We start from the raw sequence: 57100 nt of genomic DNA on the forward strand, positions 1-57100 counted from the left end.
GATGTCGGTGCGCAGCGGGCGGTCCGTACCCGCGGCGAGCGAGGCCACCAGGGCCTTCGCGGTCTCGGTGTCGCGCGCCACCAGCGGGCCCACGACATGGGTCTCCATGTTCGGCCAGGCCGCCGCGTAGCCGATGAGGCCCCCCGAGTCCTCAGCGACGCGCAGCTGGTCCGCGAAGGCCGGCAGCCGGGTGATCACATGCGTGCGGTCACGGCCGAAGACCTCGGCGTCCAATCGCAGCAGGGCGGGCAGGTCCTCGGCGGTCGCCGGGCGGGTCGCCACGGTGGGCGCGGGGCCCGAAGGGCGGAAGTGGCCACGGATCATCTCCGCGCGGCCGGTGGTCTCGAAGCCCAGCTGCTCGTAGAGCGGCTGCCCGTAGGGCGTGGCGTGCAGCGTGACGGGCCGCTCGCCCAGCTCCGCCAGGACGTGCCGCATCAGCCGCCGGCCCACGCCCTGCCGCGCGTACTTCTCGGCCACCAGCACCATGCCGATCGCGGCCAGATCCTCGTACGAGGTGACTACGCAGGCCGTGACCAGCCCTTTCCCGTCCGGGTCATCGACTCCATAGCCCTTTCCCGCTGTGAGGAGCAGGCCCCACTTGTGCTCCTCGCGCGGCCAGCCGCGGTTTTCGGAGAGGTCGGCGCAGGAAACGAGGTCGTCAATGGTCAGACGGCGGATCGGGAGCTCGTCGAGCGGTGAGGGCATGGAGATCAGGCTGTCCGATGAACCCGTACCGCGTCCACCGTTTTCCGGATACAGCACGTTGCTTTCGGCCACGCTCTGTCAGTCTTCGCCCGGATGTTTCACGTGAAACAGGGAACGGCACGGCCAAAGCGCTGTTTCACGTGAAACATGGAAGCCCTGGACGCCCACGGAACCGGCGGGTGCCCGACGCTCCGGCATGGCCACGGGTACTAGCCTCGGCGTACATGGCGAGACTTCATCTCTTCGACCTCGACGGGACCCTCATCAGGGGCTCCGCAGCGCCGGTCGAGATATCCCGGCAGCTCGGGCTGCTGGAGGAGGTCGGCGAGCTGGAGCGGGAGCTCTCCGCCGGTCTGATCGGACCGCCCGAGTACGCGGTCCGGGTCCACCGGCTCTGGTCGGGGCTGACGCGGGAGCATGTGACGGCCGCCTTCGTCTCGGCCCCCTGGCTCGCCGGGATCCAGGAGGTGTGGCGGGAGATCCGGGAGGGCGGTGACTACTGCGCGGTGATCTCGCTCTCGCCGTCGTTCTTCGTCGAGCGGCTGCTGGAGTGGGGAGCCCACGCCGCGCACGGCTCCGTCTTCCCCGAAGTGCCCTTCACCCGGCCCGTCGACCCGGCGGGGATCCTCAGCTCCGCCGCCAAGGTCACGGTCGCCGAGCGGCTGCGCGCCGAGTTCGGGGTGAGCCGGGCGGACTGTGTCGCCTACGGAGATTCCCTGTCTGACGTGGACCTTTTCGCCGCGGTGCCCGTCTCGGTCGCCGTCAACGCCGACCGTCATCTCGCCGGAAAGGCCACCCACACCTACTCCGGGGGCGACCTCCGTGAGGCCTACGCGCTGGCACAGATCAGACGAGCCTAGGGGAATGCGGGTTCGGATACCCGGGATTCCTGCGATTTGTCCTCGCGGGGCCGCGGAACCTGACATGCTCCGATACGGGAGGGACGGGACTCCCGGACGTCGGTAACTGCGGCCAGAAGTTCGAGGCGAGACAAAGGGATGAACGCTCCGACCAACACGTCGACCGACGCTGTGCTGATACGCCGCACACTCGCGGAGATCGCACCGTTAGCGGACAAGGTCACGTCGTACTTCTACGCACTGCTTTTCCTGGGCGATCCGGAGCTGCGCACGCTCTTTCCGGCAGCCATGGACACCCAGCGGGACCGGTTGCTCAAGGCGCTGCTCACAGCGGCCGAGCAGTTGGAGAACACCGCCGCACTCACTGAATATCTTCGCCAACTGGGCCGGGGCCACCGTAAGTACGGGACCCGGCCCGAGCACTACCCGGGCGTCGGCGAGGCCCTCATCGGGGCGCTGAGCCGGTACGCCGTGAAGACGTGGGACGAGCCCACACAGGCCGCCTGGGTCCGGGCGTACACGACGATGTCGCAGATCATGATCGACGCGGCCGACGAGGACGAGCGGCGCCAACCGGCCTGGTGGTACGCCGAGGTCGTCTCGCACGATCTGCGGACCCCGGACATCGCGGTGGTCACGCTCCGCCCCGACCAGCCGTACCCCTTTCTGGCCGGGCAGTACACGACGCTGGAGACGCCCTGGTGGCCCAGGGTCTGGCGGCACTACTCGCTGGCCTCCGCGCCCCGGTCCGACGGACTGCTGTCGCTGCACGTCAAGGCGGTGCCGGCCGGCTGGGTCTCGGGCGCGCTGGTCCACCGCGCCCGCCCCGGGGACACCCTGCGCCTGGGGGCGCCCGCCGGGTCGATGGTGGTCGACCACTCCACGGACAACGGGCTGCTGTGTCTGGGCGGCGGCACCGGCATAGCGCCCATCAAGGCGCTGGTCGAGGACGTCGCCCGGTACGGCGAGCGGCGGCCCGTCGAGGTGTTCTACGGCGCCCGCAGCAACCACGACCTCTATGACATCGACACCCTGATGCGGCTCCAGCAGGCGCACTCCTGGCTGTCGGTGCGGCCGGTGGTCTCGGGCGGCCCCGGCCGGGGGCTGGGCGGGCGCCTGCCGGACGCGGTGCGTGAGTACGGGCCGTGGAACTCCTACGACGCCTATGTCTCCGGGCCGCCCGGGATGATCCGCAGCGGGGTGACCACCCTGCGGGACATCGGGATCCCCTCCGACCGCATCCGGCATGACTCCGTGGAGGAGCTCGTCGCGGCGAACGGCTGAGGCCGCACGCCGACGGTCACGCGCCCGGCGGGGGATCAGCCCAGGTCGGGCGCGTGCATCGCGCGGACACCCTCGATGTTGCCGTCGAGGTAGTGCCGCAGCGACAGCGGCACGAGGTGGACGGAGGCGATACCCACGCGGGTGAAGGGGATCCTGACGATCTCGTACTCGCCGCAGGGCTCGTCCACCTCGGGGCCGTGCCGCAGGGACGGGTCCATGGAGTCGAGCCGGCAGACGAAGAAGTGCTGCACCTTCACGCCGGTCGCCCCGCCGTCGGCGCCGATGTGCTCGACGGTGTCGACGAAGCAGGGCACCACATCGGTGATCTTGGCGCCGAGCTCCTCGTGCACCTCGCGGTGCAGGGCCTCGACGACGGTGGAGTCCTCCGGCTCGACGCCGCCGCCGGGGGTGAGCCAGTAGGGATCCATGCCGGGCTTGGTGCGCTTGATCAGAATCAGGTCGTCGCCGTCCAGGAGGACGGCTCGTGCGGTGCGCTTGACCACAGGTCGGACGGTCATGGGAGGAATGTGGCCCGTGGCGGAGCCCGCGAAACTCCCTCAGCTCCAGTCGACCGCGGCACGCAGCAGCCACTCCCGCGCCCGCGCGATGTGCGGCAGGGCGAGCGTGCCGGTGCGCACCGCCAGGAAGTACGTGCGCAGCGGTGGCACCGGGGGGTCGAGCAGCGCCACGAGCTCGCCCCGCTCCAGCGCCCCCTCGCACAGATAGCGCGGCAGTACGGCCAGGCCGGCGCCCGCCGTCACCGTCTCCAGGACCGCCCGCAGGTCGGGCGCGACCACCGTGCCCGCGGCGGCCGGCTTGGTGTCGAATACCTCGGCCCAGTAGCGCGAGACGAACGGGAGCGACTCGTGCACCTCCACCACCGGAATGTGCTCCAGTACGCCGGGGCCGCCGCGCCGTAGCGCCCCCGGCGCGACCCGCGAGGCCCAGCGCACCCCCGCCACCAGGACGTGCTCCTCGTCGCAGAGCGGCGTCGCGCAGAGCAGCCGGCCGCGCGGGCGGGCGGTGGCGATGGCCAGGTCGTGGTGGCCCGCGGCCAGGCCCTCCAGGGTCTCCTCGGCGGTGCCGAAGGCGGCCCGCAGGGCGATCCCCTGCGGGACGAGCGAGGTCAGCGCGGGCAGCGCGCGCAGTGAGGTGAACTCCGGCGGCCCGGCGAGGTGCAGGGTGCGCAGGCCCGACTCGTCGTACGAGCCGGACTCGGCTATCTCGACCAGCGCGTCCAGGTGCGGGGCGGCCCGCTGGGCCAGTTCGTCGCCGACGGTCGTCGGGGTCACCCCGCGCGCCTGGCGCAGGAACAACGGGCGCCCCAACTGCCGCTCCAGCGTGCGTATCTGGCTGGTCACGGCGGGCTGTGAGAGGCCGAGCAGGGCCGCGGCCCTGGTGAAGGAGCCCGCGCGGTGGACGGTGACGAACGTCCGCAGCAGGGCGAGGTCCATGGGTGCCCTCCCGTCCCGAAGTGCCTCATGACGTCCCCGGCCGGACACAACTATAAATATGTCGATAGGTCTCTGTCGCTACCGTGATTGGACACTGACACAGAGTCAACTAGCCTTGTGGACACGGTTCTTCGCGCGTGGAACCGGAGGCGGTCCGAGCCATGAGGGGGGAGGCTCGGACCGCCCGTCTCAGGTCCGGGCGGCTTCGTCCAGCGCCCGCAGCACGTCGGCCACGAGGTCCGCGGTGTCCTCGGCCCCGGCCGAGAGGCGGATGAACCCCTCCGCGACCTTGTCGCCGCCCCAGCGGCCGCGCCGCTCGGCCGTGGAGCGCACCCCGCCGAAGCTCGTGGCGTCGTCCACCAGCCGCAGCGCCGCGAGGAACCGCTCCGCGTGCCCGCGGTCGGGCAGGTCGAAGGAGACGACGAAGCCGAAGCGGCGCATCTGGGCGGCGGCCTGCCGGTGCGCGGGATCGGTCGGCAGGCCGGGGTGGCGGAGGCCGCTCACCTCGGGGCGCCGCGCCAGCGTTTCGGCGACGGCCAGCGCGTTCGCCGACTGCCGGTCCGCGCGCAGCTGGAGCGTGGCCAGCGAGCGGTGCGCCAGCCAGGCCTCCATCGGGCCGGGGATCGCCCCGACGACCTTGCGCCACTTGCGTACGCGCGCGGCGAGCTCGGGATCCCGGCAGACCACATAGCCGAGCAGCAGATCGCCGTGGCCGGTGAGGCCCTTGGTGCCGCTGGCCACCGCGAAGTCCGCGCCGAGCTCCAGCGGGCGCTGGCCCAGCGGGGTCGCCAGGGTGTTGTCGACCGCGACCAGCGCGCCCGTGTCGTGGGCGGCCCTCGCCAGCCGCCGGATGTCGCAGACGTCCAGGCCCGGGTTGGAGGGCGACTCGATCCACAGGAGGGCCGCGCCCTCCAGGACGCTCAGCTGGGCGTCGGCCGCGGTCGGCGCGGTGCGCACCTCGACCCCGTACGCGGCGAGTTGCTCGCGCACCAGGGGCAGCGCCTGGTAGCCGTCGTCCGGCAGGACCACGGCGTCGCCCACGCGCGCGTGGGAGAGCAGGACGGCCGAGACCGCCGCCATGCCGGAGGCGAACACGACCGCCTCGGCGGGCGCCTCGGGGGACTCCAGTTCGGCGAGGGCGCGCTCCAGATGGGTCCACGTCGGATTGGTGTCCCGGCCGTAGGTGTACGGACCCGCCGCCTCACCCGGCAGGTGGAAGTGCGCGGCGAACACCGGCCCCGGCAGCGAGGGTTCGTACGCCACCGGGTCCGGGAGGCCGGCCCGCACCGCTCGGGTGCCGTCGCCCGCTTCCGGGGAAGGGTTCGCGACCGAGGTCATCCGCGCTCTCCTCAGTCCTCGTCGGGCAGGACGACGTTCAGCGCCCAGGACACGATCGAGATGATCAGGCCGCCCAGGAGAGCGGTCCAGAAGCCCTCGACATGGAAGGTGAGATCGAGCTTTCCGGCCAGCCAGGAGGTGAGCAGCAGCATCAGTGCGTTGATCACAAAGGTGATGAGGCCGAGCGTGAGGATGAACAGCGGGAAGGAGAGGACCTTCACGACCGGCTTGACGATGAAGTTCACCACGCCGAAGAGCAGCGCGACGAGAATGAGTGTCAGGGCCTTCTTGCCGGTGCTGTCACCGGTGAGCGTGATGTCCTTGACCAGCCAGATGGCCACGGCCAGGGCTCCCGCGTTGGCGAGCGTCTTGACTACGAAATTCTTCATGTGTCTGATCGTGGCAGACGTGATCGGTACCAGTGCAGGGGCGGACGGCGATGAAGCAATTCCGGCTTGACGAACTCGAGGCGGAGCGCGCCGCCAACGACGGCGCGTACCTGCAGTTTCTGCGGGAAAGGAACATGTCGGCCGGGCTCTACGCGCTCGACGCGGGCGACCAGGACCCGCAGAAGCCGCACGCCCAGGACGAGATCTACTTCGTGGTGAGCGGCCGGGCGTCCATCACGGTCGGTCTGGAGACCACCGAGGTGGCGCGGGGCAGCGTCGTCTATGTGCCGGCGGGGGTGGCCCACCGCTTCCACCACATCGCCGAGGATCTGCGGGTTCTGGTCGTCTTCTCTCCACCTGAGAGCTGACGGCGACCCCGGGTCTCCCTAGGGGTCCGGTCAGGGGAGATCAAGGGCTGCGAGGGCCCCGTTCGCAGACCCGCGCCCCTAGCATCGAGGGTGTCGAAGGCAGCAGCCCAAGACTTCGGGACACTCACCAGCACGAAAGAGGTAGGGACGATGGCCGCACGGGAGATATTCACGGGGATGCCCTGGTGGGTGAAGTGGGTCGCCGTGCCCGTCATCGCCCTGGTCGTATTCGGCGGTCTCATCGCCAGCGTGGTGGGCTTCCTGTTCGGTCTGCTCTTCAAGGTGCTGATCTTCGTGGCCCTGGTCGGCGGTCTCATCTACGTCGTACGGCGGTTCATGTCGTCGTCCTCCTCGCGCGGCGACTGGTAGTCACGGGAATTCCGTACGGGCGCGCGCTGCCGCAAAGGCACAGCGCTCGTACAGAACACCCCAGGATTAGCCCGGCTGAGGGATGCCTGAGCCAAACCCCTCATGGCGCCACAGGGGGCCGTTATGGTGAAAACCTCTGCTGCCTCCGGCGGGCCCCTTGCCCGTCAGCACGCCTGGGGGTGACCTGTGGCCACGGCTGCGAACGCCGGTGTCCCAACCCTGATCGGTTCGGTCCAGCGGGCGCTGCGCCTGCTGGAGGCCGTGGGAGCACACACGGACGGCGCTCCTGCCAAACAGCTGGCCCGGGAGGCCGGGCTGCCGCTGCCCACCGCGTACCACCTGCTGCGCACCCTCACCCACGAGGGCTATCTGCGCAGGGAGAACGGCGTCTTCGTGTTCGGTGAGGCGGCCGAGCGGCTGGCGGACGGTGGAGCGCTGCAGAATCGTCGCACCAAGATCAGCAAGTCGCTGGCGGAGTGGCGCGACGCCATCGGGGTGCCGGTCTACTTCGCGGTCTACCGCGAGGGTGAGATCGAGATCGCCGGGGTGGCCGACACGCCGTCGGCCCCGGCCGTCGAGGAGTGGGCCGACTTCCGCGAGACCGGGCACGCGCACGCCATCGGACAGTGTCTGCTGAGCCAGCTCGACGAGAAGGCCCGCGAGGACCACCTGGACAGACACCCCGTCCGCGCCATCACTCCCTATTCCGTACGGGACCGACGGGCACTCCTGGACCGCCTCGCGGCTACGGAGCGTATGCAACCGGTGGTCGAAAGACAGGAGTATGCCCTCGGCACGGTCTGCGCCGCCATCCCCATCACGGCGGGGTCCAGCGCCGCCACCATGGCCATCTCTCTCCCTCTTCACCAGCAAGAACGCCTGATTCCGGCCATTGAGCAGCTCCGTGGAGAGGTCGGTCGGCTGCTCAGTTCCCTGGCCTTCTCTATCAGTATCTGAAAACTCACTCCTTGTGATCTGCTAGGGCTTCGACCACGATGGCGTCAAGACGGCCAGGGATCATTCCTGGCCATTTCAGCTACAGCGGGGTAGATGATGCGCGAGGTCCTGGCAGAGGTCATGATGAGCTTCCTCGTCTCCGAGGAGCTCTCCTTCAGGATCCCGGTGGAGCTCACCTACCGCGCCGACGATCCGTACGCGGTCCGCATGACCTTCCACCTCCCCGGCGACGAACCCGTGACCTGGACGTTCGGACGGGAACTGCTGCTCGACGGCATCAACTGCCCCACCGGTGACGGCGATGTGCACATCGCGCCCTCGCGCCCCGAGGAGCTCTCCGACGTCCACATCCGGCTCCAGGTGGGGGGCGAGAGGGCGCTGTTCCGGGCCGGGGCCGGGCCCTTGGTGGCCTTCCTCGACCGCACCGACAGGCTCGTACCGCTGGGGCAGGAGCGGGCGTTCGGTGACTTCGACGGACATCTGGACGAGGCGCTCGGACGGATCCTGGCCGAGGAGCAGAACGCGGGCTGAGCGCCGCCCCCTCGTCGCCGCACCGGGTGTTCGCGGCCGTGCCTCTCCCCCGTACGCCGTGGTGTCTTCCCGCGGCGGCTCCTTCTCGCGGTGGTTACTTCTTGCGGCGCCGGCCCCGCCCACCCCGCCTCGGTCCGCCGGACGCCACGGCCGGGCGGTCGGCCGAGACCACCAGGGCGGCGAGGGCGGTGGTCACGGGAACCGAGGCCACCAGACCGATCGAGCCCACGAGCGTCCGGACGATCTCCTCGGCCACCAGTTCGCTGTTGGCCACCGTTCCCACGCTGCTCTGCGCGATGGAGAACAGCAGCAGCAGCGGCAGCGCCGCGCCCGCGTACGCCAGCACCAGGGTGTTGACCACCGACGCGATGTGGTCGCGGCCGATCCGGATGGCCGCCCGGTACAGCCCGCGCGGGCCCATCGCCGGATTCGCCTCGTGCAGCTCCCAGACCGCCGACGTCTGGGTGACCGTCACATCGTCGAGCACACCCAGCGAGCCGATGATCACCCCGGCCAGCAGCAGACCGGACATGTCGATGTCCGGATAGAGCCCGTGGATGAGACCGGTGTTGTCGTCGGTGTTGCCGGTCAGTGAGGCCCAGCCGATGAAGAGCGACCCGAGCAGCCCGATCAGGACGAGCGAGATCAGCGTGCCCAGTACGGCGACGGAGGTACGCGCCGACAGGCCATGGCACATGTACAGCGCGATCAGCATGATCGCGCTCGATCCGACCACCGCCACCAGCAGGGGGTTGGAGCCCTGGAGGATCGCCGGGAGGATGAACAGCGTCAGCACGGCGAACGAGACGACCAGGGCGATGAGCGCCATCACCCCGCGCAGCCGGCCGACGGCCACCACCACGAGGGCGAAGACACCCGCCAGCAGCGCCATCGGGAACCGCCGGTTCACATCGGTCACCGAGTACTGCAGATCGTGCGGAGCGTCGGGGGCGTACGCGACGATCACGCCCTGCCCCTGGTGCAGTTGGCGCGGCGCGTCCGGCTGGACGATCTCGGTGAAGGTGCGGCCCTTCTCGTTGCCGCTGGTCACCTCGATGGTCGCCTTGGCGCACTGGCCCCGCTGGGATGGCTTGGCCGCCTGGCCCTCGGGGTTCGTGGTGTCGCCGCTCGGCGGGGTCTGCCCGGCGTTGACCGTCTTGCAGTCGACCTTCTGGAGGGAGACGACCTTCGCCTGCTGGGTCTGGCGGTCGAAGCCGACGCCGGTGCGCTGATGGGCAGGGGTACCTCCGGGCCACAGCACCGCGAGTCCGACGAGCACCGCCAGCGAGAAGGGGATCAGCACGGCGGCGATCACCTTGCGCAGATGCTTGGAGACGGGCGCCGCGGGACCGTGGCCGTGGGAGTGCCCATGGCCCTGGCCGGGCGGATGTCCGTGGGCGTCTTCGGGTGGCTGCTCTGCTGACGTCACCACCAGATCATCGCAACAACGGCGGGGCCCCTCTGTTCAGCGCGCTGTGGATGACGCTAGCGTGGTGACACCTTTGCACACGCGGGAGCTCGGAGCACCGGGCTGAGAGGGCGCTGAAAGCCGTACGAGCCGTACGGAAGCAGCTGCGCCGACCGCCGAACCTGTTACCGGGTAATGCCGGCGTAGGGAGTAGGTCTCATGACCATTCAGGACGCACGCACGCCTGCCTCGAACCAGAACGAGGCCGGGAAGTCCATCGGCTGGCACAAGGGATACGTCGAGGGCTCGCGCCCCGACCTCCGGGTGCCGGTCCGCCAGGTGCACCTCACCAACGGCAAGGACGTCACGCTGTACGACACGTCCGGGCCGTACACGGACCCGAACATCGAGACGGACGTCCGCCGTGGTCTGGCCCCGCTCCGGGAGAACTGGATCATCGCGCGCGGGGACACCGAGGAGTACGCGGGCCGCCCCGTCCGCCCCGAGGACGACGGCATCAAGCACACCTCGCCGCGCGGCGGCCTGAAGAACCTCGACGCGGTCTTCCCGGGCCGCCCGCGCCAGCCGCGCCGGGGCCGGGGCGGCCAGGCCGTCACCCAGCTCGCGTACGCCCGCCGGGGCGAGATCACCCCGGAGATGGAGTACGTCGCGATCCGCGAGAACGTCTCCCCCGAGGTCGTGCGCGAGGAGATCGCGGCGGGTCGCGCGGTGCTCCCCGCCAACGTGAACCACCCCGAGATCGAGCCGATGATCATCGGCAAGCGGTTCCTGGTGAAGGTCAACGCCAACATCGGCAACTCCGCCGTCACCTCCTCCATCGAGGAGGAGGTGGACAAGATGACGTGGGCCACCCGCTGGGGTGCCGACACGGTCATGGACCTCTCCACCGGCCGCAACATCCACACCACCCGCGAGTGGGTGCTGCGCAACTCCCCCGTCCCGATCGGCACCGTGCCGCTCTACCAGGCACTGGAGAAGGTCGACGGCCGCGCCGAGGAGCTGACCTGGGACATCTACAAGGACACGGTCATCGAGCAGGCCGAGCAGGGCGTCGACTACATGACGGTCCACGCCGGTGTACTGCTGCGGTACGTGCCGCTCACCGCCCGCCGCAAGACCGGCATCGTCTCGCGCGGCGGCTCGATCATGGCCGCCTGGTGCCTGGCGCACCACAAGGAGTCGTTCCTCTACGAGAACTTCGAGGAGCTCTGCGAGATCCTCGCGGCGTACGACGTGACGTACTCCCTGGGCGACGGACTGCGTCCGGGCTCCATCGCGGACGCCAACGACGAGGCGCAGTTCGCCGAGCTGCGCACGCTCGGCGAGCTCAACACGATCGCCAAGCGCCACAACGTCCAGACGATGATCGAGGGCCCGGGCCATGTCCCGATGCACAAGATCAAGGAGAACATCGACCTCCAGCAGGAGATCTGCGAGGAGGCGCCGTTCTACACGCTCGGCCCGCTGACCACCGATGTCGCCCCGGCGTACGACCACATCACCTCGGGTATCGGCGCGGCGATGATCGCCTGGTGGGGCACCGCGATGCTGTGCTACGTCACGCCCAAGGAGCACCTGGGTCTGCCGAACCGCGACGACGTGAAGACGGGCGTCATCACGTACAAGATCGCGGCACACGCGGCCGATCTCGCCAAGGGCCATCCGGGCGCCCAGGAGTGGGACGACGCGCTCTCGGACGCGCGCTTCGAGTTCCGCTGGGAGGACCAGTTCAATCTGGCCCTCGACCCGGACACCGCCCGGGAGTTCCACGACGAGACGCTGCCCGCCGAGCCGGCCAAGACCGCTCACTTCTGCTCGATGTGCGGGCCGAAGTTCTGCTCGATGAAGATCTCGCAGGACATCCGGCGCGAGCACGGCGGGGATCTGGCGGCGGGGGACATCGAGGCCGGAATGGCGGAGAAGTCCAAGGAGTTCGCGGCGGCGGGCAACCGCGTCTATCTGCCGATCGCGGAGTGACGTACGCCTACCGATGTTTCACGTGAAACAGGCGTCCCTGTTTCACGTGAAACATGCGTGGCCGTGGCCTCATCCACGGCCGCGGGCCCAGACGTACTCCTGGTTTCACGTGAAACGGACGGGGCCGCGGGGCCTCGCTGGTTTCACGTGAAACACGTGCCCCGAAGCCGGTCAGTCCGGCTGGTGTTCGGGGCCCCCGAAGTCGGGGCTGGTGAAGTCCGGACTGGTGAAGCTGGGCCGGGTTCCCGTGGAGGACTCGCCCCGGCTGTCGAAGTCGGGCCGGTCGTAGCCGAGGGACGGTATCCGTCCCGCCGAGCGGCGCGAGGACGTGCCCGACCCGGCCCCCGGGTCGGCCAGGGCCTCGCGCAGGAACGGATAGATCCCTCGTTCCACCAGGGCGTGGCGCCATGCCTCACGGGCCCGGGAGACCTCCTGCGCTCTCTCGTCGCCCGCCTCGCCCTCCTCGGGCTCGGCGACGACCTGGGTGGCGCCGTTACGGATCGCGGTGAGCAGAAGGCTGACCGCGGCGGCGAGTATCGCGGCGGCCGTGAGCGCGCCGAAGAACCAGCCCGCGGTCAGTAAAGTGTCGGCGAAGGCGGGCTCGGGGTTGAGCATCTTCAGGATGTAGCCCACCAGCAGGAAGATCGCGGCGGCGGTCCCGGCGAGGACGGGAGCCAGCACCGCGACGACCGCGCCGACGCCCGCACCCGAGGTGGAATCCGGGCTGTCGACCACCGGAGGCGTCATCACCGAGCCGCGTTCCGAGGTGAGCGCGGGGGTGGTGGGCGCGCGCAACTCCTCGCGCACCCTGACGTAGTGGTCGTACTCGGCCGCTGCGGCCGCCGATACCAGTGCACCGGCGTTGAGCACCATGGTGCGCAACTGCTCGGTGTTGAGCCGTACTCCTACACCGGCCAGCTCGGGCCGGTCGGGCGCGGTGCGCAGTGCGTCGTCGAGGATCCGCTCGAACTCCGGGCGGTCCTCGGTCAGCAGGTGCGGAGCGCTGTTCATGTGCATCCCCCGATGCTCCGTAGGGCCGGAAAGCCCGCCTGATGAACGGGCAATCGGGCGGAAACGGAGGAGAGCCTGCTACGGATAAGCCGATGGTAGAGCGGTGACGGCACGGGGTGACAGGGTGTTTCCGAAATCACCTTCGCCGCCGCCCGAGCCGGTGCTTTCCCGATTACGCGTCAGTCATGCAGAGGCAACTGCACGACCAGCAGTTTTCCGGCCATGGTCACCCCACCGTCCATCGCGATGGCGAGGCCGTCCGCGTATACATGCGGGCCCTCCACGACCGGACGGGAGTCTTCCTCACCGTCTTCGGTGCCCACTTCGCCCAGGAGATAGGGAATGGGGCTGTGTCCGTGGACCACCCGCTGTCCGCCGTATGCCGAGAGCAGCTCGCGCGCGGCCTCGGGCCCGGCCTCGTCGCGGAAGGCGAAGCGCTTGGTGAACTTCCGGAACAGGTCCCAGCACTCGTCGGCGTCGTTGCGGGTGAGCATCGCGTGCACGGTGTCGTTGACGGCCTCGATGGAGTCGCCGTACTCCAGGTAGGCGGTGGTGTCGGAGTGCATCAGCAGATGCCCGTCCTCCTGCTCGATCGCGTCGAGGCGGGACATCCACTGGAGGTGGACGTCCTGGAGGCGGTCCATGTCGGCCTTCTGGCCGCCGTTGAGCAGCCAGGCGGCCTGGAAGGTGGCGGTGCCGGCACCGGAGTTGACCGGGGTGTCGCCGAAGCGCTTGGCCCCGATCAGCAGCAGCTCGTGGTTGCCCATGAGGGCCTTGCAGTAGCCGCCGGCCGCCGCGGCCTCGGCCGACAGCCGCATCACCAGGTCGATGACGCCGATGCCGTCGGGGCCCCGGTCGGTGAAGTCGCCGAGGAACCAGAGACGGGCGTTGCCCGCCGCCCAGTTCCCGTCGACGTCGATCAGCCCCTGCTCGCGGAGCGCGGCCAGGAGTTCGTCGAGGTAGCCGTGGACGTCGCCCACGACGAAGAGCGGCCCGAGGCCGTCCGGCAGGGGCGCCGGGGTGGGCTCGCTGGGCACCCGGACCTGCACGGTATCCCCCCGGTTGATCACCGGGAGGTCGCGTGCCGTCGGGGTGTAGCCCTCCGGCTCCCCGTCGTCCGGAAAGGCGTTCCCCGGGTGGATGTCCGAGGGGTACGCCTCCGCCGGGTGCACGGCCGCGGGAGGGTGCGGCTGCGCGGGTGGCGGAGGCATCTCGACAGGTGGGGGCGGCGGGGGGACCTGCGCGGAATGCGCGGGAGCCTGCGCGTACGGAGGCACCCGGAAGTCACGCAACGTCTCCGTCCGCTCGGGTCCCTGACCGGCCCCCTGAGTCATCGACCCCTCCACCACCGTCGCGCCGCCGTACACCGTGAGGTCCCCCTGGTCGGGCGGGGATCCGTGGTGTCGTGCGCCCATCATAGGAATGAGGCTCGTGCTGTGTGACGCACCAGGGGTGGTGAATCCCGGCGCAACCATGGTTCACCGGTTGTTATGTCCCCATTGTGTTGGTCTAGTCCTGGTCCGTATCGCTGTCGGGGCTCCTGTCGGGCACGTTCGGGTCCTGTCCGAGTCCTCTGCGCGGCTCCGCCACGGGGGAGCGCGGGGGACTGACCGTCGTCCGCGGCGACCTGCGCTGCGACGACGTACGGACGATGAGTTCGGTCGGTATCACCTGCTCGATCGGGTGACCGTGGTCGATTCCCTCGATGGCGTCGATGAGCAGTTGGACCACGGCGGTGCCGATACGCCGGGGTTTGAGCGAGAGCGTGGTGATCGGCGGCTCGGTGGTCGCGTACACGGTGGACTCGCTGCAGCAGACGAGCAGCAGGTCCTCGGGCACCCGCAGGCCGTATCTGCGGGCGGCCGCCAGCAGATCGGTGCCGTTGGGGTCGAACAGTCCGTACACGGCGTCGGGCCGGTCCGGGCGGGCGAGCAGCCGGTCGGCCGCGACGGCGCCCGCGCACGGGTCGTGGGCGGGGTAGGACTCGTAGACCGGGTCCTGCCCGACGCGCTCGCACCAGCGCAGATACGCCTCGGTGGAGAGCCGGGTATAGGTGTCGGTGGTGGTGCCGGTGAGGAGGCCGATCCGGCGGGCGCCGGCGGCGGCGAGATGGTCGAGGAGTTCCAGTACGGCGGCCTCGTGGTCGTTGTCGACCCAGGCGGTCACCGGCAGCGAACCCGCCGGGCGGCCGTCGGAGACCACCGGCAGGCCCTGGCGGACCAGTTCGGTGACGACGGGGTCCTGGTCGGAGGGGTCGATCACGACGGTGCCGTCGAGGGCGACGTTCGACCAGACGTCCGCGGGGCTGCGGCGTGAGGTGGCGGGCAGGATGACGAGGGCGTACCCGCGCGCGAGCGCGGCGGATGTCGCGGCCCTCGCCATCTCGGCGAAGTAGGCGAACTCGGTGAAGGTGAAAGGTTCATCCCCGTACGTCGTCACGGTCAGGCCGATGAGGCCGGACTTTCCGGTACGGAGCGTGCGGGCCGCTGCGGATGGGCGATAGCCCAGCCGGTCTGCGACCTCGCGGACGTGGCGGCGGGTGGCGTCGGGGAGCCGGCCCTTGCCGTTGAGCGCGTCGGAGACGGTCGTGATGGAGACACCGGCGGCGGCGGCCACGTCCCGAATGCCCGCCCGCCCCAGCCGGCGACCGGTCGACCGGCTCACCTGGTGCTTCCCTGCTGCTGTCATGGCGAGCCGATAGTAGGGCGAGGCGAGACAGTTGGCCCGGGTGCATATGCACGCGTTGACAGGCACGTTTCTGCATGATCATTGACGGCTAATGACCTTGATTTGCCTGGTAGTTGGACCGAGTCGCGTTGTGGTGGCGGTTGTCGATCGGTGGGCAGCTGCCGAATGCCCGATGTTTCGAAGAGGTCTCAACTCACCTGTACGAGGGATGCGCGCCACCGCGCGAGCCACCGGCGCACGGCTGTGACGGGGAGCGCTCCCCCTCCGGCATGCCCACGTCTCCCGGGGACCGGCCGGGCGGAGGGCGGCCGGATCCGGAGGTTGCCCGTGGCCCTTCGCAGGGACGCCGAATCCTCATAAGGTGAGCAGTATTCGTACGGACGGAACGGTCGAGGAGGACCTGCGGTGAGCGAGACGAGCCCCAAGCTGCGCGCCGAGCTGGACGGCATCCCCACCTACAAGCCCGGCAAGCCCGCCGCGGCCGGCGGCCCGGTCGCGTACAAGCTGTCCTCCAACGAGAACCCGTACCCGCCGCTGCCGGGCGTGATGGAGAGCGCGATCGCCGCCGCCGGGAGCTTCAACCGCTACCCGGACATGGCCTGCACCGGCCTCATGAACGAGCTGGCCGACCGCTTCGGCGTGCCGCTCTCCCACCTCGCCACGGGCACCGGCTCGGTCGGTGTCGCCCAGTCGCTGATCCAGGCCACCTCCGGCCCCGGCGACGAGGTCATCTACGCCTGGCGCTCCTTCGAGGCGTACCCGATCATCACCCAGATCAGCGGGGCGACCTCGGTGAAGGTGCCGCTGACCCCGGGCGATGTGCACGACCTGGACGCGATGGCCGAAGCGATCACCGACCGCACCCGGCTGATCTTCGTCTGCAACCCGAACAACCCGACCGGCACCGTGGTCCGCCGGGCGGAGCTGGAACGATTCCTCGACCGGGTGCCCTCGGACGTGCTGGTGGTCCTGGACGAGGCGTACAAGGAGTTCGTCCGCGACGCCGAGGTGCCGGACGGGCTGGAGATCTACCGCGAGCGCCCGAACGTGGCGGTGCTGCGCACCTTCTCCAAGGCGTACGGGCTCGCCGGGCTCCGGATCGGCTTCGCGGTCGCCCACGAGCCGGTCGCGGCGGCGCTGCGCAAGACGGCCGTCCCCTTCGGCGTCAGCCAGCTCGCCCAGGACGCGGCGGTCGCCTCGCTGCGCGCCGAGGACGAACTGCTCGGCCGGGTCGGCTCGTTGGTGGGCGAGCGCGCCCGGGTGTACGAGGGGCTGGTGGGCCAGGGCTGGACCGTTCCCGAGACGCAGGCGAACTTCGTCTGGCTGCGCCTGGGCGAGCGCACGGTCGAGTTCGCGCAGGCGTGTGAGGCGGCGGGTGTGGTCATCCGGCCGTTCGCGGGCGAGGGCGTACGGGTCACGATCGGCGAGACCGAGGCGAACGACCTGTTCCTGAAGGTGGCCGAGGGCTTCCGCAAGGCGAACTGAGGCTGCCGGGCGGAGCGCCGCCCGACCGGTCCGGGGCCCGGGAGGTGCCCCGGACTTCCGCCTGTGGCCTCGGACAGGCCCTAGGCCGGGTCCTGGAGCCGGTCCACCCGGATCCGGTCGCCGGTGCGGACCGTGGCGAGCAGCCTCGGGTCGCCGTCGATCCGGCCGACGATGTTGCAGGGGCTGGCCAGACGGCATTCGTCGCCGCGCGAGACCGGTGTCGGGCCGTACGGCAGCGCCAGCGCGTCGCCCTCGGTCCAGAACGCCACCGTGCCCGGCTCCACCACCTCGCGCGCGTCCGTCTCCAGCGCGGGGGAGACCGGTGTCTCGAAGTAGACCTCCTCGCCCCAGGTCCGGGCGGTGGAGATGATCGGGAGTGCCCCCGCGAGCGCCGCGCTCGTGGGGGTTTCGTCGAGGGTGGCGGTGAGCTGCCCGCCCGGCCATGAGATCCGTATGCGCATGGGCCGAAATTCAACAAGATGTTGAAGGCGTCGTGAAGGGGTGTCTCAAAGGGTGTCGTCGGCGACTCCCTCGCACAGGGGTACCCCCCGCTTGAAGGTCACGTAGGCGTGTGCGACATAATGCTTGTGAATGTGAACGCGTTCACAAGCGTGTCCCGCTTCGTCCCGGAATCAGTGGGATCAGAGGGGCAAACCGCCACTGTGATCACGGCGATGTAAGGAGATGACGTTGTGAATCTGGCTCTGGCGCCGGAAACACTGGCGCGCTGGCAGTTCGGCATCACTACCGTCTACCACTTCCTCTTCGTCCCGCTCACGATCTCGCTCGCCGCGCTGACGGCCGGGTTGCAGACCGCGTGGGTGCGAACCGAGAACCAGAAGTACCTCAAGGCGACGAAGTTCTGGGGCAAGCTCTTCCTGATCAACATCGCGATGGGCGTGGTCACCGGCATCGTCCAGGAGTTCCAGTTCGGGATGAACTGGTCCGACTACTCGCGGTTCGTGGGTGACATCTTCGGTGCCCCGCTCGCCTTCGAGGCGCTCATCGCCTTCTTCTTCGAGTCCACCTTCATCGGGCTGTGGATCTTCGGCTGGGACAAGCTGCCAAAGAAGATCCATCTGGCCTGCATCTGGATGGTCTCGATCGGCACCATCCTCTCCGCGTACTTCATCCTGGCGGCCAACTCCTGGATGCAGCACCCGGTCGGCTACAAGTACAACAAGGCCACCGGGCGGGCGGAGCTCACCGACTTCTGGCAGGTGCTGACGCAGGACACCACCCTGGTCGTCGTCTTCCACACGCTCACCGCGGCCTTCCTCACCGGTGGCGCGTTCATGGTCGGCGTCTCCGCCATCCACCTGCGCCGCAAGAAGCACATCCCCGTGATGCGCACCTCGCTCCGGCTCGGTCTGGTCACCCTCGTCGTGGGCGGTCTGCTCACGGCCGTCAGCGGTGACCAGCTCGGCAAGGTGATGTTCAAGCAGCAGCCCATGAAGATGGCGGCGGCCGAAGCGCTGTGGGACGGCGAGAAGTCGGCGCCCTTCTCGATATTCGCCTACGGAGACGTGGCCAAGGGCCACAACAGCGTCGAGATCTCGGTCCCGGGCGTGCTCTCCTTCCTCGCCGACAACAACTTCTCCTCGTACGTCCCCGGCATCAACGACGTGAACAAGCAGGAGCAGCAGAAGTACGGGCCCGGGGACTACCGGCCCAACATCCCGGTCACCTTCTGGGGCTTCCGCTGGATGATCGGCTTCGGTATGGCCTCCTTCGCCATCGGAGCCGTGGGCCTCTGGCTCACCCGCAAGAAGTTCCTGCTGGCCCCGGGGCTCAGGACCGGTGACGACGAGGTGCCGCATCTGGTCCTCTTCCGCAACAAGGCGCTCGGCACCCGGCTGACCGGCTGGTACTGGTTCATCGCCATCTGGACGCTCGGCTTCCCGCTGATCGCCAACTCCTGGGGCTGGATCTTCACCGAGATGGGCCGGCAGCCCTGGGTCGTGTACGGCGTGCTGCGCACCAAGGACGCCGTCTCCCCCGGTGTCTCGCAGGGCGAGGTGCTCACCTCGATGATCGTCTTCACTCTGCTCTACGCCGTGCTCGCGGTGATCGAGGTACGGCTGCTCGCGAAGTACGTCAAGGCCGGGCCGCCCGAGCTCAGCGAGTCCGACCTCAACCCGCCCACCAAGATCGGCGGGGACGACCGCGACCCCGACCGGCCGATGGCCTTCTCGTACTGAGGCTGAGGAGACAGAGGCATGGAACTCCACGACGTCTGGTTCGTACTCATCGCCGTCCTGTGGACCGGCTACTTCTTCCTGGAGGGCTTCGACTTCGGAGTCGGCGTCCTCACCAAGCTGCTGGCCCGGAACCGCACCGAGAAGCGGGTCCTGATCAACACGATCGGACCGGTCTGGGACGGCAACGAGGTGTGGCTGCTCACGGCCGGCGGCGCGACCTTCGCCGCCTTCCCCGAGTGGTACGCCACGCTCTTCTCCGGCTTCTATCTGCCGCTGCTGATCATCCTGGTCTGTCTGATCGTGCGCGGTGTGGCCTTCGAGTACCGGGCGAAGCGGCCCGAGGAGAAGTGGCAGCGCAACTGGGAGGAGGCCATCTTCTGGACCTCGCTGATCCCGGCTTTCCTGTGGGGTGTGGCCTTCGGCAACATCGTGCGCGGGGTGAAGATCGACGCGCACAAGGAGTACGTGGGCACCTTCTGGGACCTGCTCAACGTGTACTCGATCCTCGGCGGGCTGGTGACGCTGTTCCTGTTCACCTTCCACGGCTCGGTCTTCACCTCCCTGAAGACCGTCGGGGAGATCCGCGAGCGGTCGAGGGCGCTGGCACTGAAGCTGGGTCTGGTCACGGCCGTCCTGGCGCTTGTGTTCCTGATCTGGACCCAGGTCTCGCGCGGTGACACCAAGAGCCTGGTCGCGATGGTGATCGCGGTCGTCGCCCTGCTCGGGGCGCTCGCAGCGGTCAAGGCAGGCCGCGAAGGCTGGTCGTTCGCCCTGTCGGGCATCACGATCGCCGCCGCCGTGGCGATGCTCTTCCTGACGCTCTTCCCGAACGTCATGCCGTCCTCACTGCACGACGAGTGGAACCTCACGGTCTCCAACGCCTCGTCGAGCCCGTACACCCTGAAGATCATGACGTGGTGCGCGGGTATCGCGACTCCGGTGGTGCTGCTGTACCAGGGCTGGACGTACTGGGTCTTCCGTAAGCGGATCGGCACCCAGCACATCGCCGACGCGCACTGAGTCCGCACGGGGGAGGTGTTTCACGTGAAACATCCCCGCCGACGCGCACCGAGTCCATACGTAGGGGGTGTGTTTCACGTGAAACACACCCCCGCCCCTGGCCTCCTGACCCTGCGAGGGGGATGTTTCACGTGAAACCGATCGACCCGCGACTGTTCCGATACGCCCGGGCCACCCGACTCTTTCTCGCGTCCGTCGTTGCCCTCGGGCTGGTTGGCGCGGGGCTGGTCGTGGCGCAGGCGATGCTCATCGCCGACGTGGTGGTGGGGGCGTTCCAGGACGGCCATGGGGTCGGCGGTCTGCGGACACCGCTGCTGCTGCTCGGGGCGGTGGCGGTCGGACGGGGGCTGGTCTCCTGGCTGACCGAGCTGGCGGCCAACCGGGCGAGCGCGGCGGTCAAGTCGGAGCTGCGCGGGAGGCTGCTGGAGCGGGCCGCGCGGCTGGGACCGGAGTGGTTGAGCGGACAGCGGACCGGGTCGCTGGTCGCGCTGGCGACCCGGGGCGTGGATGCGCTCGACGACTACTTCTCGCGCTATCTCCCGCAGTTGGGGCTCGCCGTCGTGGTGCCGGCGGCGGTGCTCGCCAGGATCCTCACCGAGGACTGGGTGTCGGCGGCGACCATCGTCGTCACCCTGCCGCTCATCCCGCTCTTCATGGCGCTCATCGGCTGGGCCACCCAGGCGCAGACCGACCGCCAGTGGCGCCTTCTCTCCCGGCTGTCCGGCCACTTCCTGGATGTGGTCGCCGGGCTGCCGACGCTCAAGGTGTTCGGCCGGGCCAAGGCGCAGGCGGAGTCGATCCGGACGATCACCTCCGAGTACCGCCGGGCCACGCTGAAGACCCTGCGGATCGCGTTCCTGTCGTCGTTCGCGCTGGAGCTCCTCGCGACGCTGTCGGTAGCGCTGGTGGCCGTCGGTATCGGTATGCGGCTGGTCCACGGCGATCTGGACCTCTACACCGGACTGGTGATCCTGGTCCTCGCTCCCGAGGCGTATCTGCCGCTGCGGCAGGTGGGTGCGCAGTACCACGCGGCGGCGGAGGGGCTCTCGGCCGCCGAGGAGATCTTCGAGGTCCTGGAGACCCCGCTGCCCGAGGGCGGTACGGGCACGGTGCCGTCGGGGCCGGTCCGCATCGAGGTGGACGGAGTGACGGTACGTCATCCAGGCCGCAGCGAACCTTCGTTGGCCACGGCCTCGCTCACGGTGGAGCCGGGCGAGACGGTGGCGCTGACCGGGCCCAGCGGGGTCGGGAAGTCGACTTTTCTCGGCGCGGTCCTCGGCTTCGTGAAGCCGGACGAGGGGCAGGTGCGGATCTCCGGCGCCGATCTGGGCGCGCTCTCGCTGGAGCAGTGGCGCGAGCGGGTCGCCTGGGTGCCCCAGCGGCCGCATCTGTTCGCGGGGACGATCGCGGAGAACGTACGCCTGGCACGGCCGGACGCGGACGACACGGCGGTATGGGAGGCTCTGCGGGGCGCGGGCGCCCTGGAGTTCGTGACCGCGCTGCCCGACGGTCTGGGGACCGAGCTCGGGGAGGGCGGCGCCGGGCTCTCGGCCGGGCAGCGCCAACGGCTGGCGCTGGCAAGGGCGTTCCTCGCCGACCGCCCGGTCCTGCTGCTCGACGAGCCGACGGCGGCGCTGGACGGCGCGACCGAGGCGGGCATCGTCGACGCGGTACGGCGGCTGTCGGCCGGCCGCACGGTCCTGCTGGTGGTCCACCGCCCGGCGCTTCTCGCGGTTGCGGATCGGGTGGTGGAGCTGAGCGCGGCAAAGGGCCTGAGCGGCGGCCCGGTGGCGCCGGTTGCGGGGCGTGGTGAAACGGCCGCCGCATCCCCTGTGGACGTTCCCGGACCTGCTGCTGCGGCCACTGCTTCAGCCCCCGCTGCCTCCCAGGACGTACTGGCCCGAGTGCGGGGCGCCGCCGAGGGCCTGCGTGGCCGTCTCGTCCTGGCGCTGGTGTTGGGAGCGCTGGCGCTCGGGTCGGCTGTCGGTCTGATGGCGGTGTCCGGGTGGCTGATCTCGCGGGTGTCCGAGCAGCCGCCGGTGCTGTATCTGATGGTGGCCGTGACGGCGACCCGGGCGTTCGGCATCGGGCGGGCCGTGTTCCGGTACGCCGAGCGCCTGGTGTCCCACGACGCGGTGCTGCGGATGCTCGCCGAGGTGCGGGTGGCGGTGTACCGCAGGCTGGAGCGGATCGCCCCGGCGGGGCTGCGCACCACACGGCGCGGTGATCTGCTGTCCCGCCTGGTCGCGGACGTCGACCAGCTCCAGGACTACTGGCTGCGCTGGGCGCTGCCCGCCGCCGTCGCCGTAGTGGTCTCGGTGGCGAGTGCCGGGTTCACCGCGTGGCTGCTGCCCGAGGCCGGGGCGGTGCTCGCAGCCGGGCTACTCGTCGCCGGGGTGGCGGTGCCGATGGTCAGTGGCGCGTGCGCGCGCCGGGCCGAGCGCCAACTGTCCTCGGCACGGGGCCTCCTGGCGATCAGGGTGACCGATCTGCTCACCGGTACGGGTGAGTTGACGGTCGCGGGTGCGCTCAGCCGTCGTACGAAGGACGCGAAGGACGCCGACTCGGTGCTCACACGGATCGCGTCGAGGACCGCGGCCGCCACCGCGCTCGGCAGCGGTCTCTCAGCGCTGACCTGCGGGCTGACCGTGGTGGCCGCCGCCCTCGTCGGGGTGCAGGCAGTTGCCGCCGGACGGCTGGACGGGGTCCGGCTCGCCGTCGTGGTCCTGGTGCCGCTCGCCGCCTTCGAGGCCGTCAACGCACTGCCGCTCGCCGCACAGGCGCGCCAGCGCGTCAGGAGAAGCGCGGAGCGGGTGTACGAGGTGCTCGACGCACCTGTCCCCGTACGGGAGCCGGAGCACCCGGCCACCGCCCCCGCGTCGCCCTTCCCCGTGGAGATGCGGGGAATCGCCGCCCGCTACGACGGGCAGACCCGGGACGCGCTGAGCGACTTCACCCTGACGCTCACCCCCGGCAGGCGCGTCGCCGTCGTCGGGCCCTCCGGGTCCGGCAAGACCACGCTCGCCCAGGTGCTGCTGCGCTTCCTGGACGCGCGCGAGGGCACATATCGGATCGGCGGGAAGGACACGGCAGAGCTCGACGGCGACGACGTCCGCCGGCTGGTCGGTCTCTGCGCCCAGGACGCCCACATCTTCGACAGCTCCGTACGGGAGAACCTGCGGCTGGCCCGTACCGGCGCGGACAAGGACGCGATGCGCGATGCGCTGGCGGCGGCCCGGCTGCTCGACTGGGTGGACGGGCTGCCGGACGGCCTCGACACGCTGGTCGGGGAGTACGGCGCCCGGCTGTCGGGCGGTCAGCGCCAGCGGCTCGCGCTGGCCCGTGCGCTCCTTGCCGACTTCCCGGTGCTCGTCCTGGACGAGCCCGCCGAGCACCTGGACCTGGCGACGGCCGACGCGCTCACCGCGGACCTGCTCAGGGCGACGGAGGGCCGGACGACCGTGCTGATCACCCACCGGCTGCGCGGCCTGGAGGCGGTGGACGAGGTGGTGGTCCTCTCCGAGGGCCGGGTCGTGCAGCGCGGGGCGTACGACGATCTCGCCCTGGTCGACGGGGAACTGCGGCGGATGCTGGAGCGTGAGCGCGACAGCGACCTTCTCCAGGAGGCCCACCCGGCATGAGGCCGGTGCACGGGTTCCTCTCGCGCGCCCGTCAGGCCCGACTTTCCTCGCCAATTGGGACTTACTAGGCTCAAGGGCATGTCAGTGCCGGATCCGAAGGACCCCCAGGACACCAAGGACCACGACGCGCTCGAAGCGGCGACCCTGGCCACCCGAAGCCTCCACGGCCTGTCCACCGAGCTCACCGCGCGCGTGCCGCAGCTGCTGGAGGCGATGCGGTCCGTCGGTACCGGTCTGGAGCTGCGCTCCACGCTCGACCGCATCTGTGAGACCGCAGCCGAGCTGGCGGACGCCGAGTACGCGGCGATCGGGGTCGTCGACGAGACCGGCACAGGCCTCTCCGACTTCGTGACGTACGGCGTCTCCTTCGAGGACGCCGCAGCCATCGGGCGGCGCCCGGACGGGCATCGGGGGCTGCTCGGCTGGCTGATCCACCACCCCGAGCCCCTGCGGCTCGCCGACCTCTCCGCCGACCCGCGCTCGGCGGGATTCCCCGCGCACCACCCGCCGATGCGGACCTTCCTCGGGGTGCCCATCCGGGTGCAGGGCGAGGTCTTCGGGAATCTGTACCTCACGCAGAAGAGCGGCGGGGCCGAGTTCAACGACTACGACCTGCACATGGTCCGGGTGCTGGCCACCGAGGCGGGCATCGCGATCGGCAACGCTCGGCTGTACGAGGCGGCGCGCCAGCGCGAGCGGTGGATCGACGGGTCGGTCGCCGTCACCACCGCCCTGCTCTCGGGCGGCGACGCGGACGACGCGCTGGAAGTCGTCGCCGAGCAGGCCCGTCACCTCGCGGACTCGGCCGCCGGAATCGTGCTGCTGCCCGCCGAGGAGGGCGGCCTGGAGATCGTCGCCGTCTCCACCGACGACCCCGGCTCGGTGCTGGGCGTGGTGATCCCACCGGAGAGCCCGGTCGTCGCCACGCTGCTGGACGGCGAGGCGGTCTTCATGGAGGACGCGGCGACCGACGCGCGGATGATCACCAAACTGGCGGAGCGGTACGGGCCGAGCATGATGCTGCCGCTGCACAGCGGCGGCCGGGTGCTGGGGGCGCTCGCCACCCCTCGCGCGCGTGGAGCCCGCCCGTTCACCGAGGCGGAGAGGACCCTCGCCACCCAGTTCGCCTCGCAGGCGGCGCTCGCGCTGATGATGGCGGAGGCGCAGCGCGACCGTGAGCGGCTCGCCGTGTACGAGGACCGGGACCGGATCGCCCGGGACCTCCACGACCTGGTCATCCAGCGGCTGTTCGCGACCGGGATGATGCTGGAGGGCGCACAGCGCAAGTCGGTCGTGCCCGAGGTGCAGCGGGGCGTCGGCAAGGCCGTCGACGAGCTGGACGTGACGATCCAGGAGATCCGTACGGCGATCTTCGCGCTCCAGCAGGGGCCGGCCGAGGTGCCGTCCGGACTGCGCACCCGCGTACTGCGGGAGATCAACATGGCGGCGGTGCCGCTCGGCTTCAAGCCCGCCCACCGCTTCGTCGGCCCGGTCGACGCCCTCGTCGGCGAGCTGACCGGCAAGAACCTCATCGCAGCCCTGCGCGAGGCACTGTCCAACGCCTTCCGGCACGCCGAGGCCTCGCACATCGAGGTCGTCGTGGACGCCACCGTCCAGCTCCCGGACGGGAGTCAGGGCGTACGGCTCACCGTCGCGGACAACGGCGTCGGCATCCCTGAAGGTGGCCGCCGTAGCGGACTGCGCAATCTGCGGCGGCGCGCGGAGGCGCTGGGCGGCTCCAGCACGTACGGGCCCGGGACCGGAGAAGACGGCGGCGGGACGACGGTGGTGTGGGAGGCCCCGTTGTAGGCGCGTTGTGTGGGCTCGGCCGGCCCCCACAGGGCTGCGAGGGGCCGCCTCAGTTCCGCGTCTGTACGCCACTCGGGGGGAGCGGCCCCTCGCCGAGAGGTGTGTTTCACGTGAAACATGCTCCGGCCGCGCGACGATCCCGGCATGCGTCTCGGACACCTGTGCAGGGCCCTCACTCTGGTCCTGTGCGTCCTCGCCGGGCCGCTCGCTCCCGCCGCCGGGGCGGCCGACGACCCCGATGTGCCCCGGATGAGTCTGGCGGTGGCGCGGCTGTATCTGGACGCCGCCCATGCGACCACGGCGTATGAGCAGGGCAGACACGCGGCCGAGGCCCAGCGGGCGAAGGCGGAGTGGCTCGACCGGCTGCTCGCCGACCGGCGGCGCGATCTCGTACGGCTCCATGACGACATGGGCCGGGTGGCCCGCGCGCAGTACCGGACCGGCGGCAACATCGCGTACACCGCCCAGCTGTTGCTCGCCGACGACCCGGACGAGCTGATGCGCGGTCAGCGGCTGGCCTGGCAGGCGGACATGGCCGTGACCCGGCTCTACGGAAAGGCGCGCCGCGCGGAAGGGCGGCTCACCACGGCCCAGCGGCGGGCGCAGGACGCCTGGCGCGACCTCGCGGAGCGCCGGGACCAGCTGGAACGCATCAAGAAGTCCATCGCCGCGCGCCTGGAGGAGGCGCGGTGGGAGCTTCAGGGCGAGGCCGACCGCAGTGTCGCGGCGGGTCAGTGCCGTGGTGCCGTGCGCCTTGAGGAGCCACCGGGCTCACGCCCCGCGAGCGCCTGGACAGCGCCGGTGGAGACGTACCGGCTGTCGGCGGGATTCGACAGCGCGGGCGAGCGCTGGGCCCAGCGCCACACCGGCCAGGACTTCGCGGTGGACATCGGCACGCCGGTACGGGCGGTCGGCGCGGGCCGGGTCGTCTCCGTCTCCTGCGGGGGCGGCTTCGGGATCGAGGTCATCGTCGGGCACCCAGGGGGCTACTACTCGCAGTACGCGCATCTGGCGGCGGTCACGGTCGACCAGGGCGACCGGGTGAGCGCCGGCCAGTGGATCGGCCAGGCCGGCACCACCGGCAACTCGACCGGCCCGCACCTCCACTTCGAGATCCGCCTCACTCCGGAGATGGGTTCGGCGGTCGATCCGGTGCGGTGGCTGAGTGAGCACGGGGTGTCCCTGGCCGGCAATGCCGCCGAGCCGGAGGCGGACGGGTCGTGATGCCGACCTGTCACTCAGGGCGTGCGGGGTACTCAGCCGCGACTCGGCGAGCGGGTGCGTCGGCGTCGGCGTCGGCTCAGAGCGCGGCGAGGATCCGCTCGATGACGACCGCCACACCGTCGTCGTTGTTGGCGACCGTGTGACCTGAGGCGGCGGCCACGACGTCCGGGTGGGCGTTGCCCATCGCGTACGAGGTGCCTGCCCAGCTGAGCATCTCGACGTCGTTGGGCATGTCGCCGAAGGCGACGACCTCGGAGGGGAGGATGCCGCGCTCGGCGCAGCACAGTTCGAGCGTGGACGCCTTGGAGACGCCGGGGCCGCTGATCTCCAGGAGCGCCGTCGGGCTGGACCGGGTGATCTCGGCGCGGGCCCCCACGGCCTTGCGGGCGAGCACCAGGAAGTCGTCGGGCGGCAGCTCGGGGTGGTGGGCGAGCACCTTGAGGATGGGCTCACCGGCCGTGTCGGCGTCGTGGGCCAGCAGCTTCTCGGCGGGCGCGATGCTGCTGGCGGCGTCCATCAGCATCGGCGGATAGGCCAGTTCGTGGTGGAGCCCCCCGGTCTGCTCGACGGCGAAGGAGGTGCCCGGGACGGCGGCGCGCAGGATCTCGACGACGGCCAGGGCGGCTGTCCGCTCCAGCGGGCGGACCTTCACGAACCGGTGCTCGGCGAGCCCGTCGTGCAGATCGACGACAGCCGCGCCGTTGCCGCAGATGGCCAGGCCGTGGCCCTGGACATGGTCACTGACGACGTCCATCCAGCGGGCCGGGCGACCGGTGACGAAGAAGACCTCGATCCCCGCCTCCTCGGCGGCCGCGAGCGCCGCGACCGTGCGGTCCGAGACGGACTTGTCGTCGCGCAGCAGCGTGCCGTCCAGATCGGTCGCGATGAGCCGGGGGACGATGGGGGCCGGGTGCTCGGCGGGGAGGGGCTCGGTAGCTGAGGTCACAGATCCATTCTCCCGTACAGAGGCGCACGGGCGTGCGAGGGAGCGCACATGTGAGTACGCACGCTGGGGCGTGCGGGGCGCAGGGGGCGCATGAGGCCCTGGGGGACCAGCTGAGCCCAGGAGCCAGGAGCCACGAGCCACGAGCCAGTGTGACCAAGGGGGCCACTGGGAGGCGCCGACAGTGTCAGAGGCAGCCGTTAGTGTCGTAGGTATGCGTCTGAGCACTGTGATTCTTCCGGTACGCCGCTGGCACGACGGCGGTCGCGACGAGTGGCTGCGCGCCGAGGAGCTCGGCTTCCACACCGCGTACACCTACGACCACCTGTCCTGGCGGACCTTCCGCGATCAGCCGTGGTTCGGCGCGGTGCCGACGCTGACCGCCGCTGCCGCCGCCACCTCGCGCATACGGCTCGGCACGCTGGTCACCTCGCCGAACTTCCGGCACCCGGTGACCCTCGCCAAGGAACTGATCACGCTCGACGACATCTCCGACGGCCGGATAACGCTCGGCATCGGGGCCGGTGGCAACGGCTTCGACGCCACGGCCCTGGGCCAGCAGGCGTGGACGCCGCGCGAGCGGGCCGACCGCTTCGCCGAGTTCGTGCCGCTGCTCGACCGGCTGCTGACCGAGGACGCGGTGACCTCCGAGGGCGCCCTGTACTCGGCGGTCGAGGCGCGCAACATCCCCGGCTGTGTGCAGCGGCCCCGGCTGCCGTTCGCCGTGGCGGCGACCGGCCCGCGCGGGCTGAAGCTGGCGGCGCGCCACGGGCAGGCGTGGGTGACCACCGGTGACCCGAAGCTCTTCGAGTCGGGTACGCCCGATCAGTCGGTGGAGGCCATCCGCGGACAGATCAAGAAGCTCGGCGAGGCCTGCGACGACATCGGCCGCGATGTGGACGAGCTGGACAAGATCCTGCTCACCGGCTTCACGCCGGAGCCGCAGCGGGTGCTGGAGTCGCTCGACTCCTTCGTGGACTTCGCGGGCCGGCACTTCGAGCTCGGCATCACGGAGATCGTCCTGCACACGCCGATTCCGGACTCGGTCTTCGCGGCCGACCGGAAGGTGTTCGAGCAGATCGCCACGGAGGGGCTGGCGCAGCTGCGCTGACGTGCTGGGGGCTGGCTGACACCGGCCCCCGCCCCTGCTCAGGGCCGCCCGCCCCTGCTCGGACCCACCCGCCCCTGTTCCTGCGCGGCCCGCCCCGCCTCCGCTGTTCAGCTCTTGGCGCGTACGCGTCTGCTCAGCCAGGGCGTGAGCGTGCCGCCGAGGACGAGTTCCTTGTACGTCTCGTCGCCGGGCAGGGGGACCACCAGCCACCACCCCGGCGGGAAGAAGCGGCCCTTCACATACGCCAGGTCGCCGTAGACCGAGCGCAGGAACGCCGGGACCGCGTCGCGCGGCACGTCGTTGAACTCCACCTCGTCGACGGTGATCTTCGCGTCGTCCTCCGCGAAGAGCTGCACGGTCACCGCGGGCGAGCCGCCGAGCTCGACGAACGCCTCGTGCGGAAGGGAACCGTCCGGGTCCAGGACGGTGAACGCCCCGGCCGAGGTGCGGCGCGAGGACCGGTCGGCGCCGATGTCGTGGGTGACCTCCACGGCCAGGTTGTGCGCGTGAGCGACCTCGCGGATCGCGGCGACGGCGCTCTCGGTGCTGGGAAGACGCGGATGTGCCATGCCGTCGATCATCTCAGCAGAATGGCGCGAGGGGTGATCACTCGGGAAGGCGCAGGTACTTCGGGGGTACGGAGTCCGTGAGCCACACCCCGTTCGCGCTGATGTGGAAGACGAGGCCGTCCCGCCGCATCGCCGCGGCGTCCACGCTGAGGACGACCGGGCGGCCGCGCCGGGCGCCGACCCGGGTCGCCGTCTCGCGGTCGGCGGAGAGGTGCACATGGTGGCGGGCCATCGGCCGCAGCCCCTCGGCCCGGATCGAGTCCAGACTGCGGGCCACGGTGCCGTGGTAGAGGTACGCGGGCGGTTCGGCGGCCGGCAGGCCCAGGTCGACGGCGACGGTGTGGCCCTGGCTCGCTCGGATCCGGTCGCCCTCGATCGCGAAGCGGCGCTTGTCGTTCACGGCGACGACATGGTCGAGCTCGGCACGAGTGATGGGGAAGCGGTGCGCGGCAGCAGCCCGCAGGAGGGTGTCGATCCCGACCCAGCCGTGCGGGTCGAGGGTGAGCCCGATGCGCTCGGGCTGATGGCGCAGATGCTTCGACAGGTACTTGGACACCTTCACGGCGCGTCTGTCGTCCGGTGTTTCGGCCATGCCACCAGGGTGCCGGGCGGGGACGAGCCCCGGCACCCCAATTTCGCTCGGTGTCACGGTTGTCCGGGCTCCTCGGCGTCACCGTGCCGCGGGGCCTCTCGGGGTCTCCGTTCCCCGGGGCCCCTCGGCATCACGCCTTGAGCTGCTCTGCCGCCCAGCGGGCCCATTCCTCGTGCATCGCGCTGAGGCGCTTTCCGTACTCCAGGGCGAGGCGGCCGTGGACGGAGAGCGGGTCGTCGTCCCACTCGATCGAGGCCTCCGCGTGCTCCAGGCCGGCGCGCTGGCGGGAGGCGCGCTCGGCCTCGGTCAGGAGGTACGTCTGCGCCTCCAGCGGGGTGAGGAGGCCGAGGAAGAAGACGCGCAGCAGGGAGTCGCTGCGGCGGGTGCGGGTGGGCTCGGTCTCGGTGAGCCAGTGGCGCAGCTCGGCCCGGCCCGGGTCGGTGATCGCGTACTCCTTGCGCCCCCGGGGGCCCTCGGCGGCCACCTCGACCAGCCCCGCGTCGGCGAGCTTGCCCAGTTCGCCGTAGACCTGGCTCTGGGTCGCCGACCAGACGTGGGAGAGCGAGGTCTCGAACAGTTTCATCAGGTCGTAGCCGCTGGCCGGACGTTCGGACAGCAGCCCCAGGACCGCGTGACGAAGGCTCATGACCCTCACTTTACATTCCACTCTTGACACGTCAATGCTGGAACCTCTACTTTTGACATGTCGAAGTTGGAATGTGGAGCGGGCGAGAGCCCGGCTTGGGGGACTGCTGTGAACTACCTGCGCGGATTCATCCCTTGGATCGTCTTTGCCGCCGTCGGCAGCGAGCACTGGGAGTGGGGCGCGGTCTCCGCGCTCGCCGCGGGTGCCTGGCTGTTCGCCGCCGACCGCAAGCGGGGTGCCGCGGCCGACTCGATGATTCTGGAGCAGTCGACCATCGCCTTCTTCGCGGTGCTGAGCGTGGTGGCCTTCGCGATACCGGGCAGCGGGCTGCGGGAGTACGGCGGGGCGCTGGCCACCGGCTGGCTGGCCCTCACCGCCTGGGCGACGCTGGCCGTCCGGCGGCCCTTCACCACCGGAATAGCCAAGCGTCAGGCGCCGCGTGAGGTGTGGGACAACCCGGTGTTCCTTCGTATCAACGTGGTGCTGACCGCCGTCTGGGCCGCTGCCTTCACCGTGACCGCCGTCGCGCTCGCCGTCGTCCATGCCCAGTCGCTGGGCAGCGCCGCCGCGATAGCCGTGCAGGTCGCCGGGTTCGCGGTGCCCGCTTTCGTCACCGCCAGGTACCCGGAGCGTGCCCGGCGCGCCGCGCAGGCCGCCAAAGTGAGCGCAATCACGCACTGATGACGGTCAGTTAGGTTTGATCCACAGACAAGTGCGGTTATCCACAGGCCCTGTGGCTATTCTGTGGACAACTTGCGGGCTGCGAGAGCGTCCAACGTACGGGACTGAACCTCCCGTTCGGCGGCGGCGGTGATGAACGCGGCGACGTTCTCCGGGCCGACCAGGTCCCGTACGGCCCGGACCGTGTGTGCGGGCAGGGCGACGGGACCGGGGTCGGGATCGGCCGGGGCGGCCGGGGCCGCGGCGCCGAGGTGGCGCTGGAGGTGCCGGGTGGCGAACAGGCGCATGGCCCGGGCCAGTTCGGCGTCCACGGTCTGCTGGGCGAGCGGGCGCAGTCGGCGCACCAGACCGGCGGCCTCGGCGGCCTCCGCGTCGGTGGGCGGACGGTCGCCCAGATACCGGGCGAAGACGTGCTCGGTGGTGAAGTCCAGGAAGCGGGCCGCGATGTGCTCCACCTGGCCGCGCAGCTCCCGCAGATGCCCGGAGATGGCGTCCAGGGGCACCCCGGCCGCGTGCAGCTCGGCGGCGACCCCCAGCTCCTGCGGGCTGGGGACCAGGAACTCGCGGTCGTTGCCGGGGACGCGCTCCAGGATGCCGAGCTCGACGGCGTCCGCCACGGCCTCGTCGTCCGGCTCGCCGCCGAAGGTGGCGTCGAGATCGTCCCGGGTGATCCGGGCGGCCTCCTCGTCGGTCCAGGGGCCGTTGACCTCGGCGACCAGGCCGAGGACACCGCCGAGGCCGCGGCCCGCGTCCCAGGCCTCGAGGAGTTCCTTGATGGAGGCCAGGGTGTATCCCCGGTCGAGCAGATCGGCGATCTGGCGCAGCCGGGCCAGATGGGTCTCGCCGTACACATTGGACCGGCCGCGCCGCTCGGGCCTGGGCAGCAGGCCGCGGTCCTGGTAGGCGCGGATGGTGCGGACCGTGGCACCGCTCGCGTGGGCCAGGTCCTCGATGCGGTACTCACAGGAGGAGGGGAGGGAGTGTGCCACCGTTTGCTGGACCGGCACGGCGGCCGGTGTCGGCACCGGGGCCTGGGCGGATGCCGCTGACGTCGGCGCCGCCGACGCGCCCGGCGCCCCCGATGGCTGTGCTGCTGGCTGCCCGGACAAAGCGTCTCCCTCTACCCCAGGGCGGCGCGGCCCACCGCACCCGCTGCCACACGGGCCGCCGGCGAGGTCGCGAGATATTCGACGGCCTTGCGCAGGGAGCCCTCCTGCGAGGGATGGTACGACCGCCGGAAGTAGCGGGGTATGGCCGCGCCGAGCTCCTTCCAGCTGGGCAGCAGCCCGCGCCGGACGGCCCGGTTGTGCTCGCGCAGCGAATACCGCACCCGGCCGGCGAGCCGCGGGTCGTGGCGGATCAGATAGGAGGCGCCCCACGCCCACAGCCAGAGCAGCACCGGAGCGACCACGACCATGCCCTCCACCCGGCGGGCGTAGCGGGGCAGGCCCTCACCGCCGCAGTGCTGGTACATGTCGAAGGCGATGGCGCGGTGCTCGACCTCCTCGGCGCCGTGCCAGCGCAGCAGGTCGAGCATGACCGGGTCGGAGCCGGCCCGGTCGAGGGCCTCGGCGTGCAGCACCCAGTCGCCCAGGACGGCGGTGAACTGTTCGATCGCGGCGATCAGCGAGAGCCGGAAGCGCAGCCACTCCTGGGTCGGTATCGGCGCGCCGAACGGGGGCCGCTCACCGAGGAGTTTGTCGAAGAGGAAGTCGACGTGGCGGGTGTAGGCCTCGGTGTCGAGGCGCTGCTCGGCGAGGTGGTCGAGGACATAGGCGTGCTGGACGCTGTGGGTGGCCTCCTGGCCCATGAACCCCTTGACGTCCTTGAGCAGCACCGGGTCGGTGACCAGCGGGAGGGCTTCCTTGAAGACCTTCACGAACCAGCGCTCACCGGCGGGAAGGAGGAGATGCAGGACGTTGATGACGTGGGTGGCGGTGGGCTCGTCGGGTATCCAGTGCAGCGGGGTCTCGTGCCAGTCGAACGAGACCCGCCGCGGGGAGATCCTGTAGTGCTCCGGGCTCGTGCCCTCCAGGCGCTCCGTGCTCACAGCGGTGGCTCCAATCGGGCGATGGCGCGCAAGGTGCGGGGCGTGAAGCGGGACATCAGGTGGGCGCCGCGGGCCTCGGGCGTCACCGGCACCACCGCCTGGTTCTTCACCACCGCGCGCAGGATCGCCGCGGCGACCTTCTCCGGCGGGTAGTTGCGCAGGCCGTAGAGCCGGGCGGACTTCTTCTGGCGGCGCTTCTCCTCCGTCTCGTCGGCCCCGGCGAAGCGGGCGGTGGAGGTGATGTTGGTGTTGACGAAGCCGGGGCAGATGGCGCTGACGCCGATGCCCTGGCCGGCCAGCTCGGCGCGCAGGCACTCGCTGAGCATCAGCACCGCCGCCTTCGTGGTGGAGTAGGCGGGCAGCGCCTTGGAGGGCTGGTAGGCGGCGGCCGAGGCGGTGTTGACGATATGGCCGCCCTGGCCGCGCTCGGTCATCTGCTTGCCGAAGATCCGGCAGCCGTGGATGACACCCCACAGATTGACGTCGAGGACCTTCTTCCAGTCCTCGCTGGTGGTGTCGAAGAACGAGCCGGACAGGCCGATCCCGGCGTTGTTCACCAGGACGTCCACGATGCCGTACTCGGCGGCGACCTTCTCGGCGAGCTTCTCCATCGCCTGCTCGTCGCTGACGTCGACGGTCTCGGCCCAGGCCTCGGGCGCGCCGATCAGCCGGGACATCTCGGCGGTCCGGGCCGCCCCCTCCGCGTCCCGGTCCACCGCGACGATCCGCGCCCCGGCCTCGGCGAACGCGAAGGCGGTGGCCCGGCCGATGCCGCTGGCCGCGCCGGTGACCAGGACGAGCTGACCGCCGAAGCGGTCCGCGTAGGGGCCGGTGGCCACCGCGTCCTTGGCCGAGACGCCGTCCTCGTTGGCGGTGACGAACTCGGTGATCCAGGCGGCCAGCCGGTCGGGACGGGTGCGCGGGACCCAGTGCTTGGCGGGCAGGGTGCGGCGTACCAGCTGTGGTGCCCACAGCTCCAGGTCGTCGTAGAGGCGCTGGGAGAGGAATGCGTCGCCGGTCGGCGTGATCAGCTGCACCGGCACATGCGCGTAGGCGTCGGCGCGGGGGCGGCGCAGCCGGGCCCGGACGTTGTCCCGGTAGAGCCAGGCGCCGTGCGCCGCGTCCGTCGGCAGGGAGGCCGTGGGGTACCCGCCGGAGGGGACCTTCTCCACCCGTTCGAGGATCCGGGGCCACTGCTTGCCGAGCGGGCCGCGCCAGGCGAACTCGGGCAGGACGGGAGTGTGCAGCATGTACACGTACCAGGACTTGGCGCCCTGGCCGAGCAGCTGGCCGACCCGGCGGGGGGTCGGGCGGCTCATCCGGCTCTTGATCCAGTGCCCGAAGTGGTCGAGGGAGGGGCCGGACATCGAGGTGAAGGAGGCGATCCGGCCCTCGGTGCGCTTGACGGTCACGAACTCCCAGGCCTGTACGGACCCCCAGTCGTGGCCGACCAGGTGCACCGGCCGGTCCGGGCTCACCGCGTCGGCGACCGCCAGGAAGTCGTCGGTCAGCTTCTCCAGGGTGAAGCCGCCGCGCAGCGGGGCGGGGGCGGTCGAGCGCCCATGGCCCCGGACGTCGTACAGCACGACGTGGAAGCGCTCGGCGAGGCGGACGGCGACCTCCGACCAGACCTCCTTGCTGTCCGGGTAGCCGTGCACGAGTACCACGGTGGGCTGCTCCGGGTCGCCGAGCTCGGCGACGCACAGCTCGATCCCTCCCGTGCGCACCCAGCGCTCGCGTGCGCCCTCCATGCCGTTGCCCGTCCGCTCTCCCACGCTCACGCCGCCTTCTCCTCGGCCCAGCGCCGCACATGCGGCAGATCGTCGTCCAGCCAGAACGCGCTCTGCTCGGGGTCCTTGGAGTCGGTGACGACCAGGATCTCCTCGAACTTCGCGCCCGTACCCCGGAACCCGAGGTGCGGCTCGACCGCCCACAGCCCCGGCTGGGGCGGGTGGTCGGAGAACTTGTAGGGGCTCCACAGCGGCGACCAGCCGTCGCGGTGGCCGTGCAGCGCGTCGCTCGCCAGGCCCTTGAGGGACTGGGTGCCGAAGCCGAAGACGTTCGGCGACCAGCGGCGCTCCTTGACCTGGTCGACCTTGTGGGCGATCACGCCGAAGGGATACGCGCGGTGGCGGTTGGCATAGCCCTGGCGGACCATGAGCCGGTCCACGTCCTCGTATATCTCGCGCAGCGGCCGGCGCTCGCGGACCTCGCGCAGGAGGAGCTCGCGGTGTGCCTCCAGATCGGCGAGGAGCCGGTCGTGCACGGGGTTGAGGCCCAGACAGCCCGAGTAGCCGATGTCCGCGGTGAAGCCCTTGTGGACCGGGGCCATGTCGAGGATGAACGGCATCCCCGCCTCCAGCCTCCGGTTGGTGGGGAAGAACTGGAGCGGGACGCGGAAGTTCACGAACGCCGTGCGGTCCCCGAACCAGGCGAACGGCAGATGGAACCAGTCCCGCACCCCGCGCCCGCGCAGCCACTCCCGCTGCATCCGGGCCGCCTCGCGCTCCGTCACCCCCGGCTTGAGCTGGGCCGCCACGGCCTCCGCGCACTCATAGGCGAGCCGCTGCACTTCCCTGAACCCGCTGAGCCGCGCGTCGAGTTCCGTCTTGACCGCCGTTGGCATCGCGCCCACACCCCTGTCGTCGTACGCGTGCGTAACTTGACACTGATGAATGTGACAATGCCCGGCGGCTACGTCAAGGGCCGGGGGCCGACCTGTGGACGACGAGGGCGTTGTGGACAACCCGTTCGCCCGCGGCTGGGCGTTTCTCAGGGTCCCGTCACTCTTGCGTAGGGGGCACCTAGGGGCCCGTACCTCTGGAGTCGGACACGGATCCAGCCGCCTGGTCTGACGATTGGTGTGGCCTGCGCCACTACCTTCGAACTGTGAATGTGATCGCGACCGAAAGCCTGAGCAAGCGGTTCCCCCGGGTGACCGCGCTTGACCGGCTCTCCCTGGACATCGGGCCCGGTGTGACCGGCCTGGTGGGTGCCAACGGAGCCGGCAAGTCGACGTTGATCAAGATCCTCCTCGGCCTCTCCCCGGCCACCGAGGGCACGGCCGCGGTGCTCGGCCTCGATGTCGCCACCAGCGGCGGCGCGATCCGTGAGCGCGTCGGCTACATGCCGGAGCACGACTGTCTGCCGCCCGACGTCTCGGCCACCGAGTTCGTCGTGCACATGGCGCGCATGTCGGGCCTCCCGGTGACCGCCGCCCGCGAGCGCACCGCCGACACCCTGCGCCACGTCGGCCTCTACGAGGAGCGGTACCGCCCCATCGGCGGCTACTCGACCGGTATGAAGCAGCGGGTCAAGCTCGCGCAGGCGCTCGTCCACGACCCCCAGCTGGTCCTCCTCGACGAGCCCACCAACGGCCTCGACCCGGTCGGCCGCGACGAGATGCTCGGCCTGATCCGCCGCATCCACACCGACTTCGGCATCTCCGTCCTGGTCACCTCGCACCTCCTCGGCGAGCTGGAGCGCACCTGCGACCACGTGGTGGTCATCGACGGCGGCAAGCTGCTGCGGTCCAGCTCCACCAGCGACTTCACCCAGACCACCACCACGCTCGCGGTCGAGGTCACCGACTCCGACGCGCACCCGGACGGCACCGAGGCCGTGCGCGGCGCCCTCCTCGCGGCCGGCATCACCCTCCACGCGGGCGTGGAGGACGGACTGCCGGGCGCCGGGCACATCCTGCTCGTGGAGGCGGCGGGCGAGAAGACGTACGACGTGGTGCGCGACACCGTCGCCGGGCTCGGCCTCGGGCTCGTACGGATGGAGCAGCGCCGCCACCACATCGCGGAGGTCTTCAAGACCCCGGCGCAGGCGTCGGAGCCGGTCTCCGAGCGCGCCGCCGCCTGGGCAGCGACCGCCGCACGGCAGAACGGAGGCGGCAGCCATGGCGGCTGAGGCCACAGGGACCCCGATGACACAGCACCAGAGCGCGCAGACCCGGATCCACAACATCGGCTACCGGAACTACGACGGCCCGCGCCTTGGCCGGGCGTACGCACGACGCTCGCTCTTCTCGCAGTCGCTGCGCGGGGCGTACGGACTGGGCCGCAGCGCCAAGTCCAAGGTGCTGCCGATGCTGCTCTTCGCGGTGATGTGCCTGCCCCCGGCCATCATGGTCGCGGTCGCCATCACCACCAAGGCCAACGACCTGCCGGTGGACTACACCCGCAACGCGATCCTGATGCAGGCCGTGATCGGCCTCTTCATCGCCGCGCAGGCCCCCCAGACCGTCTCGCGCGACCTGCGCTTCCGTACCGTGCCGCTGTACTTCTCCCGGCCCATCGAGCGTGTGGACTACGTGCTCGCCAAGTTCGCGGCGATGGCCTCGGCGCTGTTCATCCTCACGGCGGCGCCGCTCGTCGTGCTCTACGCGGGCGCGCTGCTCGCCAAACTCGACTTCGCGCACCAGACCAAGGGGTTCGCACAGGGACTGGTCTCGGTGGCTCTGCTCTCGCTCCTGTTCGCCGGCATCGCACTGGTGGTCTCGGCGCTCACCCCGCGCCGCGGCTTCGGCGTGGCGGCCGTCATCGCGGTGCTGACCATCTCCTACGGGGCGGTCTCCGCGATCCAGGGCGTCGCCTTCGACCAGCAGTCCACCGGCGCCATCAAGTGGTTCGGCCTCTTCTCCCCCATCACGCTCGTCGACGGGGTGCAGACCGCCTTCCTCGGCGCCACCTCGGCCTTCCCCGGCCGCGAGGGTCCGGGCGCCGGGCCCGGCGTGGTGTACCTGCTCGTCGTCCTCGCGCTGATCGCCGGCTCGTACGCCGTCCTGATGCGCCGCTACCGGAAGGTCGGGCTGTGACGACCATCGACATCGACCACACCTCCCGCTGGTTCGGCAACGTGGTGGCCGTCAACGACGTCACCATGTCGATCGGCCCCGGGGTGACCGGACTGCTCGGCCCCAACGGCGCCGGGAAGTCCACGCTCATCAACATGATGGGCGGCTTCCTCGCCCCCTCGACGGGCAGCGTGACCCTCGACGGCCGCCCCATCTGGCGCAACGAGGACGTCTACCGGCAGATCGGCATCGTCCCCGAACGGGAGGCGATGTACGACTTCCTGACCGGCCGCGAGTTCGTGGTCGCCAACGCCGAGCTGCACGGGCTCGGGGCCAAGGAGGCCCAGCGGGCGCTCGCCACGGTCGAGATGGAGTACGCGCAGGACCGCAGGATCCAGACGTACAGCAAGGGCATGCGCCAGCGCGTGAAGATGGCGTCCGCGCTGGTCCACGACCCCTCGGTGCTGCTGCTCGACGAGCCGTTCAACGGTATGGACCCCCGTCAGCGCATGCAGCTGATGGACCTGCTGCGGCGGATGGGCGCGGAGGGCCGCACCGTCCTGTTCTCCTCGCACATCCTTGAGGAGGTCGAGCAGCTCGCCTCCCACATCGAGGTGATCGTGGCCGGTCGGCACGCGGCGAGCGGTGACTTCCGCAAGATCCGTCGGCTGATGACCGACCGTCCGCACCGCTATCTGATCCGCTCCAGCGACGACCGCGCGCTCGCCGCCGCGCTGATCGCCGACCCCTCGACGGCCGGGATCGAGGTGGACCTCAAGGAGGGCGCGCTGCGTATCCAGGCGGTCGACTTCGGGCGGTTCACGACACTGCTGCCGCAGGTCGCGAAGGCGCACGGGATCCGGCTGCTGACGGTCTCGCCGTCCGACGAGTCGCTGGAATCCGTCTTCTCCTACCTCGTAGCGGCCTGAAAGGAGCTGTGAGCGTCATGTACAACCCCACAGTCGCCCGGCTCACCTACCGGGCCCTGCTCGGCCGCCGCCGGGCCGCCATCCTCTGTGTGCTGCCGGTGCTGCTGATCGTCATCGCGGCGGCGGTACGTTCCTTCAGCGGCGCCGACGACCAGGTCACGGCGAACCTCCTGGGCGGGTTCGCGCTCGCCACGATGGTCCCGCAGATCGGTGTCATCGCGGGCACCGGAGCGATCGGTCCCGAGATCGACGACGGCTCGATCGTCTATCTGCTGGCCAAGCCGGTGAAGCGGCCGACGATCATCTTCACCAAGCTGATCGTGGCGATCGCGGTGACCATGGTCTTCTCGGCCGTGCCCACGTTCGTCGCCGGAATGATCCTCAACGGCAACGGCCAGCAGCTCGCGGTCGCCTACACGGTCGCGGCCCTGGTCGCCTCGATCGCGTACGCGGCGGTCTTCCTGCTCCTGGGCACGGTCACCCGGCACGCGGTGGTCTTCGGCCTGGTCTACGCGCTGGTCTGGGAGAGCCTCTTCGGCAACCTGGTCCCGGGGGCGCGCACGCTGAGCGTCCAGCAGTGGTCGCTCGCCCTCGCCGAGCGGATCGGGACGAACGGCCTCATCACCTCGGACGTCGCACTGCCCGCCGCGGTCGTCCTGCTGACGGCGGTCACGGTCCTGGCGACCTGGTACGCGGGCCAGAAGCTGCGGACGCTGAAGCTGGCCGGGGAGGAGTGACCTCCGGGGAGGCGTGACCTCGGGGGCGGGTGGGGCCTGCGGGGCAGGTGTCACCCGCCCGCGACCCGGGCGGCGGCCTTCCGGCCCCGCCCGGGTCATCATCGAGGGATGACGACCCTTCACGGCCCGGGCACCCGACGGGCGCCGGAGCCGGCCCGGCCGGTGCGGGCCTGGGTGCGCTCCTCGCCGGGGACGCACATCTGGCTGGCGGTCATCGCGATCACCAGCATCGTCATCGAACTGTCCAGCCAGGGCCTCGAGCACTATCTGCTGCACCGCAACAGCAGCAACATCCACGAGCTCACCAGGCACCCCGCCCAGTCGCTGTTCACCAGCGCCTTCTGGATCGAGAACCCGTCCTCGTTCCTGCTCTACCTGGTCCTCTTCGAGCTCGTCCACGCGCCCGTGGAGCGCTGGATCGGCACCCTGCGCTGGCTGGTGGCCGTCGCCGTCGCGCATGTCGCCGCCACCCTGGTCAGCCAGGAGGTGGTGCTGTGGAGCATCCGCAACCACGAGGTGCCCAAGCGGATGGCGCATGTGGTGGACATCGGGGTCAGCTACGGGCTGGCCGCCTCGGCGGGGCTGCTGGTGTACCGGCTGCCGAGGCCGTGGCGATGGCTCTACCTCGCGTGCGTGCTCGCGTTCTTCGGGATCCCGCTGCTGACCGGCGGCACCTTCACGGACATCGGGCACGGGGTGGCGCTGGCCATCGGACTGGCCTGCTGGCCGCTGACGAGGGGTAAATCAGTGGCTTCGAACGGACGTGCGGTGCACAGTGGTTGAGGGCCCCAGGGCAGACCGCTTCGAGCGCGCCACCGGCGCGGGTCACCTTGGGACACGGGATCGGTAAGGGGCGTCCACCTATGGCGGACGCCCCTTACACATGCCCGTAACGCCTGCTCGTACGGTCGCCAGAAGCAGTCGCATACGTGAGCCGCTGACGCGAGCGCCTCACGCGCCCAGCAACTGCTCCAGGACCACCGCGATCCCGTCGTCGTCGTGGGACGCGGTGATCTCGTGGGCGACGGCCTTCAGCTCGTCGTGGGCGTTGGCCATGGCCACACCGTGCTCGGCCCAGCCGAACATCGGGATGTCGTTGGGCATGTCCCCGAAGGCGATGGTGTCCGTCGAGCGGCAGCCGAGCCGGCGCGCGGCCAGCGACAGACCGGTCGCCTTGCTCAGGCCCAGCGGAAGCAGCTCCACCACGCCCTCGCCCGCCATCACCACGTCGACCAGGCTGCCGACGACCTGGCGCGCGATCCGCGCCAGCTCGTCGTCCCCGAGCCGGGGGTGCTGGATGTAGACCTTGTTCAGCGGCGCCGCCCACAGCTCGGCGATCCGGTCGAAGGCGACGACCGGCAGCGAGCCCTCCTGGACCCGGTAGCCGGGGCCGACCAGCACCTCGCCGTCGAGCCCGTCCCGGCTCGCGGCCAGCGCCAGCGGGCCCACCTCGGCCTCTATCTTCGACAGCGCCAGCCCCGCCAGTTGGCGGTCGAGCGTCACCGACGTCAGCAGCCGGTGCTCGCCCGCGTGGTAGACCTGTGCGCCCTGGCCGCACACCGCAAGACCCTGGTAGCCCAGGTCGTCCAGGATGTGCCGGGTCCAGGGCACCGCGCGGCCGGTCACCACGATGTGGGCCGCGCCCGCCGCGGTGGCCGCGGCGAGCGCCTCACGGGTGCGCTGCGAGACGGTCTCGTCGGAGCGCAGCAGCGTCCCGTCCAGATCGGTCGCGATCAGCTTGTACGGGAACGGCTTCCCCGAGGCGGTGCTCACTTGGCGATGGGCTCCAGCACCTCGCGGCCGCCCAGGTAGGGGCGGAGCACGGCCGGGACCCGCACGGAGCCGTCGGCCTGCTGGTGGTTCTCCAGGATCGCCACGATCGTGCGCGGCACCGCGCAGAGCGTGCCGTTCAGCGTCGCCAGCGGCTGCACCTTGCTCTTGCCGTCGGCGTTGTCGCGCATCCGCACGGAGAGGCGGCGGGCCTGGAAGCCGTCGCAGTTGGAGGCCGAGGTCAGCTCGCGGTACTTGCCCTGGGTGGGGATCCACGCCTCGCAGTCGAACTTGCGCGAGGCCGAGGCGCCGAGGTCGCCGGTGGCCACGTCGATCACCTGGAAGGGCAGCTCAAGGCCGGTCAGCCACTGCTTCTCCCAGTCCAGGAGCCGCTTGTGCTCGTTCTCGGCGTCCTCGGGGTGGACGTACGAGAACATCTCCACCTTGTCGAACTGGTGCACACGGAAGATGCCCCGGGTGTCCTTGCCGTACGTACCGGCCTCGCGGCGGAAGCACGGCGAGAAGCCCGCGTAGCGCAGCGGGAGCTTCTCCGCGTCGATGATCTCGTCCATGTGGTACGCGGCGAGCGGGACCTCGGAGGTGCCGACCAGGTAGTAGTCGTCCTTCTCCAGGTGGTACACGTTCTCCGCGGCCTGGCCGAGGAAGCCGGTGCCCTCCATGGCGCGCGGGCGGACCAGCGCGGGGGTGAGCATCGGGATGAAGCCGGCCTCGGTGGCCTGCGCGATCGCCGCGTTGACGAGGGCGAGCTCCAGGAGCGCGCCGACGCCCGTCAGGTAGTAGAAGCGCGAGCCGGAGACCTTGGCGCCGCGCTCGACGTCGATGGCGCCCAGCGCCTCGCCGAGCTCCAGGTGGTCCCTGGGCGCGAAGCCCTCGGCCGCGAAGTCGCGGATGGTGCCGTGCGTCTCCAGGACGACGAAGTCCTCCTCGCCGCCGACCGGCACGTCCTCGTGGACGATGTTGCCGAGCTGGAGCAGCAGGCGCTTGGCCGCCTCGTCCGCCTCGTTCTGCTCGGCCTCGGCGCTCTTCACGTCGGTCTTGAGCTGCTCGGCCTTCTGCAGGAGCTCGGCGCGCTCCTCGGGCGAGGCCTTGGGGATGAGCTTGCCGAGCGCCTTCTGCTCGGAGCGCAGCTCGTCGAAGCGGACGCCGGACGACCTGCGCCGCTCGTCGGCTGAGAGCAGGGCGTCGACGAGCGCGACGTCCTCTCCACGGGCGCGCTGGGAGGCGCGAACACGGTCGGGGTCCTCACGGAGCAGGCGAAGGTCAATCACCCCTCCAGGCTACCGGTGCGGATCCCTGGCACCCCACCGGATATCCCCGCCGCGTCTCTTCCGCGTGTCGGTTTGCCCGAATTGACCGTATTGAGAAATCTGGTGGAGAAATTCCGGGACGGGCGTCAATAAAGCCCGCCCTTTTCCCTGAAAAGGGGTGCTTTCCGGACTTCGGTTGACCGGACTCCCTTGGTTCCCAAGGGACTTGTCCACAGAAGCGCACAGCTGAGGAAAGTTATCCACAGGGTGTGGGGGCTTCTTGTGGATCGCCGGGAGGATCCGTTCCCTGGCGCGGTGCGGGGCCAAGGATTCCCAGTTCGAACCTCTTCCACACACTCATTCGGGTGGGAATTGCTCGCTCTAAAGAGTTCATCGAGGGAATTGGGGTGACATCGCCCGAGCTGATCTTCTGTGGACGGATGCGTCGTCGCTAGAGGTATTTGTCGACTCTGTCCGGTTGTGTTGTCGACTTACCCACAGGTCGAGAAGAAAGCCTGTGGATAACTTTGTGGACAGTGAAAATCAGCAGGTAGGACCGGAGGAGGGCCGGTGGAAAACCCGCTCAGGCCCGGCCGTCCTGGCTGCGCGCCAGCCACTCCGCCGCCGCCACGAACTCCGCGTCCGAGGTCCCCGGCCGCGCCGACCGCACCTCGTCGGCCGACACACCCGCACGCGGGTACGAGCCGAGGAAGCGCACCTTGGGGCAGATCCGCTTCAGCCCCATCAGCGCCTCGCCCACGCGCCGGTCCGAGATATGGCCCTCGGCGTCCACCGCGAAGCAGTAGTTGCCGATGCCCGCGCCGGTCGGCCGGGACTGGATCAGCATCAGGTTGACCCCGCGTACGGCGAACTCCTGGAGCAGCTCCAGCAGTGCGCCCGGGTGGTCGTCGCCCAGCCAGATCACCACGGACGTCTTGTCGGCGCCGGTCGGCGCCGCCGGCCGGGCCGGGCGGCCCACCAGGACGAACCGGGTCTCCGCGTTCTCCGCGTCGTGGATCTCGGTGACCAGTGGCTCCAGGCCGTACGTCGCCGCCGCGAACTCACCCGCGAACGCCGCGTCGAACCGGCCCTCCTGGACCAGCCGGGCGCCGTCCGCGTTGGACGCGGCCGACTCCCACAGCGCCTCGGGCAGATGCGTGCGCAGCCAGTTGCGCACCTGCGGCTGCGCCACCGGGTGCCCGGTCACCGTCTTGACGTCCGACAGCTTCGTCCCCGGCCGCACCAGCAGCGCGAAGGCGATCGGCAGCAGCACCTCGCGGTAGATCATCAGCGGCTCGCCGGAGGCCAGCTCGTCCAGGGTCGCGGTGACCCCGCCCTCCACCGAGTTCTCGATCGGCACGAGCGCGGCCGCGGCCTCCCCGTTGCGCACCGCGTCCAGCGCGGCGGGCACGGACACCATCGGCACCAGCTCCCGGGTCGCCGCCTCCGGCAGCGTGCGCAGGGCGGCCTCGGTGAAGGTGCCTTCGGGACCCAGATAGGTGTATCGCGTGGCGGACATACCCGTCACCCTAATGGCCTGCCGTCACGGGCGAGGGCCGTTACGACCGGTCAGGACTCCAGCAGCAGCTGGCCCACGTACTCGCCCGCGCGCGGGCCGCCGGGCACCGCGTACAGGCCGCTCGACTCGTGCCGGATGAACGCCGACAGCGCGTCGCCCCGGTCGAGCTTGCGCTGCACGGGCACGAAGCCGCGCAGCGGATCGGCCTGCCAGGCGACGAACAGCAGGCCCGCGTCCGGCACCCCGTCCGCGGAGATCCCGTCGTGGTACGAGAAGGCGCGCCGCAGCATCGCCGCGCCGCCGTTCTGCTCGGGGGCGGAGATCCGGGCGTGCGCGTTGTCCGGGATGACGAGCTTGCCGTCCGGGCCGAACTTGTCCAGCTGCATCGGGGTCGTCTCGGTACCCCCCGAAAGAGGGGCGCCGTCCGCCTTTCTGCGGCCGATCACCTGCTCCTGCTGGGCGAGCGGCACTTTCTCCCAGTCGTCGAGCAGCATCCTGATCCGGCGCACCACGGCGTACGAGCCGTTCGCCATCCACGCCGGCTTCCCGCTGTCCGGGACGAAGATCCGCTTGCCGAAGTCGGGGTCGGAGGGCTTCGGATTGTTGGTGCCGTCGATCTGGCCCATCAGATTGCGGGCCGTCATCGGCTTCTTCGTGGCGCCGGGCGTCCGGTTGAAGCCGTTCATCTGCCAGCGCACCCGGGCCGCCGCGCCCGCGTCCTTCTGCAACGCGCGCAGCGCGTGGAAAGCCACCAGGGCGTCGTCCGCGCCGATCTGCACCCAGAGATCACCGTGGGAACGCCTGGCGTCCAGCCGGTCCGAGGAGAAGTCCGGCAGCGGGTCCAGCGCGGCCGGGCGCTGCGCCACCAGGCCCGTACGGTCGAAGAAGGTGCGGCCGAAGCCGAAGGTGACGGTGAGCGAGGAGGGGCCCGCGTCCAGCGCGATCCCGGTGTCCGATCCCGCCGGTTCGCCCGCCATCAGCGCCTTCGCCGTCGCCGACCAGCGCCGCAGCAGGGCCGCCGCCTCCTTGCGCCCCGCGCCGGGTGCGAGGTCGAAGGCGATCAGATGCCCGCACGCCTGCACCGGAGTGGTGATCCCGGCCTGATGTTTCACGTGAAACGCGACCTCGGCGGTGCCGACCGAGGACAGCTCGGGCGTCCCCGAGCCGTCCGACTCGAGAGCGGCGTGGACGAGGGCGCCGCCCGTGGCGCCGAGGGCGACACCTGCCGCGCCCGCCGCTCCCACCGTGCCGAGCAGGCGCCGGCGGGTCATGTCGGCGGGCAGCTCGGCGCCGGCCCTGTTCTCGTGGATCTGGTCCGTCATGTGGTCGGTCATCTGGTCCGTACTCAGCCGATCTTGATGTTCTTGTCGACGGTGACCTGGTCGATGTCGGAGGTCCGCACGGTCACGGAGACCTGCCACTCGCCGGGCATCGGAAGCTGCACACCGCTCGCGCTCCAGTGTCCCCGGGTGATGCGCTCGGGCGCCACGGGCAGCGGGCCGATCGCCTTCGCCGTGAGCGTGAACGCGACCTTCACCTCGGGCGCGTCCAGCGGCTTGGCGGCCGCGTCGTCCGTCCACACATGCATCTCGTTGGCGCCGGTGCGGCCCGGGTCGAGGGTGAGGCGGACCGTGCCCTTGCCGTCCTTGGCTCCGGTGTCGAAGGGGATGCGGATGCTGATCGGCCGGTCCGGCACGGCCACCTGGGTGCCCGACTGGGCGGCGGCCGCCGCCTCCTGCGTACGCCCGGGCTCGGTCGACGACAGGATCGTGGCCACGGCGAGCACCGCCACCGCGACCCCCGCCTCGGCGAGCACCGAGCGCCGCAGCCCCGAGCGCTGCGGGTCGGCGTCGCGGATGCGCTTCTCGCGCGCGACCGTGATGGCCGCCTGCTGGCGGGCCAGCTGCTGGGCGCGCTTGCGGTCGGCCGGGCTCTTGTCGTCCGGCACGGTCACCGGCTCGGGCTCCTCGGTGAGCTCCGGCTCGGCCGCCCGCTGCTCCACGACCGTGGCCGCCTCGACCTCGGGGGCGATGTGCTCGGAGAGTTGCCCGGTCCAGCGGCGCGAGACGTACGCGGCGGACAGCAGCACGGCGATCAGACCGGCCTTGACGAGCAGCAGCTGCCCGTAGCCCGTCCCGGTCAGCGCGGACCAGGAGCCCACCTGGCGCCAGGCCTGGTAGACACCGGTCGACACCAGGACCGCCACGCTCCAGAAGGCGATCCGGGAGAACCGCCGCACCGCCGCGCGTTCCACCGCGGGCGTCAGATGCAGCGCCACCAGCAGGGTCGCGAGACCGCCCAGCCAGGTCGCCATGGACAGCAGGTGCACCACCGCGACGGGCATCGCGAGCGCCGTCTGGATGCCGGTCGAGGCGTGCTCGGCGAGCGCCCAGGTGGCGGCGATGCCGGCGGCCACCACGAAGCCGCCGACGGCGAGCCCGTAGCTGAGGTCCTTCTTCTCCTCGTTCTCGCGCTTGGCGTACGCGCCGAACAGTACGGAGATGAACAGCGCGGCCGCGCTGAGCAGCAGCAGCCGGGAGCTGAGCGCGGCGCCCGACTTGGTCTGCAGGACCGCCTTGAGCCCGTCGAGGTCGAAGGCGTCCGCGAGCTCACCGGAGCCGGTGTAGGGGGTGCGCAGGAGCAGCAGCGCGATGGTGGCCGCGGTCATCGTCAGCCAGCCGCCGACGACTAGCCGCTGCACCGGGCGCACCGAGGCGCCCCGCTGCCAGCAGGCCAGCACGAAGGCGCCGCCGCCGGTGAAGAGGATGAAGCCGGCGTACGCGGCGTAGCGCATGGTGTCGTACAGCGCGCCGACCAGACCGCCGCCGACGTCCGGGGCGGACAGCGAGACGCTGGTCTTGGAGGGGGCGCCGATGGAGAACGTGAAGGCGCCCGCGACCGGGTGGCTGTCGGCCGAGACGGCCTGCCAGGCCACGGTGTAGGTGCCCTTGGGCAGCCCGTCGCGCAGACTCACCCCGTACTTCACGATGGAGCCGCTGCACAGGTTGAGCAGTTCGCCGGTGTCGGCGCGCTTGCCGTTCGGGTCGAGGACCCGGATGGACTTGTCGTCCATGGCGACCTGCTCGGAGAACGTGATGTCGACGTCCTTGGGGGCGGAGGCGACCACCGCCCCGTCCTTCGGGTTGGTCGCGGTGACCGCGGCGTGCGCCGAGGCGGGGGACGCGGTCGCGAACACCGCGCCGAGCAGGGCTGCCGCGACGAGCAGCAGCCGGGCCAGGGCGGTTCCGAAGCGTGGGGCGGTGGCCGTCATCGTCTGTTCAGTCCCTCATCCCTCAGTGGTGCTTCGGGTTGTAGGTGGATTCCTTGACCGGCAGCTCGACCTTGACGGCGCCGGCCTTCTCGAAGTGCAGCTCGATGGAGACCTTCTCGCCCTGCTTCGGCTTCTTCTTGAGCCCCATGAACATGATGTGGCTGCCACCTCGTTCGAGGTCGAGCCGGCCGTTCGCCGGGATGTCGAAGGACTTCACCTCCCGCATCTTCTGGCTCTTGGTCTCGTGGATCGTGACGTCGTCGGAGATGTCACTGGTGACCTTGGTGAGCTTGTCCGCGGTCTTGCTGTCGTTGTTCACGACCAGGAACCCGCCCGCCATGTCGGCGCTGACCGGCTCCGGCATGAACGCCTGGCCGATCTTCAGGTCGGGCTTGCCGTCGGAGCTGTCGGACGAGCAGCCCGCCAGCGCGAGCCCGGCGGTCAGGGCTATCGCGGCGGCGAGGGTGGTGCGGCGGTTCACGGGTTCTCTCCAAGAATGATCTTCGGCAGGTCCTTGGTGTAGTCCTCTGCGGTGGTGGTGTCGCCGTACAGGACGTACCCCTGGTCGGTCTTCGGCGAGAAGGCGATGACCTGGGCGCCGTGCATGGACACGACCTTCCCGTCCTTGTCCTTCGTCGCCGGGTCGATACCGATGCCGATCGAGCGGGCCCCGGCCTGGATGGTCGGGAAGTCACCGGTCAGGCCGATGAACGCCGGGTCCAGCGCCTTGAGCCACTTGCCGAGCGACTCGGGGGTGTCCCGTTCGGGGTCGGTGGTCACGAAGACGACCTGGAGCTTGTCCTGGTCGGCCTTGGGCAGCTGCTTCTTGGCGACGGCGATGTTGCCCATCGTCAGCGGGCACACGTCGGGGCAGTGGGTGTAGCCGAAGTAGATGAGGGTCGGCCTGCCCTTGGTCCGCTCACGGAAGTCGAACTTCTTGCCCTGGGTGTCGGTCAGGACGAAGTCCGGCTTGGTGAACGGCCGGTCGAGCACGGTGCCGGGCTTGTTGCTGGTGTCGGCGGAGACATCGGTGACAGGGCTCTTGGCCTTGTCGTCGCTGCCACCGCACGCGGTCAGGGTGAGCGCCGCTGCCACCGCGAGGGCGATGGCAGCGGGCACGTACTTGGTGCGCATGGGAAGAGTTTCCGGTCGGGGGGAAGGGCCTGGCGGGATTACGCGGCCCGGCGGCGCACGGCGAACGCGCCGAAGGCCACACCGAGGACGCCGATCACGATGCCCACGACGCCCAGGACGCGCGCGGTGTTGTCGGACTCCTTGGAGTCCGACGCCTCGGTCTTCTTGTCGTCGTGCCCGGCCATGTCGTCCTTCTTGTCGTCGGACGCGGGCGCGGCACCACCGTGGTGGTCGTCGGAGGCGGCGGACAGCTTGAGCACCGGCGCCGGGTTCGCCGGCTCCTCGGCGCCCTTCTGCTCCTCGATCCAGCGGACGGTCTCGCCGTTGCTGTACGTCTGGACGGCCTTGAAGACCAGCTTGTCGGTGTCGGTTGGCAGCGCGCCGATGGAGAGCGGGAACTTCTGGAAGTAGCCGGCCTCGATCTTGCCGCCGCTCCAGGTCACCTTGGTGACGGCCTCGTTGATCTGCTTGCCGTGCACGGTCAGCGGCTTGTCGAGCTTGGACTTGGTGACCTCGATGTTCCAGCCCGCCAGCGCCTGGGGCTGCACGGACGCCAGCGGGTGGTCGGCCGGGAAGGTGACTTCCAGCTTCACGGTCTGGGCGTCGTCGCGCTCGTTGGGCACCTTGAAGTTGACGACCGCGTAGCCGCCCTTCGCGGCGGCGCCCTCGGGCTGCACGCTGACGTGGGCGAAGGCGGGGCCGGCCAGCATCAGGACGGACGAGGCGGCGACGGCACCGGCGACGGCGACACGGCGGGAAACGTTCATGGTGAAGACACTCCAGTCAGCAGGAAGGTAGGGGTGGCGGTCCGGGCGCCGATGCGCACGGACTCCACGGACCACTCCTGGGACGGGTGTCGTCTGGGTGTACGGAGTGGGCCGCGTCAGGCTGCGAGGGCGTACGCCGAAGGCGGGCCGCGCCTGATCACCGAGTGCTGGAGTGCCTCCCCGGCCGGCGGCAGGGGGGTGGCGAAGCGGTCCCGCGGACGGCTCGGGCCGTGCCCGGGCGCTCCGGGCAGACCGGCCAGCAGGGCCCGTACGAGTGCGAGGGCGGCGCGCAGTGAGCGGGCGCACGCCCCTTCGGCGGCCGTGGTGGCGGCCTGGGCGGAGAGCCGCACCAGACGGAAGAGCGCCGCCTCGCCGCGCCGCAGCAGCCAGCCCGTCAGCAGCGCGGCCAGCAGATGGCCGAGGAGCATCGGAAGCGAGGGGAACAGCCCGGCCAGAGCGCCGTGCGCGGAGGCGGAACCGCTCATCCCCGACATTCCGGGCATCGCGTCATGGGCGGCCGAGGCCGTGCCGGAAGGCGGGCGCAGGCCCGCCTCGGTGACGACCCGTCGTGCGTCCGAGACCGTCAGCTGGGCCGTCGCGGCCGGGCCGCAGACCAGCTTGGCGGCGAGCCGCAGCAGCGAGGTGTCGCCGGTCGACCCGTCGCCGGAGGCGGCCGCGGTGTGCTGGCCGATGCCGAACAGCGTGTGCAGGGCGAGCTGTCCGGCGGCCAGCGCGCCCGCGATGGACGGCAGCGAGCGCTCCCGGCCGGCGAGCGGCGCGGCGACGGCGAAGACCCCGAGGAACCCGGCGAGCAGCGTCCACCAGGGGACCGTCGCGCAGGCGGCCAGGACGTGTCCGAGCGCGGACAGCACGACGCAGACCGCGGCGAAGACCGCGGCCCTCAGCAGCCGGAGACCGGCGCCTGCGTGGGTGTGTCGGGCGTGTCGGGCAGACATGGCGGGGCCATCATCGCACCAGCCCTGCCCGTCCCATACGGCAGGTCCACAAGGTGCCGTATTCCTGTGATGATCACATCCGTCCCCGGCTGTCCGAAACCGGACGGGTGACCGACCGACGTGCCCATACACCGCCACGGGGAGCGCACACATCCGCCGAATGAGCGCTATCACGTCAAGTCCGTGCTTACGGGACGGGGGTTGCGGCAATACGTAGGGGTATGTCGAGCCGCAGCCAGGAGGCCGGAGCATGAGCATCTGGTGGTCACTCCATTTGCGGCGCGAGGCCGCGAGCGTCCCGCTCGCACGTCGTCTACTGCTCGGCACCATGGAGACCGCGGGGGTCGATCCGGACATCTCCTACGACCTGTCGGTCGCACTCGGCGAAGCCTGTGCGAACGCGGTCGAACACGGCGGGGACGAAGGGTCCGGCACCTCGGCGGCGTACCGGGTGACCGCGTATCTGGATGGCGAGAAATGCCATATCGAGGTCGCCGACTCGGGGCCGGGCTTTCCCGTACGACGAGGCCGTCGCACCGCAGCACGGATGAACAGCACACTGGGCGCCACGATGGCGGAGCACGGCAGAGGACTCTGCCTGATCGAACAGCTCGCCGACCACGTCCACTTCGCCAACCGACCGGGCAGAGGCGCTGTGGTGAGCTTCGACAAGATACTGAAGTGGCGCGAGGGCGCCCTCCTCAACGTCTCGTGAGGGCCCTGTGCCCGAGCCGGCCGCGCCGCCGAACGGCGAAGCCGGCCGCCCCGCGCACGGGGAACGACCGGCTTCGCCGTTGACACTCGCGTATACGTAGCCGCGCACTGCCGCGTACTACGTACGTAGCCGCGCTCCGGACGTCAGCCCTGCTTGACGCGCGCCATCCACGCCTCGACCTCGTCGGACCGGCGCGGCAGCGAGGCCGACAGGTTCTCGTGGCCGTCCTCGGTCACCAGGATGTCGTCCTCGATCCGGACGCCGATGCCCCGGTACTCCTCGGGCACGGTCAGGTCGTCAGCCTGGAAGTACAGACCCGGCTCGACCGTCAGGCACATGCCCGGCTCCAGGTCGCCCGCGACGTACGTCTCGGTGCGCGCGGCGGCGCAGTCGTGGACGTCCATGCCGAGCATGTGGCCGGTGCCGTGCAGGGTCCAGCGGCGCTGGAGGCCGAGCTCCAGGACCTTCTCCACGTCCAGGTCGCCGCACAGGCCCCACTCGACGAGCTTCTCGGCGAGGACGCGCTGGGCGGCGTCGTGGAAGGCGCGGTAGGGGGCGCCCGGCTTCACCGCGGCGATACCGGCCTCCTGGGCCTCGTACACCGCGTCGTAGATCTTCCGCTGGAGCGGCGAGAAGGTGCCGTTGATCGGCAGGGTGCGCGTGACGTCCGCGGTGTAGAGCTCGTTGGTCTCGACACCGGCGTCGAGCAGCAGCAGCTCGCCCGGGCGCACGGGGCCGTCGTTGCGCACCCAGTGCAGGGTGGTGGCGTGCGGTCCGGCCGCGCAGATCGAGCCGTAGCCGATGTCGTTGCCCTCGACGCGGGCGCGCAGGAAGAACGTTCCTTCGATGTAGCGCTCGCTGGTCGCCTCGGCCTTGTCGAGCACCTTGACGACGTCCTCGAAGCCCCGGGCGGTCGCGTCGCAGGCCTTGCGGAGCTCGGCTACCTCGAAGGCGTCCTTCACCAGACGCGCCTCGGACAGGTAGACCCGCAGCTCCTCGTCGCGCTCGGCGGTGACCTTGTCGGTGAGCGCCGCCTCGATGCCGGCGTCGTGGCCGCGGACATTGCGGACCGGGCCGGTGGCCTCCCTGAGCGCGGCGGGCAGCTCGCGGACGTCCTTGGCCGGGATCCCGAGCAGCTGCTCGGCCTCGGCCAGCGAGTGGCGGCGGCCCACCCACAGCTCGCCCTGGCCGTCCAGCCAGAACTCGCCGTTCTCCCGGTCGGAGCGCGGCAGCAGATAGACCGTCGCCTCGTGGCCCTCGCCCTTGGGCTCCAGGACCAGCACGCCGTCCTGGGTCTGGTCGCCGGTGAGGTACGCGTATTCGGTGGAGGCGCGGAAGCTGTACTCGGTGTCGTTCGAGCGGGTCCTCAGATTGCCCGCGGGGATCACCAGGCGCTCGCCGGGGAAGCGGCGGGAGAGCGCGGCACGGCGGTCGGCGGTGTGCGAGGCCTGGGCGATCGGCTCAAGGCCGTGCAGCTCGGTGTCGGCCCAGCCGGACTTCATGTTCTCGGCCAGCTCGTCGGACACGCCCGGGTACAGGCCGTTCTTGCGCTGCTTGATCGGCTGCTCTTCCGACTCTTCCGGGGTCTCCGGGGTGAGCTGCTCGGCCACGGTCTGCCTCCACTTAGTACGACATTGGACCTCCGTCCATCGTACGGGCGGGTGGAAAAGGGGCCAGGGCCGTAGGGCCTGTTACACCCCGTAGGCGGCCGCTACCCGAACCGGGCGGCGAGCAGCACCACGTCCTCGCCGCCGCCCGACACGTCGAGCCCGTCCGGCAGCACGGTCCGCAGCACATGGTCGGCGATCGCGCCCGGGTCGTCGCGGGCGGCCCGGGGGACGCTCGCGGCCGCCGCGTGGAGGCGGGCGAAGGCCCGGTCCATCGGGTCGCCGGTGCGGTGCAGCAGCCCGTCCGTGTACAGCAGCACCGTTTCTCCGGCCGCGGGCCGCAGCTCCACGCTGGGCGCCTCCCAGCACGCGAGCATCCCCAGCGGCGCGGAGAGCGAGGTCTCCACGTACTCGGTGCGGCGCTCGCCGACGATCAGCGGCGGCGCGTGTCCGGCCCCGGCCAGGACGATCTTGCCGTGCGCGGGCTCGCAGTAGGCGAAGAGCGCGGTCGCCGAGCGGGCCGGCTCGGTCAGCCGCAGCAGGAGTTCGAGGTCGGAGAGGACGGCGACCGGGTCCTCGCCCTCCATCACCGCGTACGCCCGCAGGCTGGCCCGCAGCCGGCCCATCGCGGCGACGGCGCTGGGCCCGGAGCCGGTGACCGAGCCGACGGCGAGGCCGAGCGCGCCCTCCGGGAGCGGCAGCGCGTCGTACCAGTCACCGCCGCCGTGCGGGCCGGTGCGGTGGCGGGCGGCGAGCTGCACCCGGGACACCCGGGGCAGTCTGCTGGGCAGCAGCTCCTCGGTGAGGGTGGCGAGCCGGGTGTGCGCGCGGTCCAGCTCGACCAGGCGGGCCACGTGTTCGGCGGTCTGGCGCAGATAGAGGCCGACGAGATGGCGGCGGCGCTCGGGCGGCTCGGCGGGCTCGTCGTAGAGCCAGACCACCGCGCCCAGGCGGGCGCCCGTGTCGGTGGTGAGGGGAAGCGCGTAGCTGGCGGCGTAGCCGAGCCGGGCGGCGACCTCGCGGTGGCGCGGGTCGGGGCCGGACTCGCCGCCGGTCTCGCCGACCAGGTCCGAGCCGCCGTCGGCGTCGGGGAGGCCGTCGAGGATCCTGCCGTACGAGGTGGCGCTGCGCGGGACCGTCTCGATGTGCCCGAGGTCGGCGTGGGCGAGCCCGAGACCGGTGGTGACGGCGGGGCCGAGCCCGTCGGCGGGCTCCAGGACGACCAGCCCGCGCCGGGCGCCGACCAGCGCGGCACCGGCCCGCAGCAGTTCGTCGAGGGCGTCGCCGAGACCGGAGGTACGGGAGAGGCGCTCGGTGAGCTCGTGCAGCGTGGTGAGGTCCGAGACCCAGCCGGCGAGCCGGTCCTGGATCACCGCACCGGGGTCGGCGGGAGAGGTGGGGCTGGTTGGGGCCAGAGGCGCAGAAGTGTGCGCGGGGGGCGGGACGGATGGATCGATTCCAGCCACTTTCGGCAGGTGTGGGGCGCTCATGGCAGTCGGCTTTCCGACCGGTCGTTTCCGCTCAATAGCATCGCAAACCCCCATGTCAATCTGCGCCGCCATCAATGCATCCAGATGTACACGCACAAGTAAGGGGATGTCCAGCATTGTCATAGCGGGATTGTTGGTGTCCGGGGGTGTTCAACTTGGCGGAAAATTGCCCCCTATGGCCCATCTCTGGGGTCGACTGAGGGCGTTCAAGAGCGCGTCATATCGAGCGGGTTGGGTACGTACTCGGTGATGGCCAGGGGCAGTTGACGGTGTCCCGGAACCCGGCGGCGGGCCAGGGCGTCTCAACAGCCGACGGCCGCGCCCCATCCCCGAGTGGCGGGGTTTTTTGCACAAGGGACGGCAAGCGCCACGCGCACGCCACCCCTCGCCATGCGTTTAATGGTCACAGCCCACGCTCGGTCCTGACGGGTTACCCGTACCGCAGGCTCGCAGAGCTCAAAGATCATGTACGCGCAGTGAAGCTATGCACACATGGTGTGATGTGGACCTCGGCGTTCAACGGAAAGGAACGAGCGCTCATGCGCGAGATCCTCGGAAGGCGACGCAGGCTCCGGTTCCGGCGCAGTGAAAGGGCTGCTCAGCTTGGCGCCGCGCTGACCTGCGCGACCGAGTGGAAATGGCCCGTACTCCCCGGTGTGGGACTCAAGGCGGCCGGCGGTCGCGGTGACCGTGGCCGCGGCTGTGCCTGTCCCGACCCCGAGTGCGCCGTCCCGGGGGCGCACCCCTTCGACCCGGGGCTGCTCGCGGCCTCGACCGACGAACGGCTGGTCCGCTGGTGGTGGACCAACCGCCCGGCCGCCCCTGTGCTCCTCGCCACCGGCGGCAAGGCGCCGTGCGCGCTGAGCCTCCCGGCCGTCGCCGGGGCGCGGGCGCTCACGGTCCTCGACGAGATGGGCATCCGGCTCGGACCCGTGGTGGCGACACCCACCCGGTGGTCGCTGCTGGTGGCTCCGTACTCGATGGAACGTCTGGGTGACCTCCTCTACTCCAAGGACTGGGTGCCGAGTTCGCTCCGGTTTCACGGAGAGGGCGGATATCTGGTGCTGCCCCCGTCCGAGACGGGCACGGGGCAGGTGCGCTGGGAGCGGGCGCCGCTGCCGGGGTCGGCCGCGCCCTGGCTGCCGGATGTGGAGGCGGTGGTGGACGCACTGGTCGCGGCGTCGACCAGCGCACCGGACGGCGGGTCCCGGCTCGCCTACTGAGCCGGTGCCCCGGTCCGCGTACTGGAACAGCGAACGGCACCGGCTCCGAGTTCCCGGCGGAGTGCGGTGTCACTCGTTCGGGTGCGAGAGCGCCCCAGTTGTACGGGAAACGGGCGCGCGGATCACCGGGCGCCCGGTTTCCGTCGCTATCTTCGGCCCACCGCAGGAATTCCATGGGATGGGTGGGCCGCCGTGAATCTCCGCATGATCGGTATCGGCGCCGTGGTGGTGTTCACGGTGCTGCTGCCGCTGGCGGCTTCGGCCGGTCCGGCCGAGGAGCCGGAACCGGCGGGCGCCGGGTCGGCGGGCGGCGATCCCGCCTCGGCCGACCCCACCCGGGGAGAGGCGGCGGCCGGCTCCGTGTGGAGCGGTTCCGCAGGTGCCGGATCCGATGGCGCCGAGTCCGGCGGGCTCGCCGCCGGCGGGCCCGGCGCCGACTCCCGCCCTCGCTCCCGCTCCGGTTCCGCGCCGGGGCGCGCTCCCCACGCGCGCGTGGGCACGGTGCCCGCCGAGCCGGCCGCCCACTGCGGACCGGAACTCGTCTCGCCCGACGGAGTCGAGGCGCAGACCTGTGTGCTGACCGAGGGGCGCGACGCCTGGGCGCGCGCGTACTACCGCAACGCCACGGGCGGACGGTTGCGCTCGGTGCTCACGCTGATGGGGCCGGGCGGCCACACCGTACAGACGAACTGCGCGGTCGGAGCGGGAGATCAACCGGGAGTGTGCGAGACGCCGAGAGAGCCCGCGCGGGGAAAACCTGGCGCGTACTCGGCGGTCGCGGAGTTCGCGGGAACGGGTGAGGACGCGCCTCTGCTGCTGCGTTCCGGTTCCAATGCGCCCGACGGCGTGGCGGTCAACTCGGCGGTGGACACGGCTCGTTGAGCGGGAAGCGGCCACGTGGGCGCGTATGCCGAACCGGAAGAGGACCGGAAGGGAAAATGGAAGGGCCCGGTCGCTGGCGACGGGGGATGCACCAGCGACCGGGCTCTTAGAACGGTAACAAGAGATCTGTCATTCGCAAATTCGATCTCGGTTATTCGGACACCGATTTATCTGCGACTACCGGGAGTTGTGACGCGGGTCACCTGTCCCGTGACAGGGTTGGTCACGCTCAGCTCAAGGTCACCTGGCGGTTGGTGAGGCCGCCGCGCGCCCTGCGCTCCTCCGGCGTGAGCGGAGCCTCCTCCGCCAGCGCCGCCGCCAGCCGCTCCGCGAACGCGGCGGCGGGCTTCTCGCACTCCTCGGCCGTCATCGCGCTCGGCAGGTCCCAGACCGGAACGGTCAGACCGTGCGCCCGGAACGAGCCGACGAGCCGGGTGCCCTCGCCGAGCGAGGAGGTGCCGGCCGCGTGCAGCCGGGCGAGCGCGTCCAGCAGACGCTCCTCCGGGTGCGGCATGACCCAGCGCAGGTGGTTCTTCTCGGGGGTCTCGCACCAGTAGGACGAGTCCACCGACTTCAGCCGTACGGTCGGGATCGCGGCCGCGTTGGCGCGCTCCAGGGAGGCGGTCACCTCGGGCGTGGCGTTCTCCGAGTCCGGCACCCAGAACTCGAACCCGCTGTGCACGGCGGGCTCGAAGGCGG

The 57100-nt window shown here is 70.7% G+C and carries 52 protein-coding genes and 1 pseudogene (2 of these 53 cut by a window edge); 23 read left to right on the plus strand and 30 right to left on the minus strand.

The window, feature by feature from the left end; genetic code table 11:
• Positions 1–705, minus strand: partial view of a GNAT family N-acetyltransferase gene (locus tag ABD236_RS27860; protein WP_344078219.1) — the 5' portion only. Its footprint begins 147 nt before the window's first position; 705 of the gene's 852 nt are visible here — the first part of the coding sequence; its start codon is at positions 703–705; its stop codon lies off the left edge, out of view.
• Between the two features lie 224 nt (positions 706–929).
• On the opposite strand from ABD236_RS27860, the gene ABD236_RS27865 reads away from it, so the two are divergent.
• Positions 930–1565, plus strand: coding sequence for an HAD family hydrolase (locus ABD236_RS27865; RefSeq protein WP_344078221.1), 636 nt, complete (start codon positions 930–932; stop codon positions 1563–1565).
• 138 nt (positions 1566–1703) lie between these two features.
• Complete coding sequence (locus ABD236_RS27870) at positions 1704–2849, plus strand: globin domain-containing protein (protein ID WP_425543971.1); 1146 nt, start codon at positions 1704–1706, stop codon at positions 2847–2849.
• Between the two features lie 35 nt (positions 2850–2884).
• Here the strand turns inward: ABD236_RS27870 and ABD236_RS27875 are convergent, their stop codons facing one another.
• The 4 genes from ABD236_RS27875 to ABD236_RS27890 form a co-directional block, all read right to left on the minus strand.
• Positions 2885–3367, minus strand: coding sequence for an NUDIX domain-containing protein (locus ABD236_RS27875; RefSeq protein WP_344078223.1), 483 nt, complete (start codon positions 3365–3367; stop codon positions 2885–2887).
• A 39-nt stretch (positions 3368–3406) separates the two neighbouring features.
• On the minus strand, positions 3407–4303 hold the full coding sequence (locus tag ABD236_RS27880) for a LysR family transcriptional regulator (protein WP_344078225.1): 897 nt from the start codon (positions 4301–4303) through the stop codon (positions 3407–3409).
• Between the two features lie 189 nt (positions 4304–4492).
• Positions 4493–5641: a cystathionine gamma-lyase gene (locus ABD236_RS27885; protein WP_344078227.1), complete on the minus strand. Its 1149-nt coding sequence runs from the start codon at positions 5639–5641 to the stop codon at positions 4493–4495.
• 11 nt (positions 5642–5652) lie between these two features.
• Positions 5653–6030, minus strand: a complete 378-nt coding sequence (locus ABD236_RS27890) for a phage holin family protein (protein WP_344078229.1) — start codon at positions 6028–6030, stop codon at positions 5653–5655.
• A gap of 50 nt (positions 6031–6080) precedes the next feature.
• Between ABD236_RS27890 and ABD236_RS27895 the strand changes: the two genes are divergently transcribed.
• From ABD236_RS27895 to ABD236_RS27910, 4 genes are all read left to right on the plus strand, one after another.
• On the plus strand, positions 6081–6398 hold the full coding sequence (locus ABD236_RS27895) for a cupin domain-containing protein (protein ID WP_067162214.1): 318 nt from the start codon (positions 6081–6083) through the stop codon (positions 6396–6398).
• A gap of 150 nt (positions 6399–6548) precedes the next feature.
• Entirely contained in the window at positions 6549–6767 is a 219-nt protein-coding gene (locus tag ABD236_RS27900; protein ID WP_344078233.1) for a DUF5326 family protein, read from the plus strand.
• Positions 6768–6953: 186 nt separating this feature from the next.
• Positions 6954–7724 (plus strand): IclR family transcriptional regulator, encoded by a 771-nt coding sequence (locus tag ABD236_RS27905; protein ID WP_344078235.1) that lies wholly within the window; start codon positions 6954–6956, stop codon positions 7722–7724.
• 93 nt (positions 7725–7817) lie between these two features.
• Positions 7818–8255, plus strand: a complete 438-nt coding sequence (locus ABD236_RS27910) for an SsgA family sporulation/cell division regulator (protein WP_344078238.1) — start codon at positions 7818–7820, stop codon at positions 8253–8255.
• Positions 8256–8349: 94 nt separating this feature from the next.
• Here ABD236_RS27910 and ABD236_RS27915 read toward each other — a convergent pair whose 3' ends face one another.
• Positions 8350–9684, minus strand: coding sequence for a YibE/F family protein (locus ABD236_RS27915; RefSeq protein WP_344078240.1), 1335 nt, complete (start codon positions 9682–9684; stop codon positions 8350–8352).
• Positions 9685–9882: 198 nt separating this feature from the next.
• Here ABD236_RS27915 and thiC point away from each other — a divergent pair, with 198 nt between their 5' ends.
• On the plus strand, positions 9883–11661 hold the full coding sequence (gene thiC, locus ABD236_RS27920) for a phosphomethylpyrimidine synthase ThiC (protein ID WP_344078242.1): 1779 nt from the start codon (positions 9883–9885) through the stop codon (positions 11659–11661).
• 171 nt (positions 11662–11832) lie between these two features.
• On the opposite strand, the gene ABD236_RS27925 is transcribed toward thiC, so the two are convergent.
• The 3 genes and pseudogenes from ABD236_RS27925 to ABD236_RS27935 all read right to left on the minus strand — a co-directional run.
• Entirely contained in the window at positions 11833–12678 is an 846-nt protein-coding gene (locus ABD236_RS27925; protein ID WP_344078244.1) for a hypothetical protein, read from the minus strand.
• Positions 12679–12851: 173 nt separating this feature from the next.
• The gene (locus ABD236_RS27930) at positions 12852–14021 is read right to left on the minus strand and encodes a metallophosphoesterase (RefSeq protein ID WP_425543978.1); all 1170 of its coding nucleotides are present in this window, start codon (positions 14019–14021) and stop codon (positions 12852–12854) included.
• A 232-nt stretch (positions 14022–14253) separates the two neighbouring features.
• Positions 14254–15360 (minus strand): annotated as a pseudogene (locus ABD236_RS27935) (LacI family DNA-binding transcriptional regulator); the annotation flags it as partial.
• Positions 15361–15765: 405 nt separating this feature from the next.
• Between ABD236_RS27935 and hisC the strand changes: the two are divergent.
• Positions 15766–16845, plus strand: coding sequence for a histidinol-phosphate transaminase (hisC, locus tag ABD236_RS27940; protein WP_344078246.1), 1080 nt, complete (start codon positions 15766–15768; stop codon positions 16843–16845).
• An 80-nt stretch (positions 16846–16925) separates the two neighbouring features.
• Here hisC and ABD236_RS27945 read toward each other — a convergent pair whose 3' ends face one another.
• Positions 16926–17306, minus strand: coding sequence for a cyclophilin-like fold protein (locus ABD236_RS27945; RefSeq protein WP_344078248.1), 381 nt, complete (start codon positions 17304–17306; stop codon positions 16926–16928).
• A 231-nt stretch (positions 17307–17537) separates the two neighbouring features.
• On the opposite strand from ABD236_RS27945, the gene ABD236_RS27950 reads away from it, so the two are divergent.
• From ABD236_RS27950 to ABD236_RS27970, 5 genes are all read left to right on the plus strand, one after another.
• On the plus strand, positions 17538–19046 hold the full coding sequence (locus tag ABD236_RS27950; protein ID WP_344078250.1) for a cytochrome ubiquinol oxidase subunit I: 1509 nt from the start codon (positions 17538–17540) through the stop codon (positions 19044–19046).
• Between the two features lie 18 nt (positions 19047–19064).
• Complete coding sequence (gene cydB, locus ABD236_RS27955; protein WP_344078252.1) at positions 19065–20066, plus strand: cytochrome d ubiquinol oxidase subunit II; 1002 nt, start codon at positions 19065–19067, stop codon at positions 20064–20066.
• A gap of 122 nt (positions 20067–20188) precedes the next feature.
• Positions 20189–23707, plus strand: a complete 3519-nt coding sequence (gene cydD, locus ABD236_RS27960) for a thiol reductant ABC exporter subunit CydD (RefSeq protein WP_425543972.1) — start codon at positions 20189–20191, stop codon at positions 23705–23707.
• Positions 23708–23785: 78 nt separating this feature from the next.
• The gene (locus ABD236_RS27965; protein WP_344078256.1) at positions 23786–25516 is read left to right on the plus strand and encodes a sensor histidine kinase; all 1731 of its coding nucleotides are present in this window, start codon (positions 23786–23788) and stop codon (positions 25514–25516) included.
• A gap of 144 nt (positions 25517–25660) precedes the next feature.
• The gene (locus ABD236_RS27970) at positions 25661–26740 is read left to right on the plus strand and encodes a M23 family metallopeptidase (protein WP_344078258.1); all 1080 of its coding nucleotides are present in this window, start codon (positions 25661–25663) and stop codon (positions 26738–26740) included.
• Between the two features lie 76 nt (positions 26741–26816).
• Here the strand turns inward: ABD236_RS27970 and ABD236_RS27975 are convergent, their stop codons facing one another.
• The gene (locus tag ABD236_RS27975; protein WP_425543973.1) at positions 26817–27734 is read right to left on the minus strand and encodes a Cof-type HAD-IIB family hydrolase; all 918 of its coding nucleotides are present in this window, start codon (positions 27732–27734) and stop codon (positions 26817–26819) included.
• A gap of 163 nt (positions 27735–27897) precedes the next feature.
• On the opposite strand from ABD236_RS27975, the gene ABD236_RS27980 reads away from it, so the two are divergent.
• A complete protein-coding gene (locus tag ABD236_RS27980) occupies positions 27898–28794 on the plus strand; it encodes an LLM class flavin-dependent oxidoreductase (protein WP_344078262.1) in 897 nt (298 codons plus the stop codon).
• 107 nt (positions 28795–28901) lie between these two features.
• Here ABD236_RS27980 and ABD236_RS27985 read toward each other — a convergent pair whose 3' ends face one another.
• The 3 genes from ABD236_RS27985 to ABD236_RS27995 all read right to left on the minus strand — a co-directional run bounded on the left by ABD236_RS27985 (position 28902) and on the right by ABD236_RS27995 (position 30601).
• The gene (locus tag ABD236_RS27985; RefSeq protein WP_344078264.1) at positions 28902–29363 is read right to left on the minus strand and encodes a hypothetical protein; all 462 of its coding nucleotides are present in this window, start codon (positions 29361–29363) and stop codon (positions 28902–28904) included.
• A gap of 37 nt (positions 29364–29400) precedes the next feature.
• On the minus strand, positions 29401–29955 hold the full coding sequence (locus tag ABD236_RS27990) for an RNA 2'-phosphotransferase (protein WP_344078266.1): 555 nt from the start codon (positions 29953–29955) through the stop codon (positions 29401–29403).
• A gap of 130 nt (positions 29956–30085) precedes the next feature.
• Complete coding sequence (locus tag ABD236_RS27995; RefSeq protein ID WP_344078268.1) at positions 30086–30601, minus strand: PadR family transcriptional regulator; 516 nt, start codon at positions 30599–30601, stop codon at positions 30086–30088.
• Positions 30602–30709: 108 nt separating this feature from the next.
• On the opposite strand from ABD236_RS27995, the gene ABD236_RS28000 reads away from it, so the two are divergent.
• Complete coding sequence (locus ABD236_RS28000) at positions 30710–31282, plus strand: hypothetical protein (RefSeq protein ID WP_344078270.1); 573 nt, start codon at positions 30710–30712, stop codon at positions 31280–31282.
• 56 nt (positions 31283–31338) lie between these two features.
• On the opposite strand, the gene ABD236_RS28005 is transcribed toward ABD236_RS28000, so the two are convergent.
• The 4 genes from ABD236_RS28005 to ABD236_RS28020 form a co-directional block, all read right to left on the minus strand.
• Positions 31339–32289 (minus strand): MerR family transcriptional regulator, encoded by a 951-nt coding sequence (locus ABD236_RS28005; RefSeq protein ID WP_344078272.1) that lies wholly within the window; start codon positions 32287–32289, stop codon positions 31339–31341.
• Positions 32290–32402: 113 nt separating this feature from the next.
• Complete coding sequence (locus ABD236_RS28010) at positions 32403–33332, minus strand: metal-dependent hydrolase (RefSeq protein WP_344078274.1); 930 nt, start codon at positions 33330–33332, stop codon at positions 32403–32405.
• Positions 33329–35083, minus strand: coding sequence for an SDR family oxidoreductase (locus ABD236_RS28015; RefSeq protein ID WP_344078374.1), 1755 nt, complete (start codon positions 35081–35083; stop codon positions 33329–33331). The genes ABD236_RS28010 and ABD236_RS28015 overlap by 4 nt, the downstream gene beginning before the upstream one ends.
• Positions 35084–35109: 26 nt before the next feature.
• Entirely contained in the window at positions 35110–35958 is an 849-nt protein-coding gene (locus ABD236_RS28020) for a M24 family metallopeptidase (protein WP_344078276.1), read from the minus strand.
• A 269-nt stretch (positions 35959–36227) separates the two neighbouring features.
• Here ABD236_RS28020 and ABD236_RS28025 point away from each other — a divergent pair, with 269 nt between their 5' ends.
• The 5 genes from ABD236_RS28025 to ABD236_RS28045 all read left to right on the plus strand — a co-directional run bounded on the left by ABD236_RS28025 (position 36228) and on the right by ABD236_RS28045 (position 40582).
• Positions 36228–37247, plus strand: coding sequence for an ABC transporter ATP-binding protein (locus ABD236_RS28025; RefSeq protein WP_344078376.1), 1020 nt, complete (start codon positions 36228–36230; stop codon positions 37245–37247).
• The gene (locus tag ABD236_RS28030) at positions 37237–38154 is read left to right on the plus strand and encodes an ABC transporter permease (protein ID WP_425543974.1); all 918 of its coding nucleotides are present in this window, start codon (positions 37237–37239) and stop codon (positions 38152–38154) included. Before ABD236_RS28025 ends, ABD236_RS28030 begins: the two co-directional genes overlap by 11 nt.
• Positions 38151–39062 (plus strand): ABC transporter ATP-binding protein, encoded by a 912-nt coding sequence (locus ABD236_RS28035; RefSeq protein WP_344078280.1) that lies wholly within the window; start codon positions 38151–38153, stop codon positions 39060–39062. Before ABD236_RS28030 ends, ABD236_RS28035 begins: the two co-directional genes overlap by 4 nt.
• A gap of 17 nt (positions 39063–39079) precedes the next feature.
• A complete protein-coding gene (locus ABD236_RS28040) occupies positions 39080–39799 on the plus strand; it encodes an ABC transporter permease (protein ID WP_344078282.1) in 720 nt (239 codons plus the stop codon).
• 108 nt (positions 39800–39907) lie between these two features.
• Positions 39908–40582: a rhomboid-like protein gene (locus tag ABD236_RS28045; protein ID WP_344078284.1), complete on the plus strand. Its 675-nt coding sequence runs from the start codon at positions 39908–39910 to the stop codon at positions 40580–40582.
• Positions 40583–40750: 168 nt separating this feature from the next.
• Here the strand turns inward: ABD236_RS28045 and ABD236_RS28050 are convergent, their stop codons facing one another.
• From ABD236_RS28050 to ABD236_RS28090, 9 genes are all read right to left on the minus strand, one after another.
• Positions 40751–41572, minus strand: a complete 822-nt coding sequence (locus ABD236_RS28050) for an HAD family hydrolase (protein WP_344078286.1) — start codon at positions 41570–41572, stop codon at positions 40751–40753.
• The gene (gene serS, locus ABD236_RS28055) at positions 41569–42858 is read right to left on the minus strand and encodes a serine--tRNA ligase (protein WP_344078288.1); all 1290 of its coding nucleotides are present in this window, start codon (positions 42856–42858) and stop codon (positions 41569–41571) included. The genes ABD236_RS28050 and serS overlap by 4 nt, the downstream gene beginning before the upstream one ends.
• A 562-nt stretch (positions 42859–43420) precedes the next feature.
• Entirely contained in the window at positions 43421–44356 is a 936-nt protein-coding gene (gene pheA, locus ABD236_RS28060) for a prephenate dehydratase (protein ID WP_344078290.1), read from the minus strand.
• Positions 44357–44406: 50 nt separating this feature from the next.
• On the minus strand, positions 44407–45678 hold the full coding sequence (efeB, locus tag ABD236_RS28065; RefSeq protein WP_344078378.1) for an iron uptake transporter deferrochelatase/peroxidase subunit: 1272 nt from the start codon (positions 45676–45678) through the stop codon (positions 44407–44409).
• A gap of 23 nt (positions 45679–45701) precedes the next feature.
• Positions 45702–47627 (minus strand): copper resistance protein CopC, encoded by a 1926-nt coding sequence (locus ABD236_RS28070; RefSeq protein WP_344078292.1) that lies wholly within the window; start codon positions 47625–47627, stop codon positions 45702–45704.
• Positions 47628–47649: 22 nt separating this feature from the next.
• Positions 47650–48108 (minus strand): copper chaperone PCu(A)C, encoded by a 459-nt coding sequence (locus ABD236_RS28075; RefSeq protein ID WP_344078294.1) that lies wholly within the window; start codon positions 48106–48108, stop codon positions 47650–47652.
• A complete protein-coding gene (locus ABD236_RS28080; RefSeq protein ID WP_344078296.1) occupies positions 48105–48761 on the minus strand; it encodes an SCO family protein in 657 nt (218 codons plus the stop codon). Before ABD236_RS28080 ends, ABD236_RS28075 begins: the two co-directional genes overlap by 4 nt.
• A 38-nt stretch (positions 48762–48799) precedes the next feature.
• Positions 48800–49528, minus strand: coding sequence for a YcnI family copper-binding membrane protein (locus ABD236_RS28085; RefSeq protein ID WP_344078298.1), 729 nt, complete (start codon positions 49526–49528; stop codon positions 48800–48802).
• 116 nt (positions 49529–49644) lie between these two features.
• Positions 49645–50484 carry a hypothetical protein gene (locus ABD236_RS28090; RefSeq protein ID WP_344078300.1) on the minus strand — a complete coding sequence of 280 codons (840 nt, stop codon included), beginning with the start codon at positions 50482–50484 and terminating at the stop codon, positions 49645–49647.
• Positions 50485–50734: 250 nt separating this feature from the next.
• On the opposite strand from ABD236_RS28090, the gene ABD236_RS28095 reads away from it, so the two are divergent.
• A complete protein-coding gene (locus tag ABD236_RS28095) occupies positions 50735–51199 on the plus strand; it encodes an ATP-binding protein (protein ID WP_344078302.1) in 465 nt (154 codons plus the stop codon).
• Between the two features lie 143 nt (positions 51200–51342).
• On the opposite strand, the gene ABD236_RS28100 is transcribed toward ABD236_RS28095, so the two are convergent.
• Entirely contained in the window at positions 51343–52809 is a 1467-nt protein-coding gene (locus ABD236_RS28100) for an aminopeptidase P family protein (protein WP_344078304.1), read from the minus strand.
• 101 nt (positions 52810–52910) lie between these two features.
• Positions 52911–54413, minus strand: coding sequence for a PP2C family protein-serine/threonine phosphatase (locus tag ABD236_RS28105; RefSeq protein ID WP_344078380.1), 1503 nt, complete (start codon positions 54411–54413; stop codon positions 52911–52913).
• A gap of 422 nt (positions 54414–54835) precedes the next feature.
• On the opposite strand from ABD236_RS28105, the gene ABD236_RS28110 reads away from it, so the two are divergent.
• Both ABD236_RS28110 and ABD236_RS28115 read left to right on the plus strand, forming a co-directional pair.
• Positions 54836–55519, plus strand: coding sequence for a bifunctional DNA primase/polymerase (locus ABD236_RS28110; RefSeq protein WP_344078306.1), 684 nt, complete (start codon positions 54836–54838; stop codon positions 55517–55519).
• A gap of 192 nt (positions 55520–55711) precedes the next feature.
• Positions 55712–56401 carry a hypothetical protein gene (locus tag ABD236_RS28115; RefSeq protein WP_344078308.1) on the plus strand — a complete coding sequence of 230 codons (690 nt, stop codon included), beginning with the start codon at positions 55712–55714 and terminating at the stop codon, positions 56399–56401.
• A 229-nt stretch (positions 56402–56630) separates the two neighbouring features.
• Here the strand turns inward: ABD236_RS28115 and ABD236_RS28120 are convergent, their stop codons facing one another.
• Positions 56631–57100 carry the 3' portion of a DUF5926 family protein gene (locus tag ABD236_RS28120; protein WP_344078310.1) on the minus strand. The gene runs 520 nt beyond the window's last position, so 470 of the gene's 990 nt are visible here — the last part of the coding sequence; the start codon falls outside the window, past its right edge — the gene reads right to left on this strand; the stop codon is at positions 56631–56633.

This window comes from Streptomyces crystallinus (assembly GCF_039521265.1).
GTDB classification, from domain to species: Bacteria; Actinomycetota; Actinomycetes; order Streptomycetales; family Streptomycetaceae; genus Streptomyces; species Streptomyces crystallinus.

Excerpts from the sequence above, each read along its gene's own strand:
- ABD236_RS28015 (WP_344078374.1), bottom strand. The coding sequence starts at position 35,083 with ATGGAGGGCGCACGCGAGCGCTGGGTGCGCACGGGAGGGATCGAGCTG.
- ABD236_RS27910 (WP_344078238.1), top strand. The coding sequence starts at position 7,818 with ATGATGCGCGAGGTCCTGGCAGAGGTCATGATGAGCTTCCTCGTCTCC.
- ABD236_RS27885 (WP_344078227.1), bottom strand. The coding sequence starts at position 5,641 with ATGACCTCGGTCGCGAACCCTTCCCCGGAAGCGGGCGACGGCACCCGA.
- ABD236_RS27945 (WP_344078248.1), bottom strand. The coding sequence starts at position 17,306 with ATGCGCATACGGATCTCATGGCCGGGCGGGCAGCTCACCGCCACCCTC.
- ABD236_RS27980 (WP_344078262.1), top strand. The coding sequence starts at position 27,898 with ATGCGTCTGAGCACTGTGATTCTTCCGGTACGCCGCTGGCACGACGGC.
- ABD236_RS28080 (WP_344078296.1), bottom strand. The coding sequence starts at position 48,761 with ATGCGCACCAAGTACGTGCCCGCTGCCATCGCCCTCGCGGTGGCAGCG.
- ABD236_RS27875 (WP_344078223.1), bottom strand. The coding sequence starts at position 3,367 with ATGACCGTCCGACCTGTGGTCAAGCGCACCGCACGAGCCGTCCTCCTG.
- ABD236_RS27865 (WP_344078221.1), top strand. The coding sequence starts at position 930 with ATGGCGAGACTTCATCTCTTCGACCTCGACGGGACCCTCATCAGGGGC.
- ABD236_RS27900 (WP_344078233.1), top strand. The coding sequence starts at position 6,549 with ATGGCCGCACGGGAGATATTCACGGGGATGCCCTGGTGGGTGAAGTGG.
- ABD236_RS28095 (WP_344078302.1), top strand. The coding sequence starts at position 50,735 with ATGAGCATCTGGTGGTCACTCCATTTGCGGCGCGAGGCCGCGAGCGTC.
- ABD236_RS28040 (WP_344078282.1), top strand. The coding sequence starts at position 39,080 with ATGTACAACCCCACAGTCGCCCGGCTCACCTACCGGGCCCTGCTCGGC.
- ABD236_RS27880 (WP_344078225.1), bottom strand. The coding sequence starts at position 4,303 with ATGGACCTCGCCCTGCTGCGGACGTTCGTCACCGTCCACCGCGCGGGC.
- pheA (WP_344078290.1), bottom strand. The coding sequence starts at position 44,356 with ATGTCCGCCACGCGATACACCTATCTGGGTCCCGAAGGCACCTTCACC.
- cydB (WP_344078252.1), top strand. The coding sequence starts at position 19,065 with ATGGAACTCCACGACGTCTGGTTCGTACTCATCGCCGTCCTGTGGACC.
- ABD236_RS27995 (WP_344078268.1), bottom strand. The coding sequence starts at position 30,601 with ATGAGCCTTCGTCACGCGGTCCTGGGGCTGCTGTCCGAACGTCCGGCC.
- ABD236_RS27870 (WP_425543971.1), top strand. The coding sequence starts at position 1,704 with ATGAACGCTCCGACCAACACGTCGACCGACGCTGTGCTGATACGCCGC.
- thiC (WP_344078242.1), top strand. The coding sequence starts at position 9,883 with ATGACCATTCAGGACGCACGCACGCCTGCCTCGAACCAGAACGAGGCC.
- ABD236_RS28045 (WP_344078284.1), top strand. The coding sequence starts at position 39,908 with ATGACGACCCTTCACGGCCCGGGCACCCGACGGGCGCCGGAGCCGGCC.
- ABD236_RS27970 (WP_344078258.1), top strand. The coding sequence starts at position 25,661 with ATGCGTCTCGGACACCTGTGCAGGGCCCTCACTCTGGTCCTGTGCGTC.
- ABD236_RS27965 (WP_344078256.1), top strand. The coding sequence starts at position 23,786 with ATGTCAGTGCCGGATCCGAAGGACCCCCAGGACACCAAGGACCACGAC.
- ABD236_RS27990 (WP_344078266.1), bottom strand. The coding sequence starts at position 29,955 with ATGGCCGAAACACCGGACGACAGACGCGCCGTGAAGGTGTCCAAGTAC.
- ABD236_RS28085 (WP_344078298.1), bottom strand. The coding sequence starts at position 49,528 with ATGAACGTTTCCCGCCGTGTCGCCGTCGCCGGTGCCGTCGCCGCCTCG.
- ABD236_RS27925 (WP_344078244.1), bottom strand. The coding sequence starts at position 12,678 with ATGCACATGAACAGCGCTCCGCACCTGCTGACCGAGGACCGCCCGGAG.
- cydD (WP_425543972.1), top strand. The coding sequence starts at position 20,189 with ATGTTTCACGTGAAACCGATCGACCCGCGACTGTTCCGATACGCCCGG.
- ABD236_RS27895 (WP_067162214.1), top strand. The coding sequence starts at position 6,081 with ATGAAGCAATTCCGGCTTGACGAACTCGAGGCGGAGCGCGCCGCCAAC.
- ABD236_RS28110 (WP_344078306.1), top strand. The coding sequence starts at position 54,836 with ATGCGCGAGATCCTCGGAAGGCGACGCAGGCTCCGGTTCCGGCGCAGT.
- efeB (WP_344078378.1), bottom strand. The coding sequence starts at position 45,678 with ATGACGGACCAGATCCACGAGAACAGGGCCGGCGCCGAGCTGCCCGCC.
- ABD236_RS27890 (WP_344078229.1), bottom strand. The coding sequence starts at position 6,030 with ATGAAGAATTTCGTAGTCAAGACGCTCGCCAACGCGGGAGCCCTGGCC.
- ABD236_RS28070 (WP_344078292.1), bottom strand. The coding sequence starts at position 47,627 with ATGACGGCCACCGCCCCACGCTTCGGAACCGCCCTGGCCCGGCTGCTG.
- ABD236_RS28090 (WP_344078300.1), bottom strand. The coding sequence starts at position 50,484 with ATGTCTGCCCGACACGCCCGACACACCCACGCAGGCGCCGGTCTCCGG.
- ABD236_RS27985 (WP_344078264.1), bottom strand. The coding sequence starts at position 29,363 with ATGGCACATCCGCGTCTTCCCAGCACCGAGAGCGCCGTCGCCGCGATC.
- ABD236_RS28105 (WP_344078380.1), bottom strand. The coding sequence starts at position 54,413 with ATGCTGGACATCCCCTTACTTGTGCGTGTACATCTGGATGCATTGATG.
- ABD236_RS28030 (WP_425543974.1), top strand. The coding sequence starts at position 37,237 with ATGGCGGCTGAGGCCACAGGGACCCCGATGACACAGCACCAGAGCGCG.
- ABD236_RS28020 (WP_344078276.1), bottom strand. The coding sequence starts at position 35,958 with ATGCCAACGGCGGTCAAGACGGAACTCGACGCGCGGCTCAGCGGGTTC.